The sequence below is a fragment of the Tautonia sp. JC769 genome (genome assembly GCF_040717455.1).
In the GTDB taxonomy this organism is placed as follows: Bacteria; Planctomycetota; Planctomycetia; order Isosphaerales; family Isosphaeraceae; genus Tautonia.
This window is the reverse complement of the sequence record NZ_JBFEFH010000039.1, coordinates 1-48,627: the sequence shown is the minus strand read 5'-3', so window position 1 is coordinate 48,627 and position 48,627 is coordinate 1. Positions and strand designations below refer to the sequence as shown.

The following is a 48,627-nucleotide window of genomic DNA, read 5'->3' as shown; positions in this document are numbered from 1 at the left end:
CTTCCCATGGAACGACTCTCCGACGATGGATTGCCTGGATACCCTTCGCCGTCCGGGCGGGCGATCTGGCATCGTCTCGATGTCCTGGCACTCACGCTCGCCCTGGCATTGCTGGGCTGGTTCTCGTACCGACGCGTTCATGATCGGGACGTGCCTCTCTCTATCGTCCGACAACTCCCCGGCCGGTTGGACCGGCTTCGGCCCGGGATGACAGAGCAAGAGGTCTGGCAGGCACTCGGATTGGGCCGGCACCGGCCCGAGCCCACCGTCGGAGGAGGCCCGGTCAAGGAGTTCGGGATCACTTATAGCCTTCGTCAGGACTGTGGAATCACCCTCTACCGGGACGGGACGGACGGGACAAACCACATCGTTCGCGTCCTTCTCCATAGATGGCCCGAAGGAGTGGTTGGCGACCGCCGCCTAACCTCGCTCTGCAGCGGACCCGGCCCGCCATCGAGCATTCTGGTATCATCAAGGATTCCCTCGGCGGGCCGTTCCGCTGAGCATTAACGACGATGAAGCCGGGGGTGGGTCAAGCGGGAGGCGGAAGATTCTTCGGGCAGTGGCTCAGCTCCTTCGCCGGGGGCAGTCGCATCGAGAATCGCCGTCGGATGCACTCGACTCTCCGAGGTCACGGCCCGGGGGCCGGCCTCATTCATCCGATACGGCCCGCCGCTCATTCGTTAGGTCGCGGGGTGGCCCGGACAACTCGGCGGGGTGGCACTGGCGGGTGATGGGTGCTGATGTCTGGGTGCCACTCTACGCCGTTAACCTTGGATGCGAATTCCCTCACACCAGATGACCCGTTTTTCCCAGTTCTCCCAGAGATATGCTGAGGTTTCCGCTCGTCCTGTGAACGAAGGCGAAACCGGGAAATGAGGCAAACCCGGAAGCCTGGATCAATTTCTTCAGCAAACAACTGTCAAATCAGGGCTTACGTCGCTTGATGGCGGACTTGCCCATAATGGTTAACGGCGTAGGGTGCCACTGGCTCTGCCAGTGCTCCGGTCCGGCCCGGCACTGGCAGAGCCAGTGGCACCCAGAGGGGCGGCCGACCGACCGCCTCACCGCGCTCATGGCCTCTGATGTCAGGAGCGCACCGTGGACGGGCCGTGGTAGGGGTGGGGGTTCCGTCGCGCCGCTGCGGACCCGGGCGCCGAGGCGGCTCCTGGTACCATCAGGGCGGTTCTCGACGGGGTGGTCCGCCGAGCTTGGTTGTGTGAGGCGGCTGATTCCTCGGGGCGTGCCGATGTCGAGCTGGAGGCGAGGCGATCTGGTCGAACTCGACGGCCTCCTGGCCGTCGTCGTGGGCGTCGCGGGCGATCGCAACGTCTCCGAAGGTCACGTCGCCGTTTGGTTCGGCGATCCGCGTGGCGTCCGCACGTCGGAGGGCGGGCCGGGCGGGCGGCGGCCCGAGGTCGTCACCGTCCCGGCCGAGTTCCTCGTTGCCGCGGCCGAGCCGGTTTGGCACCATTGATCGGCGCCTCGCCTCGCGCCGCGGCGGACCGGGGCCGCCGCGGCGCGTGCCGGTGGGCCGGGGCGTTCCCCAGGCGGGCGGGTCGGCGGGGCCGGGGCGAGAGGCGGCGGGAGGACCGGCCCATGGATCGACGGGAACTCGCCGAAGAACTGCGCCGGCTGCCGGTCGAGGAACTCGTCGCCGTGCTCCGCGACGTCTTCGAGGCACGCTGTCCCTTCCCGGAGGAGTCGGCCTTCTGCCGCAGCAGGTTCTTTCTGGGCGTCGCGTCGAGCGACCTGGAGTCCGACGGCGGCGAACCCGAACGGTGGGGGCCCTGGAGGATCGAGGCCGTGGCGTCTCCCGACCCGTCGCACTACGGCGGATCGCTCGGGCCCGGCTGGGGCCTCTGCCAGTCGGGGGGGTGCGGCGCCTGCGGGGTCGGGGCCCGCTCCAACGTCAAGAACGGCATCTGCGCCGTGTGCGGGGCCGCCGTCTTCATGACATGAAAACGCGCGGGCCTCGGCACCGCGCCCATGGCCTCGGCGGTCTCGGGCGCGCCGTCGACGGGCCGAGGCAGGGGGAAGGGGTCCTGACCGGGCTCGCGGAGGAGGAGTCGCGAGGGAGGGGCGGTGCCGCCTGATGAGGCGGGTACCGGCGGTTGCGAGTGTGTCGAGAGTGTGAAGGCCGGCTCGGGCGCCAGGGGCGGCGGAGCGTTCGTGTGGCGAGGGATCGGCCGCGGCGCGGGCGTGACCGGTGCAAGCGGAAACGGCCGAAGAGATTATGGAATCGGAGTGCATGATCCATCGGCATGAATCGGGAAAAATAATGCGGCAAGTCGAAGAGAATCTTGTGCCGAAGGAGGGAGCGTGCTAACGTGACAATTCTGATCGATGCTTCGAAGGATTTCTTGATCCACACTTTTGACAGACCAGTTTCCGTCCGGGCCGTTCTGGCCTGAAGGACTGGAGTGCCGACCTCTCGTTTTTTGGCAACACGAAGAGGACATTGACACATGCGCACAAGCGTGCGAATGACGGCGACCGCGGGTTTTGCGCTGGTGTTGAGCGTCCACCTGATCGGTTGTGGTGGAGACGGTCTGCCTCGCGAAGGGGTGTCGGGGACGGTGACCCTGAACGGCCAACCGCTGGAGACGGGGATCATCACCTTCGTCCCGGAGGATCCCAACACGCCGACGCAGGGTGGGACGACGATCGCCAACGGCGCGTACGACATCCCGAGGGCCCAGGGGCTGGTCCCGGGCCAGTACAAGGTGATCATCTCCTCGGGCGAGGGTTCCGAGGAGAAGCCGGTGGAGGATCTGGGCGAGTTCGGGCCCGGGATGCCTCCGGTGCCGGCCGAGGAGGCCATCCCCTCGACGTACAGCGGCAACACGGTGCTGCAGGCCAACGTGACGGCCGGGGGGGACAACCGGTTCGAATTTACCCTGGCCAAGTCCGGGGGTGGAGGAGGCTGACGGCCGGGATCTTCGGGTTGGCCGCCCGTGCATGCGTACGCGATGCGGGAGGGATGCACTGAGCCCGGCCGAGGGGGATCGGGCCCCCGGTTCCGGGTCGGCTTCGCGCCGATCGGATCGTCCGGGGCCGTCGCCCGCGTCGTTCGGACTTCCTCTCCTTTGTTTTCCCTGTCCTATCTCGATCGGTTCGATTTCACAGTCCCAATTCTTGGGAGGTATCGACCATGCCACGTTCCCGTCGTGGGTTCACGTTGATCGAATTGCTGGTGGTGATCGCTATCATCGGCGTCCTGATTGCCTTGCTGCTGCCCGCCGTCCAGAGCGCCCGCGAGGCGGCCCGTCGCGCCCAGTGCACCAACAATCTGAAGCAGATTGGCCTGGGGATGCATAATTATCACGACACGCATCAGGTGTTCCCCGCCGGCGCGAATTCGTGCTGCTGGGGGACCTGGATCCTGTACACGCTGCCCTATGTGGAGCAGCAGGCGTTGTACAATGCCTGGAACTTCGGCGGCCGGTCGTACGACACGACGGCCACGTTCCGCTACGCCGGCCCGCTGAACGCGACGGTCTCGTCGACCCGGGTCAAGGCGTACCTCTGCCCGAGCGACGGGCAGGCTGAGAACCTGACGAACATCGGCCCGACGCTCAATGGGCAGAAGTTCGCCACCACGTCGCAGAACTACGTCGTCAACTACGGCAACACCGTGACGGACCAGCGGGCGACGTATGACAACGCGATTTATCCCGGCACACCCGTTCAGTTCGGCGGGGCGCCGTTCTCGGACCTCTTCGCACCCGGCACCGGCACGGGCGGGCGCAGGGTCTACGGGATCAATACCATCAACGACGGGACGACCAACACGCTGCTGGTCTCGGAGGTCATCGTGGGGACCGGGTCGGGCGGCGGGGCGTACAGCGCGCCGTATGACCTGCGCGGGTTCTCGTGGTGGAGCAGCGCGGCGGTCTTCTCGGGCCTGATGCCGCCGAACACGAGCTACCCGGACGTGACCGAGAGTAACTCGTACTGCATCTACCCGTTCCAGAATAACCCGCCGTGCACGGGCCCGACGACCGAATTGCCTCGGGTGAACTTCGCCCGGAGCGAGCACCCCGGCGGCGTGAATGCCGCGATGGCCGACGGCAGCGTCCGGTTCATCAAGGACACGATCGCCATCCCGACGTTCCGGGCGTTGTCCACGACGCGCGGCGGCGAGATCGTCAGCGCGGACCAGTTCTAAGCGGAGCATCCGCCGGTGACGCTGACGGTACCGGTCCTGGCCCCCTCGCCCCGCGATTGGCGGGGAGAGGGGTCAGCGGCCGGATCGTAAGGCGTGGCGTCCGGGCAGGGTGCCCCCTCGCCCGGCCTGCGGCCACCCTCTCCCCCGGCACGGGGGAGGGGGGAAACCGTGCAAGCGCCGGAGGATTTGCCGGCTCCCGTGCATCTCCTCTCGTTGTGTTGACGTGTGGTGACGAGGTGGAATGGGGGCACGCGAGGGCATGGCCACGAGGGAGTGGGCATGGCGAAGAATGTGTGGCTTTCTAGTGTGATCACGCCGGGATTTGGCAGGACGGTCCGCCGAGCCGGGGCGTGAGGCGGCGAGGCGGTTGGCGTGGGCGAGGGTGCAGCGATGGCGGATCGGGCGGCGTTGCAGCGGCTCCGCGAGGGGCGGTTCTTCAAGGGGTGGGACGGGGCGGTCGCGTCCGACCGGGTCGAGGCGTCCGAGGCGAGCATGAGGCAGTTGATCGACGCCCTGCTCGCGGCCGGGCCGGAGATCGACGAGGACGAGGCGCGCGACGCGGTCGGGGACTGCATCGATCGGTTCAACGAACTGGACGACGAGGGCTGGATCAATACGATCGAGCGCGAGGAGATCGCCGAGCAGATCGGCCGGGTGGTGGGCCTCTGCGGCTTCGAGTTCGATGAGGACTGGTTGGACGAGCGGGATTGGTGAGACAGGGGGACGGCCCCGGTCCCGGTCTCGTCGCATCCTGGGCGGGACGTTGGCCGCGAGGCGGTGGATTCGGGGCGGGGCCGGGGCGGACGGCCTGCGGCCGGATCAGGAACGGGGCAGGGTTGCCATCTGGCGATCGTGGCTGGCGTTGCGGTTGGGGTGAGGTTCGGAGGCGTGGTTGAAGTCGATCGTCAGGGTGAGTCGGCCGAACTCCAGGCGGATGTAGTCGAGCAGGGCGTAGGCGACGATGGCCACGCCGATCATCTCCAGGAACTCTTCGAGGAGTGTCATCACCTGGTAGCCGACCTCGCCGAGGGAGGGCCGGAGGACATGGTGGGCGAGGATCTCGCACACGACCCCACCGGCCACGAGGGCGCCGCCCCCCAAGGCGAAGAGCCATCGCGTCCGAGACGGCAGGCGGAGATAGAACCGGAGCGAGACGATCGCCAGCAGGATCCCGGGGAGGATGTAGGCATAGACCCAGATCGCCCCCCCCCAGGAGGCGGAGCCGAGTGCCCATTGCTGGAGCTTCATGCTCAGGTGGTTGCCCACACGCTCGTGGATGGCGGCCGTCTCGTCGATCGAGAGCAGGCAGACGACCAGGGCCAGGAACCACCAGAACCGTGCCGAGCGGTCGCCCCGGCGGCGGTGCTCGGCGCCGATGACGACCATGAGCAGCGAGCAGAGCGTCAGGGCCAGCGACGACCACCAGGTCGGCACGTTCGCGTCAAGGCCCACGTCGAACAGGTCCGAGAACCCGAGCAGGCGACCGTGCCCCAGCCCCAGCGCCAGGTACTGGATGAGGGCGGAGATCAGCGTCAGGGCGACCACGATCGCCGCCAGCCACACGAACGTCGCTCGCGAACATATCGACACTTTCATATGATAATCAAGAAATCTTGTTCCCAATGTGTTTCAACGACGGGGGCGGCATCGTCGTGAGCCGCCGAGTCTTTCGCCCTGCAGGACTCGCGGCGGGTTACCCGGGAATCATTTTCACAAAAATATCGCACAATCTTCCTCAAGTCGGCAGCCCACTGTCAATGCTCTTGGGGGCGATCTTGCGTCGCTATTGGGTGCGATCTTGCGTCGATCCGTGCGACACCCACCCTCGCTGCAAAAATCGCGCCAGAATTCCAGGGGCGGGGGGGTCGCCTCGGTTTGATGAAGACGTCGAGGCGGGGGGGACGGGGCGTCTCGGTTGCCGCGGGGAGAGGGCGGCCGGGGGGTCGACTGGTCGGCGGCGGGTGGCCAGTTCTGGTGGGAAATGGGCCGGGGGCCCGTCGCTCGGGGGGGAGCGAAGGGCCCCCGGGATGGAAGTGGCGGGGCGAGGTGGGAGGGGCGGGGCCGGGGGCGGCCCGGGGTCACCCCTTCGACGGCCGGTTGCCTCCCGAAGATTTCTGTCCTTGGCCGGGGCGGTTGGACTTGGGGTCGGGCCCCGAGGAGGAGGACGAGGCGGAGGAGCCCGCGCCGGCGGGTTCGGGGGCGGTGCCGTTGGCGGAGCCGGCCTCGGCGGGGCGGTCGGAGTCGTTGTTGACGACCTGGCCGAAGTAGTCGGGCATCTTCACGCCGCCGATCTCCTGCATGATCTGGAGCATCGGGGGCAGGGTGTGGGCCATGTTGCGGAGGAACCCGGCGGTGGCCCCGGTGCCCGAGCCGTCGCCGTTGTGGCCGTTGGCGCCGCCATCCCAGACGACGACCTTGTCGAACTTGATGTTCGAGATGGCCTGGGCGGCGGTCTCGGAGAGCTTGTCGAGGTGTTCGAGCATGAGCATCTGGAAGGCGGCCTGGGGACCTCCGCAGGCGTCGACGATGGCCTTGAGGCCTTCGGCCTTCTTGGCGAGCTGCTCGTACTGGCCGCGGGCCTCGGCCTCGAGCTGGGCGAAGATGGCGTCGGCCTCGGCGCGGGCCTCGAGGCGTCGGCGCTCGGCGGCGGCCTCGGCGTCGACGATGATCCGGGCCTTCTCGGCCTTGGCCTGGGCCTCGAGCTTGGCACGTTGCTCGGCCTCGACCTTCTCGGCCTCGGCGAGGGCGGCCTTGGCCTGGGCGCGGTACTGGGCCTCGGCGACGGCGGCCTCGGCCTCTCGCTTGCGGGTCTCGCCGATCTGGTAGGCCTCGGCCTGCTTGACGTTCAGCTCGGCGTTGCTGGCGGCGACCTTGGCCTTGGCCGAGTTCTCGCCGGAGATGGCCTGGGCGTCGGCGTCGGCGAGCTGGACGCGCATGTCGCGCTCGGCCTGCTTGACGCTGGCCTGCTGCTGGAAGCGGGCGGTCTCGACGCCGACCTGCTGGGCCCGGCTCAGCTCGGCGACCTCGAGGGTGCGGTCGCGTTCGGCGGTCTTGGTGCCGATCTCGCGGAACTTGTCGGCGTTGGCGACCTCGACGGCCTGCTCCTGCTGGGCCTTGGCGACGCCGATCGAGCCCTTCTTCTGCTGCTCGGCGACGTCGATCTCGGCCTGGTTGACGGCCGTGCTGGCGGCCTTGCGACCGATGGCCTCGATGTAGCCGGAGTCATCGGTCAGGTCGGTGATGTTGACGTTGATCAGGACCAGGCCGATCTTGTTCAGCTCGGGTTCGAGGGAGAGCTGGATGTTCTCGAGGAACTTCTCGCGGTCGCGGTTGATGTCCTCGATCGTCATCGAGGCGATGACCTGGCGGAGCTGGCCGAAGATGATGTCGCTGGCCTGGCTGCTGACCTGCTCCCGGCTCAGGCCGAGCAGGCGGATGGCCGCGTTCTGCTGCACCTGGGGGTCGGAGCCGATGGCCACGGTGAAGACGCTCGGCACGTTGACCCGGATGTTCTCGAACGACAACGCGCCGCGGAGCGGGATCTCGATCTGGATCGGTTCGAGGCTGAGGTAGTCGTAGTCCTGGAAGATCGGGAAGACCAGCTCGCCGCCGCCCTGGACGCACTTGGCGGCCTGCTTGCCCGAGCCGGCGCCCCACTTGACCAGGATCTTGTTGGAGGGGCACCGCTTGTAGCACCGGAGCGCCGTCGTGACGATGCTGAACAGGGCGATCGCGAAGATGATGAACCCGACGATCCACCAGTTGTTCGCTTCGAGGTTCGCGCCCAGGTCTCCCTGGGCGATGAGGATTGGAGTCGGCAGCGTCATCATGGACACGTCCCCGGGTCAAGGTTGCCAGTCGGAACACATCAACGAGGCGTCGGCGGCGGATCGGTCGCGGGCACGCCGGCCGTCGATCGATCAGTCGGCGAGCGAGACGGTCTTGGCCACATAGGCCGATTGGGAAACGACTTCGAGCGTGCGGTCGTCGACGGCGTGGACGACGACGACGGCCTCTCCGGGGCGCAGCTCGGGGCCGGAGGTGACGGCGCGGACCTCCTCGGATCGCCCCTGGACGGTGACGAACACCTTGCCGACGCCGCTGTTGTCGCCCGGGACCTTGAGGTAGACCCGGCCGACCGAGCCGACGGCGTTGGCCATGCTCAGCGAGCCGCTGCCCTGGAGCTTCCGCACGCCGGCGAAGGCGAAGGCGAGCACCGCCGTGGCGAGGGTGCCGAGGACCGACGCCGAGGCGAGGCTGCCGAGCGTCGAGACGCCCGAGCCCTGCGCCGCCAGGCCGCCGACCCCGAAGAAGGTGATGAACGACACGACGCCCTGGAAGGTGATGCGCCGGGCGATGTCGGAGAAGCCGCCGGCGTCGTGGCCGACGGTCGACTCCGGGCTGTCGCCGTCGGGCAAGTCGGGCAGATCCAGCCCCTCGCCGCCGAGGTCGCCGCCGACGCCGAGCAGGGTCAGCAGCAATTGAAGCGTGAGGATCGTGCCGCCGACGATCGCACAGAAGAGGAAAAAGGTGTTCATCGTCCTCGCTCCCAAACGGATCAAGACGCCGAGGGTTCCCTGGTCGCATCAACGGTGAGCTGGGAAGGATCTTCGCCGCGAGCGGTCGGATCTTTCGCAACTTGCTCGGCTTCCGCCACCTCGGGAATCGACCCAGGCGATCTCCCAAGCATAGCCGACACAATCGCCCGATGCGTCGCAGTCTCCGAACATCCCGGCGCGGGGGCAACCGGCCGGCAGGGTCTCGGGGGGTTTTCGGAGGGGGGGGGCGATCCCGAATTCGGGAAAACATAGGGGGTCGAGCCGCCCGAAACGCGTAACCGCTCTGGACAGTCGGGGCGGGGCGTTGTATCGTCCCCGCACCCATCCGGCCAGGCCACCCGCCCCCAGGAGACTTCGCCGCCGAGACGGCCCGCCGCCCGCCTTCCTTGCCTCGGGGATCGCCACACGCGACCGCCCCGAGGGGGCGAGACGCGGGGCGATCGCGGTTTGCGCGGGGCGTGCCGGGGATGGGGGAGGGATGATCGGATCGGTTCGGGACCGTCTGGTTCGGTTCGGTGTGGATTCGGGAACGGAGAGAGGGATGCCTGCGACCGCCCCGCCTCGCAAGAGCTCGATCGGCCGATCGGCCCTGACCGACGCGGCCTTGCCGGTGGCGATCGTCGGCGCCCTGTTCGTGCTGATCGTCCCGTTGCCGCCGGGGGCGCTCGACCTGCTGCTGGCCGGCAACATCGCGCTGGCGGTGCTCGTCTTGCTGACGACGCTCTCGGTGCGGTCGCCGCTCGAATTCAGCGCCTTCCCGACGATCCTGCTGACGACGGCCCTGTCTCGGCTCGTCTTGAACGTGGCGACGACCCGGTTGATCCTGACCCGCGGGGGCGAGCACGGCCTCGACGCCGCGGGGGGGGTGATCCAGGCGTTCGGCCGGTTCGTGGCCGGGGACGAGGTGATCGTCGGGGCGGTGATCTTTTTGATCCTGGTCGCGATCCAGTTCCTCGTGATCACGAAGGGGGCCGGGCGGATCGGCGAGGTGGCGGCGCGGTTCATGCTCGACGGCATGCCCGGCAAGCAGATGGCGATCGACGCCGACCTGCACGCCGGGGCGATCGACGCGAGCGAGGCCGCCCGACGCCGGGCCGAGGTGCAGCGCCAGGCCGACTTCTTCGCCAGCATGGACGGCGCCGGGAAGTTCGTGCGGGGGGACGCCGTGGCGGGCCTCGTCATCACGGTCATCAACATCGTCGGCGGGCTGGCGATCGGCGTGATCCGGTCGGGGATGGCGCCGATGGAGGCCGTGGACGTGTTCACGAAATTGACCATCGGCGACGGCCTGGTGGCGCAGGTGCCGGCCTTCCTGACCTCGCTGGCCGCCGGCCTGATCGTCACGCGGTCGTCGGGCGAGACGGATCTGGGGCAGGACGTGGTCGGCCAGCTGCTCGGGCGGCCGGAGGTGCTGGCGGTGTCGTCGGGGACGCTGGGGCTGCTGGCCTTCACCGAGCTGCCGATGGTCCCCTTGCTGACGATCGCGTCGGCCCTGGGGGCCGGGGCGTTCGTCGTCGCCCGATCCCGAAGTGAGGAGGAGCACGCTCCCGAAGTGCCGGGGGCGGTCGCGGGACCGATGCCGGGCCGGGCCGCTCCGGAATCGCGAGCGGCCGAGGCGATGCCCATGCGGGAGGCCGAGGGCAGCGCAACGGTGGTGGAAGGGCCGAGCGAACGGATGGAAGACCTCCTGCACGTCGACCCGCTGGAGCTGGAGATCGGCTTCCGGCTGATCGCCCTGGCCGACCCGACCCGGGGGGGCGACCTGCTCGACCGGATTCGGCACGTGCGGCACCGGGTCGCCCGGGAGCTGGGCCTGATCGTGCCGCAGGTGCGGATTCGGGACGAGATGGGGCTGACGCCGAACGACTATCGGATCAAGATCCGGGGGGTCGTCGTGGGGCAAGGGACGGCGTTCGTGGGCCGGTTGCTCGCCGTGCCCCCCGCCGGCCTGACCGGCCCCCAGGTGCACGGGAGAGACGGGATCGACCCGGCGACGGGCCGGCCGGCCGTCTGGATCCACAGCGACGGCCGGGACGCGGCGGAGCGCTCCGGGTGCCGGATCATCGAGCCGTCGGCCTCGATCGCCGAACACTTCGGCGAGATCGTGACGAGGCACGCCGACGAGCTGATGACGCACGAACAGGTCGGGCGGCTGCTCGACCGGGCGCGGGAGACGTCGCCGGCGCTGGTGATCGAGGTCGTGCCGGGGATGCTCCGGGCCGGGGAGGTGCAGCGGGTCCTGCAGAATCTCCTGCGAGAACGGGTGAGCGTCCGGGATCTGGAGACGATCCTCGAAGCCCTGGCCGAGCACGCGGGCCGGACCCGGGACATCGACGAATTGACCGAGTGCGTCCGCCGCGCCCTCGGCCGGCGGATCACGCAGCAATACCTCGGGCTCGACGGGCGCCTAAGGGTCGTGACGGTGGATGGCGCGCTCGACGCCCGGCTTTCGCGGGCCGCCCGGGAGAACGACCGCCCGGCCGAGGCCCTGGGGGACGACGCCGCCCGGGGGGTGGTGCGGGCGGTGGCCGACGGGGTGGCCGCGGCGGTGGCCGGCGGGGTCCATCCGGTGATCCTCTGCTCGGCCGAGTCGCGTCCGGTGCTCAAGGATCTGACCCGGGCCGACCTGCCCCGGCTGGTGGTGCTCAGCCGCCGCGAGGTGCCCCGGGACACGCCGATCGAGATGATCGGCACGGTGGTCGAGCAGGCGGAAAGCCCGGCCGAGCAGGCCGCGGCGCCGCCGGAATCGATGCTGACCCATTCGACCAGTTCCAGCCCCATCCTTCGGGGGCCTCACGTGGCGATCGGCCCCCGGGCGGGGTCGGGGTCGGGGTCGGGAGCGGGGTCCGGCTCCGTGCCTTCGGACGAGGCAAGGTCAACGGACTCGTGGTCGGGAGGTCATCGGCCGTGACCCGCGAACGGTTGTTGAAGGGGCGTTGCGGCGCGGCTGAGCAATGCCCCCCTCACCCGGCCTGCGGCCACCTTCTCCCTCGGTGGGGGCGAGGGTTGGGAGAGGGCGGAAACACGCAGTCGGCCTTTGGCCACCCGCTCCCTCGAAAGGGGGCGAGGGTCGAGATCCCTCGCTCGCTACGAAACGCCGAACCGCTTCTGTCCCCCTCTCCCCGCTCGCGGGGAGAGGGCCGGGGTGAGGGGTCTGGGTTCGGATCGCGAGGCGTGGCGTTCGAGTCGAAGGCCCCCTCACCCGGCCTGCGGCCACCCTCTCCCCCGAAGGGGGCGAGGGTTGGGAGGGCCAGGCGACTCGATACGGGCACGCGGCCGAGGGTTTTTCAAACGTGGGGAGGAGGTGGGAGGCTCCTGAGGTTCATCGTCGGTTAGGCGTTTCGTTTTCCTTCTTTTCGTTCGTCGCTCGATGCGAGTGTTTTCCCCTGAAAGGGATCCCGGACCATGTCCCCGACCACTGCCCGCACCTATCGCGCCGGTACGCTGAAGGAGGCCCTGTCGAGGGTCCGCCGCGACCTGGGCGGTTCGGCGGTGATCCTGGGGACCCGGGAGGTGAGGCGGCGCCGGCTGCTCGGCCGGGGGGATCGGGAGCTGGTCGAGGTGACGGCGGCGCCGGCGGGGCGTCACGCGGATCGGCCGAGGGTCGACCTGCCCGGGGCGGGCCGGGTCGGGACGGGGGCGATCGGCGGGGACGGGGAGGAGCCGGCGCCCGTGCCGGGCCGGCCGAAGCTCGATGATCGGCTCGGCCGCCTGCACGAATCGGTGGCTGAACTGAGCAAGGCGGGACGCATTGAGCACCTGTTAATCGACGTGCCGGCCTGGCTGGCGACGACCTACGCCCACCTGCTCGACCTGGACGTGCCCGAGCCGATGGCCAGGCGGCTGGCCCGGCTGGTGGCCGATTCGGTCGAGCCGGACGAGGTCCACCGGCCGGAGGCGCTGGCCGATGCCCTCAGGCGGGCGGTCGCCCTGAACCTGTCGGTCGCCCCGCCGATCGCGGGGGTGCCGGGGGCGCGGCGGGTGGTCGCCCTGGTCGGGCCGACGGGGGTGGGCAAGACGACGACCGTGGCCAAGCTGGCCGCGAACGCGAAATTGACGCTCGGCCTGCGGGTGGGGCTGGTGACGGTGGATACGTACCGGATCGCCGCGGTCGAGCAACTGCGGACGTATGCCGAGATCCTCGACCTGCCGCTGGCCGTGGCCGACACGCCGGATCGGATTTTGGGGGCGCTTTCGGACCTCGGTTCGGTCGATCTGGCCTTGATCGACACGGCGGGGCGCTCGCCGCGCGACGAGGTGAAGATCCGGGAGCTGGCCGATTTCCTCGCAATGGCCCGTCCCGACGAAATCCACCTTGTCCTTTCTGCCGTCTCCGGCGAAAAGAGCCTCCACGCGGTCGTCGAACGGTTCGGGCCGCTCGGCTTCGACCGCCTGATTCTGACGAAGCTCGACGAGGCGGACCGCCTCGGGGCGCTGCTCGGGGTCGTCTCCCGGGCCGGCCGGCCGGTCAGCTACCTGACGACCGGCCAGGGGGTGCCCGACGACATCGAAGGGGCCGACCGCGACCGCCTGGCCGCGTTGATCCTGGGGCAGGAGGCCGTCTTCGGATGATCACAGGACCGAACACGCGGCCGCGGAAGCCGCCGTCGCCGCCTCCGTCGCCGTCGCCGCCCGTCCCGTCCGGCTTCCCGAATCCGAGTTCCCGACCGATCGGAAGCACGACTCACCCCGAACTGAACCCACCGTCCGAGGGATCGCTCATGTCGGATCAAGCTGATGGTCTCCGCTCGCTGTTCAAGAACCGCGCGACGCCCCCGGGCCTCCGGGCCGATCAGGCCGCCTTGCCGGCGCCGCCGCACAGGGCGAGGACCCTGATGATCACCAGCGGCAAGGGGGGGGTCGGCACCTCGAACCTGACCCTGAACCTGGCCGTGGCGCTGGGGGCGATGGGCCGGCGGGTGGTTTTGATCGACGCCGACGCGGGCCTGGCGAACCTGGATCTGCTCTGCGGCCTGGCGCTCGACCGCGACCTCGGCGACGCGATGGGCGACGACCGGCCGCTGGCCGGGACGATCGTGGACGGCCCGGAGTCGATCCGGTTCCTCTCCGGCGTGCACGCCGCGAGGGCCGGGGACGAGGCGGTGGACCGCGCCCGCGATCGCCTGGCGGCCGAATTGCCGGAGATTTCGCGGGAAACCGAAGCAGACTTCATCCTGATCGACGGCGGCTCGGGCCTGGGGCCGAGCGGCTCGGCCCTGGCCGACGTGGTGGATCAGGTCGTGGTGGTCGCCTCCCCGGAGCCGACCGCACTGGCCGATGCCCAGGCGGTGGTCGCCCGGCTGCGACGCCGGCCCGGCGGCGGCCCGCCGATCCGATCGGTGATCGGCCAGGCCCGGTCGAGCGCCGAGGCGATCGAGGCGCTCGACCGATTGGCGTCGGCCTGCCGGTCGTTCCTGGGAGCCGCCGTGCGGCCGATCGGCCCCGGCTTCGTCCGGTTCGACCCGAAGGTGCCGACGGCCGTGCGCCGTCGCCGACCGTTTTTGCTCGATGCCCCGGGTTGCGAAGCCTCTCGCTGCATCAAGCGACTGGCCCGCGCCCTGGCCGCCGAGGCCGACGAGGCCCTCGGACTGGCCCCCCAACGTCCCGGCTTGCTGTCGGCCCTGACCGGCCGCAAGTCGCCCAAGATGGCGGTTCGCTGAGTCGAGCCCCGTCGGCGAGTCTGGGTCGGTTCAGGCGGGTCGCCGAGCCTTCCCGGGGTCTCACCGGCGGAATTTCGCGAAAGCGATCTTGCCAAAAAAAGAATTGAGTGAGAGGTTCAAGCCGGTTCGTCCGGTTGTCCGATAAAGAGCGTGAGAGCGGATCGTTCGGACTGGATCGGAGGAGTGAAGTGATCTGCGGGCGGTTGGCTCGCGAGGTGGGGAGCGGGACGGGTCGGGGGGCGTGACACCCCTCCGGCACGGACTTCCCCTCGCCCCTGGGCCGGTCGCGACCCGCTGATCCCCTCACGATTGGGTCCGGACGCACCTCCCGCCCCGACGCCCCGCAGTGGCGGGGTGGACCAGGCGGGTTGACCCCGGCGGCCAGGACGGCGCCCGGGCCTCTCCGCAGACCCCCGACGGAGGTCAAGGATGACAGCCAAGGTGGACGTGGATGTCGCTGAACTCTGGCGACAATTCAAGGAACACCCGACCACCGACCTGCGGAACCGGCTCGTTGAGCGCTATCTGCCGCTGGTCAAGTACAACGCCGAGCGTATCTGGCAGCGTCTGCCCGAGGGGGTCGATCTCGACGACCTGATCTCGGCCGGCGTGTTCGGCCTGATGGACGCCATCGACGCCTTCGACCTGACCCGGGGCGTCAAGTTCGAAACCTACTGCGTCCCTCGCATCCGCGGCGCGATGCTCGACGAGCTGCGCACGATGGACTGGGTGCCGCGGCTCGTCCGGGCCAAGGCGACCAAGATGGAGGAGGCCCGCAAGGCGCTCGAGGCCGAACACGGCCGCCCCCCCACCGACCGCGAGCTTGCCGAGAAGCTCGGCCTGAGCATGGCCGAATACGAGAAGATGGCCCTGGACGCCAACGCCGTCGGCCTCATCTCGCTGAACAAGAAGTGGTACGAGACCGACAGCTATAAAGACGTCCGCGAAATCGACATCCTGGAAGACAAGAAAGGTGAGGACCCCACCGGCCGCCTGCAGCGCAAGGACCTGATGCGCATGGTGACCAAGGGGCTGAACCGGAACGAACGCCTGATTATTATCCTGTATTACTATGAAGAACTGACGATGAAGGAAATTGGCGCGACGCTCGACCTGTCGGAGTCGCGGGTCTCTCAGATGCATTCGTCGATCATCCAGCGGCTCCAGTCGCAGCTGAACGGCCGCCGCCCCGAGTTCGGTACCTGATCATTCGTCGGCGGGTTCCCTCAGGGGACCTCAGGCAGAATCCCGGCCGATGCGGCCTCCGGATCCCGGCGGCCCCCATCGGTCGTGCACTCATCGCATCCTTCCCGCAGGCCCCGTGCGATGCTCACCTCTTGAGCGTTGCATGGGGCCTGTGTGTTGGCGCTGGCGGGACGAATGCTCGGCTGATTACGGGGCGATCGTCAGGCCGAGCGCCACGAATTGCGAGGGGAAGAAGGCCATCAACTGATTATCGGCCATGAGGATGAGGAGCTTCCGGCCGTCGGCCAGGTCGGGCCCGAAGGCCATGGCCTCCAGGTTGGTCGGGAGGAAGCCTTCGAGGGTCCCCAGGTCGAGCAGGAGGCGCTTGCGGACCGGGACGAGGTCGGCCAGGGATGCGATCGAGGGGGCGCCGAGGATGTTGGTCGCCCCGGCGTTGGACGCCTCGTAGAGGCGGACGGTGAACCCCGAGCCGGTCGAGAAGGACCGTTCCAGGGCGAGCCATCGGGATTCGTCGATCGCCAGGAGTTCGACCAGGCCGGCGACCTTCGCGCCGTTCTTGCCGGCGATGGGGTCGGCTTCATAGACGTATTCGGCGGTCGGTGCGCCGGAATCGGCGTCGAAGCGGAGGATCCGGCAGGGGGAACCGTGCTCGACGCCGGCGGCGGGGCCGTCCTGGTGGAGGGCGTTCTCGGTCGCGGTGTCGAGGAATCGGCCGCCGGGGATGATGGTCAGGGACTCGAACGCGAGGTTGCTGCGCACGCCTCGCTTCGGGTCCGCCCCGGGCAGATAGGCGGTCGGCACGTCCATGCTGCGGCGGTAGCGGCCGGTCGCCCCGTCGAACCGATCGACCGACGGCGGGACGGGAGGGGAGGCGTTCGGCATCCCCTCGGCACTGATGACGATGTCTCCGGAGGGGCCGAGCGCGATGCCTTCGGCGTCGACGGAGCCTTCCGGCACCCGGGAGCCGTCGGCCCGGGTCAGTTCCAGGACCCCTTCCAGGCGCACGCCGCCGGGCTTGAGTCGGCCGTCGTCCAGGTCGATCGCCAGGCGATAGGCCCGCGGGGCGGGCATCCCCGGCGCCCCCTTGTCGTCGGAGATGGCGAGATAGGTCCCCTTCGCCCGGTCGAAGGCGATTCCTGACAGCCCGCCGACGCGTGTCCCGTCGACGGTGGCGTTGCCGGGGAGCGTCGCCTGGCCGAGGAAGGTGACCTCGGAGACGATCGGCGCGTCGTTGACCGGGGAAGCGCCGACCGGCCCCGCAAGGACGAGGAGCAAGGCGAGGGCAACAAGGTCGCGTCTCATGGATGACAGCTCGATGGTCTGGTGCTGATTGTCAGGCGGATGGGGACACGAGCGATGGTGCGCCCGTGCCCCTCCCGGGTGTCCTTGCCTTCACCCCGAAGCGGCGGGCGTCAGGCCCCCGCGCCGGGGCGGCCGGCGACCTCGCGGACGCGGCCGCGCTGGCGGCGGGAGGCGATGGCGTTGACGGCGTTGATGTAGGCCAGGGCGCTGGCCTCGATGATGTCGGTCGAGGCGGCGCGGCCGCGGAAGTCGTGGGCGTCGCTCTCGACGGCGAGTTCGAGGGTGACCTCGCCCTGGGCGTCCTTGCCGCGGGAGACGCTGCGGATGGCGAAGTCGTGCAAGGAGGCGCGGACGCCGGTCACGCGCTCGACGGCCTTGAAGATGGCGTCGACCGGCCCGGCGCCGATGGCGGCGTCCTGGACGATCTCGCCGGCGGGGTTGCGGATGCAGACGGTCGCCGTGGGCAGGGTGTTGGTGCCGGTGGTCGTCTGCACGCTGATCAGCTCCCAGGCCTTGGGCACGTCGTCGCCGATCTGCTTCTCGATGAGGACGGCGAGGTCCTCGTCGTAGACCTCCTTCTTCTTGTCGGCCAGGGCCTTGAAGTCGTCGAAGACGGCGTTGAGCTGCTCCTCGGTGAGGTGGAAGCCCAGCTCGACGGCGCGGTCCTTCAGGGCGTGGCGGCCCGAGTGCTTGCCGAGGACCAGGTCGGTCTTGGGCACGCCGACCTCCTCGGGCTTCATGATCTCATACGTCGAGCGTTCCTTCAGCATCCCGTCCTGATGGATGCCGGACTCGTGGGCGAAGGCGTTGCGGCCGACGATCGCCTTGTTGCGCTGGATGGCGAGGCCGGTGATGGTGGTCAGCAATCGGCTGGTCGGGAAGAGGCGCTCGGACTTCACGCCGGTGTCGACGCCGTAGAAATCGTTGCGGGTCCGCAGGGCCATGACGATCTCCTCGAGCGCGGCGTTGCCGGCACGCTCGCCGATGCCGTTGATCGTGCACTCGACCTGTCGGGCGCCGGCCTCGACCCCGGCGAGGCTGTTGGCGACGGCCATGCCCAGGTCGTCGTGGCAGTGGACGCTGATGACGGCCTTCTCGATGTTCGGCACGCGTTCCTTGAGGGTCCGGATGACCCGAGCGAACTGGACGGGGGTGGCGTAGCCGACGGTGTCGGGGATGTTGACGGTGGTCGCCCCGGCGTCGATGGCGGCCTCGACCACGGCGCAGAGGAAGTCGATCTCGGTCCGGGCGGCGTCCTCGGGGCTGAACTCGACGTCGGGGCAGTAGCCGGCGGCGCGCCTCACCCCGGCGACGGCCCGGTCGATGATCTGGTCGGGGGTCATCCGCAGCTTGTGCTCGCGGTGGATGGCCGAGGTGGCGAGGAAGACGTGGATGCGGCCCTTCTGGGCGAACTGGATGGCCTCCCAGGCGCGGTCGATGTCGCGGTCGTTGCAGCGGGCGAGGGCGCAGATGGTCGGTCCGGCCACCTCGGTGGCGATGGCCCGCACGGCCTCGAAGTCGCCGACCGAGGCGATCGGGAACCCGGCCTCGATGACGTCGACCCCCAGGTCGGCCAGCGCCCGGGCCAGTTCGAGCTTCTCGGCGTGGGTCATGCTCGCGCCGGGGGATTGCTCGCCGTCGCGGAGCGTGGTGTCGAAGATCCGGATGCGTGCGTCGTCGGCCATAGGGGGGCCTATCCTCTCTCGTCGTGCTCGAAGGGTTCTGAAACGATCAACGGCCGGCGGGGTCGATCGAACCGAGTGCAAGGCAGGGTCGGAACGCAAACAAAAAAAGCCCCGAGATCCACCGGCCGGGTGGGTCTCGGGGCTCCGTCGAGTCTCGTGTCCTGTGCGACTCGTACCGACGACGCTCCCTACACCCCCACCCGGCCCGTAAGCAACAGGCTGAGTGCCAGGCTCGGTCGGAGGCCCAGCAGCAGGAGGTTCGAGGGCGTCGGCATCAGGATCACGTCGATCGGCTCGTGATTGCATCAAGAAAAAAGACGTGGGCGACGCCAATCATCTGGCATCCCATCGCCACGTGTCCTGATCGTACGGGCGATCGTCTGCGATCGTCAACAGAAAAAAATTCCAGAGGAATCAGCCGAGCCTGCCGCGCGATCCGGAATGGTCGGCGTAGGTGGGCCAGGTGGGCTCGTAGCCGTCGACCGCTTGCAACCCCCAGCCCGACCAGCCGGGGCGGGTCCCCCTGGCGAACAGTTCGAGGTAGGGGCCGGCCGAGCAGGCCTCGATGATGGCGTACTGCTCGTCGGGCTTCCGGCTGTGCTCCTGCTTGCGCGAGGCGAACAGGTTGACCTGCCGTCGCCCGGCCTCCCGGGTGCGGGCGTGTCGGCCGCGGACGCCGAAGAGGAGCAGCTCGGTGACGTTGCGGAAGTAGAAGCCGACGCCGCGGCCGTCGCTGCCGCCGTCCTTGCGGACCTTGTGCCAGACGAGGTTGGCCTTGTAGCGGAACCCCCACGATTGCATCACCCGGAGGCCGTCGGGCAGGAGGGCGTTGGGCACCCAGAGATAGAGATGTGCCGGCTCGTCGACCACCTGCTCGACGGGCAGGGCGGCGATCGCGTCGAGGGTCATCGTCTCGTAGCGATTCAGGCGGCGATGCTCGGGGGCGACCTTGCCGGTCCGGTTCTGGAACTGCCAGGGAGGGTCGGCCAGGACCGTCCGGAACCGAGTCGCCCCCGCAAACCCGATCAGATCCCGACACCCTGTTTCCGTCTCCATCCGCCGATCACCCCGGGGCCGGTCCCGTTGGCTTGACTCTGATTCGCGACGTGACAGTCTACCCCACCGCTGGCGACCGTGCCGGGGGCCTCGGCCTCCGGGCCGTTGCCTCGCCGATCGCGGCCGAGCCGCCGGGCTAGCCGACGAACGTGACGATGCGTCCCCCCGGCTCATACAGGCTGCCGTTGGGCAGGGCGAGCAGGCCGTCGGTCTTCCGGGCCTGTGCCTGATGGCGGTGCAGCGCGAAGTAATGCAGGGCCTCGTCGGTCATCTTCCGGATGGTGCCGTACTTCTGGCCATGCTTATGAAAGTGATACGAGATATTGCAGACGACCTCGTCGAAGGCACCGTCGGAGGTCTGGACGGGGGTGAAGGAGCGCGCCGACCAGCTCTGGCGGATTTCGGGGGTCATCGCGGCGGCGACGGCCTTGAGCTGGAGCAGCGACTTGCCGCGCTGGACGTCCCGGAGATATTGCAGGAAGGCGGTGCGGTTCCGGGGCGACTCCCCGCCGTAGAGGAGCGATTCGACCTGGTCGCGAGACATGGCGATGACTCCGTGATGGTCGCGAGATCCTCCGAGCACACGTCATCCGGCGTCCGGACCGGGGTGTCGACCCGGGGGAGCCGGGCGAAGCGGTCCGATCAGGCCCACTCGTTGTCGAGCGGCGTCTCGTCCGGGGATTTCGTGCCGTCCGCCCGATGCCGCAGGTCGATCCCATACGCGAGGAGGGCGGAGACGCCCGCGATCCCGCCGCCGAGGTAGGCGAGCCGGGTGCCGAAGCGTTTCTCCCCGGCGGTGGGGGGTGCGCCGGCCAGGGCGGTATCGAAGCAGATGACGATCCCTTGCAGGGTCAGGAACAGGCCCAGGTAGGCGGCCCAGACGGCCGCGACCTCGGCGGGCCGTTCGAGACGCCCGGTGGCCCCGAGGACCGCGTACCCGAGTCCGATGACGACCAGGGAGGGGTAGCCGATCAGGAGGGCCAGCGGCAGGAGGATCGGGCAGACGGTCGTCAGCACGAGGACCCCGGCCAGGATTCGGAACGGCCAGCGGAGCATGCCCAGGCCCCCTTTGCTTCTGTTCCCGCTCGGCTCAGGGATCGACGTTCGCCGGGGCGTTTGCCCGCGGTGAGGCGCCCATCGGCCGGCGACCGGGTCGAGACGCACCGGACGCGTCTTTGTCAATTATGGGGGTTGATCCCGGGCCGCTCAAGCTGCCGGCGAGGACCCCGGGGAGGCGGATCGAGGGGGGGACGCGGGGCGAAGGGGGCCCGGGCGAGGCCGCAACGCCCGGCGACCCGGCCGGAGTCCCCCTCGGCCGGCCTGGCGGCCGCCCGCTCCCCCGAAGACGGGGGGGCGAGGGCAGCGTGCGTCAGATGGCCTCGGCGGACGAGGGGGCGGAGGGGGCGTCGATCGGGGCGAGGCGGCGATCGCGGGCGGCGCGGCGGCGGGAGCGGAGGGAGGGGTCGCCGTCGTGCTCGCGTTGCTCCTCGCGGCGCTCGTCGGGGGTCATCCGGAGTCGGGCGCGGAGCCGATGGGACTGGATCGCGTAGTGGGCCAGGCCGAGGGCGAGCATGGCCAGGCCGAGCTGCAAGAGGGTGCCGTGCAGGGCAAGAGCGAGGGATCGGAGCATGGCCGAACGGTCGGCCGAGGCGGCGGCGATCGGGGGTTCGAACCGGCCGAGGGATGATCGGATCAGGGCCCAGGTCAGGGCGATGAGCACGGCGGCCCGCAGGAGGGTCCCCAGGGCGCGGCCGAGGCGATCGACGGGCGAGCCGCCTCGCGCCCCGGGGCGAAGCCGGGCCGGGTCGGGCAGCGCGAGCGACGGGGCGAACAGGCCGCCGAGCTGGAGCTGGTGCGCCAGGACCGAGGCCAGGACCGGGGCGACGAGCACCCCCAGCATCGGGAAGGCGACGGCGGCGAGGGCCGATCGGACGTACCCGGCGAGCAGGCGAGGATTGGCGGCGAGGGCGGGGGCATCGCCAGTCAAGGCCCCCTGGAGCAGGTCGAGCAGGCCGTCGACCAGCGATGGCCCCGAGACGCCGAGGGCCGCGGCGGCGGCCAGGATGCCGACGCTGGCCGTCAGCTCGGGGCTGTGGGGCACCATGCCTCGCTCGCGAGCCTCGCGGAGCCGCCGGGGGGACGGCTCGAGCGTGCGATCCTCGGACATGAAACACCCCTTCCATCAGATCAAGACCGACACACATCCCAACAGGTCGGAGCCGCAGGCCCGGATGCCCCGGCTAGACGCCGGGCAAGAACGCGAGCCAGGACGAGGCGAGCCCGGAGAGGGCCCAGGAGAGGCCGATCAGCAGGAGGATCAGGCCGATGGTCACGCGGACCGAGAGCCAGGTGGTGAAGCCCGACAGCGCGGGGGCGCCTCGGATGAGCACGCCGACGGCGAGCTGGGCCACCAGCAACGACACGGCCACCGGGGCGGCCAGCCAGAGCGCCAGGCCGAGGGCCTGGCCGACGGCGAGGAAGACGGCGCGAGCCGTCTCGGCCTCGACCCCGGCGGCGATCGCGGGGGTCGGCCCCTCGGGGGCAGGGAGCCCGAGGGCGTAGCTGTCGGCCAGGGCGATCGTCAGGCGGATCGGCCCGTCGATGGCGGCGAAGGTGGCCAGGGCGATCAGGCCGAAGAAGGTGGCGAGCGGCGTCTCCATGCCTTCGACCGAACCGGGGGTGAGGGACGAGGCGGCCGAGAGGCCCGCTTGCAGGCCGATCACCTCGCCCGCCAGCCGCGCCGAGGCGACGATGAGGCCGGCCCCGACCCCCAGCACGGCCCCGAGCGCGACCTCGATGAGGACCGAGCCGCCCAGGGCGAACGAATCGTCGGGCGGGGTGATGCCGGGCCCGACCATCGGCAAGACGGCCGAGGCGATCAGCACGGCCGCCGCGAGCCGGGTGCGGGCCCCTGCCCCGGAGGCCCCCGCCATCCAGGCGAGGCCCCAGATCAGGCCGCTCGATCGGGCGAGGACCAGCACGAACGCCGACGGCCCGCCGATCATGTCGTGCAAGAGGTCGGGCATGGGAATCTCAGGACAAAAAGGACCAGCGAACGAAGGGGAGGCGAGCAGGCGCCAGGGGAGCGTGCGACGGGCAAGGGGGAGCCGGCCGAACCGATCAGAGCAGGTCGGGGAAGCCGCCGAAGGCCAGCGAGGCGAAGTCGAGCCAGCGGGCCAGGAGCCAGGGGAGCAGGAGGACCGAGACGAGGGCGACCCCGCCGAGCCGGGCGACCAGGCCGACCGTCGGCTCGTTCATCTGGGTCATGGCCTGGCCCATCGCCGCCAGAACGCCGACGACCAGCGCCACCCCCAGAGGGCCGGCCGCGAGCAGGACGGCCACGCGCAAGGCTTCTCGAGTGACACCCAGCAGCACCGAATCGTCCATGACGGAGTCCCTCCGCTTCGTCCCTTGATCCCCGAGCCGCGACCGACGCGAGGCGGATCAGACGCCGGCCCCGGACGACCCGATCGCGAAGGTCCGCAGGAGGCCATCGGCCACCAGCCACCAGCCATCGACCAGGACGAACAGGGCCAGCTTCAGGGGCAAGGCCACCTGGGCCGGGGGCAGCATGATGAGGCCGGTCGCCGCCAGGACGGCCGAGACGACGAGATCGACCACCAGGAACGGCAAGTAAATGAGGAAGCCGATCCAGAGCGCCGTGGTCAGTTCGCTGAGCAGGAACGCCGGGGCCACGACCCGGAGCGGAGGCGCATCGGCCGGGGCGCCGGCCCCGTCGGCCTCGGACTCCGGCGGATCGACCGCGGCGGCGGCATGGACCGAGAGGGCGTCGAGATAGTGGCCGTGGCCGGTCCGGTCGATCTGGTCGAGCATGAATGCCTTGATGGGCCCGGAGCCGACCTGCCAGGCCTCCTCGGCCGGGAGTTCGCCGTCGGCGTAGGGCCGGATCGCGTCGCGATAGACCGACTCGGCGGCGGGGGCCATCACCAGGGCGGTCAGCAGGAGCGAGAGGACCGTGACCACCTGATTGCCCGGCACCTGCGGGCTGCCGATCGCCTGGCGGAGCAGGAGCAGGACGATATTGATCCGAACGAACGCCGTGGCCATCAACACCGCCACCGGCGCGAGCGAGACGGCGGCGAACAGGCCGACCGTCCGGGCGACCCGCTCGACCTCGGCCCGGGCCGTGGGAGGCTCGGGCGAAGGGTCGTCGGGGGGGGGCGGGGACGGCTCGGGCGGGGCGGCGGCGGGGATGACGTGAGGGTCGATCGGCCCGGCCTCGGCGCTCGCATTACGCTCGTCAAAGGGGGCCGCATCGGCCCCGATCCGGAGGATTGCGGTCGCCATCGGCGTGGCGTCGAGGGCGGGCGGCTCGGCCTCCTGGCCGAGGGCGGCGGGCGCGATCAGGAGGAGCGACGCCCATCCGATCCATTCGCGGGCAAGTTTGACGGGTGTTCGATTCATTTGCGATCTTCCCGCGACGGGTCGCCGGCGAGGGTCGGGTCGGGGGGCGAGGGGGAGGGGTCGAGTTCCCCGAGCAGCGAGGGCGCCCCTTGCGGGCCGACGCCGAGGATCAACGTCCGATCGCCGGCCCGGAGCAGGTAGACCACGTGCCGGCCCGTCAGGTGCGCCCGGCCGACGACGCGCAGGACGCCCGAGGCCCCCGCCGGTTTGAGGCGGTTGCCGAGCACGATGCCGACGCCGACGACCGCCAGGAGGGCCGTCAGGGCCAGGGCCACGGTCCCCGATTCGACGCCGCGCCCCCCCCTGCCCCGCAACCCTTCGGCCGCGGGGGCGGCGGGAGGGGAATCGGTCGCGTCCCGGGCGGGGAGCGTCGGCGAGAGGAGCAGGACGATCAGGACGACGAGGCTCGGCGGGGCCAGTCGCCCGGGCCAATCACGATTGAATACGCCTTGCATCATCATACGCCGGTCAGTCCGGGAGGAGCGTTAGGAGACGGAACGGGGAGGCACGCCGAGGAAGCCGAGTCGGTCGATTCCCCCCGGGTCGTCGTCGAGGCGACGCGGGGGGAGAGAGAAAGGCGCGACGATCGTCGCCCGTCAGACGAAGATGGCCTCGCGCCCGGCGGGCTCGGGGAGGGTCAGTTGCCCTCGGTCGTGGAGGCGGCGGAGGTGCTCGGCCAGCTCGGCCTGGGCCGACTCGGCGTCGTCGAGCCGGAAGGGGCCGAGGGATTCCATCGTCTGGTGCAGGGCGGCCGACGACTCGGGAGGCAACGCCTGGAGGACCTTCTGCCGGACGGGGCGGGCGGCCCCGGCGAGGGCCAGGGCCCAGACGGTCGCGTCCTCGTCGTGGTAGGAGGCGCGGAGGTCGCGGTCGCTGAGCTTGACCACGTCGTCGAAGGCGAACCAGAGGCGACGCAGGCCGAGGTCGAAGAACTCGTCGAGCACCCGGCGCTGCTCGACCGGGTCGATGCGGTCGAGCCGGGCGATCTCGAGGGTGACGGCCTCGACGGCCGCGCGGTCGAGTTCGGCGAGCAGCTTCGAGGCGAGGGGCTGTTCCAGGCTGACGACGAGGATCGCCGCCTTGCGGATGGGGGGGATCGGTTCCCCGGGGCGGTCGGCCGCGGCGACGCGAGCGGGCCCTTCGGATGCGGTTATGCTCATGCGTCGGCTCCCTGTTCGACCCAGCGTCGGAGGACGGCGGCGGCGGCCGAGGGGTCGCTCCGGACCAGTTCCCGGACCCGATCGGCCGGGCCGGGGGCGTCGTCGTCGGGCAAGGGGGGCAGATGCGGCCGGGAGGTGCCGGCCGTGGCCGTCGAGGCGTGCGAGGCCGGTCGGCGGCCGGAGAGCCAGCCGCCGGCCGCGGCGATCAGGGCGAGCCCGGCGATCCCCCCGAGGACCGCCGCGGGCACCCACCAGAGGGCCGCCTCCTGCCGGGCGTCGCGAGCGACGGGGCGCGGCGTGTCCGGCTCGTTGGGCAGCGGCTGCATGAGGATCTGCACGCGGCCGAGCGACGCCTCGGGGATGACGTGGGCGATGATGGTATGGACATAGTCCTCGGTGAAGGCGACGAAGCGATCGAGGACGTCTTGCTTCGCCTCTCGGGCGTTGAGGAAGGCGTCGTGCCGCGCCAGGTAGTACGAGGCCGGCACCTTGACCAGGACGTTCGCCCGGGGCTGGGCCGGCTCGGCGATCGGCGGGGCGGCCGGGGGAGTCGGGGGCTCCGCGTCCGGTTCCGGATCGAGCGACATGGGGCCGTTCGGCACGACCTCGACGGCCCGAGGCGGCGGCGAAGGGGTCGGCTCGAAGGTCGGCGCGGCGTCGTCGGGCGTGGCGACGACGGGGACGGGGGCATTGGCGTCGATCGGGGCGTCGAGCCGGACCTCGACCAGTGCGCCGTCGATGACGGGGGAAAGCTGCTCGGCGATGGCCGCCTCCCAGCTCCGGACGAGGGCCTCGGCCCTCATGCTGCGGGCGAAGGTGGGGTCGCCGGCCTTGAGCAGGGCGTCGCCGTGGGCGTCGATGATGGTCACGTCGTCGGCCTCCAGTTGCGTGAAGGTGGCGATGACGTTGAGCACGCGATCGACGGTGGTGGGGGAGAGCGACCGGCTACGATCGGCCCGCAGGTGGACGCCGGCACGGGCGGTTTCGGGTCGGGCGAAGGGGCGTCCGGGTTTCGGCATCAGGACCACGACGGCCGACTGGATGCCGGGGATCTCCTCCAGGGCGCGCTCGATCTTGCGGGCCTCGGCGCGGAGGTGGATCTCGGTCCGCTCGGCGGCGTCGGCCATGATCGGGGGGCGATCCGGGTCATCGACCGCCTGGAAGATGGAGAGGCGGCCGAGCCCGAGCTGGTCGAGCACCTTGAGCGCCTCGGCGCGTCGGGTGGGGGCGACGGAGACGCGGCCCCGGTCGTCGGCCTGGGCGTCGATGCCCTTGATGGCCAGCTCGTTGAGCAGGGCCTCGACCTGGTCGGGCGGGAAGGCCCGCCCCTGATCGAGCCATTCGGGCTGATCGGGCTTGGGCGCGATGAGCGCCATCGAGGCGAGTGCGAGGATGGCGACGACGATCGCCAGGGCGGCGACGCGTCGCGGTGCGTGGTGTCGATCGCGGAGCCAGCCCGAGAGGGCCTGGAGCCGCTCCCCGAGCCGACGCCTCCCGGCCCCCGGGGCAGACCTGGCCCCGCCCGGCTCGCGATCTTCGCTCCGCATAGTCGCCCCGCCCCCCTCGATTGGTTCGACCGATCCGCGGCGAGCCGAGGCCCGGATCGCAGCGATCCGGAGCCGAGGCATCCGATCGGATGCGACCACAGCCATCGCCCGGGCGTCGAATCGCGCTTCGATCGAGCGTCAGGCGGCCGGCAGCCAATCGCCGACCGGTCGCGGTTCGGTCCGGGCGGAGCGAGTTATCCGACAAACCCCGGGTCTTGTCAATCGCGGCAATCGATGCGGGGTAAATGCGGGCGGGGCGGCCTCCCGGTCAGGAAGGCCGCCCCGTAGGTGCGGGATCATCGTGGGTCGCGTCATGCTCGATCACACCGCGAGGGGCCCTGCTGCCAGGGCCGTCCGATGCGATCGCCCGAAACCAGGCCTCCGCTGATTAGCGGGTGGTGCCGAACAGCGAGGAGCCGAGACGGCCGTAGGCGCTGGGGACGACCGGGGCCTCGGGGGCAACGTCGGTCTCTTCGGCCGGGGCCGGTTCCATGACGCCGGGGGCGGCAGGGACAGCCTGGCCGGAGCCGTAGGCCTGGCCGGAGCCGTAGGCCTGGCCGGAGCCGTAGACGTCGCCGGTGTACTGGGCGGTCGGGGTGACGTAGCCCTGGCCGGTCGGGTAGACCGAGTGGCCGTAGTCAACGACGTCGGTCGCACAGCCCTTGTCGTGGTGGAGCATGCCGAGCAGGCCGCCGCCGACGCGCTTCTTCTTCAGGACCCACTCGTACTCGTAGCACTTGGGCGGAATCTTCGGCAGCGAGATCTTCGGCAGGCAGATCTTCGGCATGCTGAGGTGAGGCAGCTTCAGCCCGCAGTGCTTGGGGGCCGGGGCGCACACGTCACCGTAGCTCTGGGCGGTGGGCAGGACGCCCTGGCCGCTGGGAGCGACGTACTGAGGGGCAGCCACGACCTGCGGGGACGGCATCAGGCCGCCGTGCCCGCCGGCCAGGGCGACGCCGCTCGTGGAGGCGAGAGCGAGGGCCAGGCAGACGCTCAAGGTCAAGAACTTGGACATGGGAGAACATTCTCCTCAAGAATTCGGTCTGGATGGGATCGAAAAGTTGCCGATCGGTCGGTCGGCACGATCACATCGCGATTCGGTTCGAGATGGACTGGGACCTCACAGCGGCAGACGTTCCCGGCGTCCGGGGCCGACCGGCCCGACCGCGATGGAGGTCACCCCCAGGGGTCGTGATGCTCCCGAGTCCTCGCCGCGGCGATCCCTTGGCGAGCCACCCGTTGTATCGTCATCGCCGGGCAGTCCCTTGAACGCCTCCGCCCTTTTCTGGTAAGGGTTTAGGGCGAGCGAAGGTGACGGTCGTTTCGGTTCGAAGGCTGGTCCCGCCTGGGCAAGCTGTGACGGCGATCCAACCGGATCGACCGCGCGAACCGGCCCCGCCCCGGCACCGCGACCGGTAGGCTTTCGCCGATCCGTTGATCCCGGCCGGGCCCGGTCGGCGCAGGATTCTCGTCCCGACGGCCCCGGGACGCCCGCGGTCGCTCCGCCCGGCGCAACGACGCGGCCCCGTCGGCCTCAGGACCGCTTCCAGCAAGGCAAGGCTGGGCGGCGCGAGGGGGACGGGGCCGTCGAGTCGCGATGAATAGCGTCGGCAGTCCGAGGGGGGGGGCGTCTTGCGTCGGGGCGATGAGGGCGGGGGCGCGAGGCCGGGGCCGGGGTCAGCGGCGGGGGTGGGAGGGATCTCCCCGTCGGCCCTCGATATGCTCGGCGGTGGCCGCCGAGGCCAGTTCGCTGACCGGATCGACCCGGAGCAGGATCAGCTCGTTCCGCTCGAGGTCGGCCTCGCGGTAGAGCTCGGTGACCTTGCCCTGCAGGGCGGGGGAGAAGTGGTCGTAGACCCGGTCGCGGATGAGGACGTAGCTGGTCGATCGGTCGGGGTCGGCGATCCAGCCGAGCAGGATGTCCAGGTCTCGCTGGATGCGGAGCCGAGGATCCGGGTTCAGCTCGCCGCGCCGGGCCTCCATCAAGAGATCGTGCGCGTCGTTGGTGTCGGGCTGGCTCCCGGGGACCGGGGCGAGGTCCCGATTGCGGAGGTAGAACCAGAGCCCCTCGTCCAGCTCGTGGAAGAACATGACCGTCGACTGGTCGTCAGGGACGATCTGGTTGATGGTCGCGGCCAGGGGGCGGTGGCTCTGGTCGGAGACGACCGGCCGTGCGATAGCCCCATAGATGATGAGCACGCTGCACGAGACGGCCCCGGCGATGGGGGCCAGCGCCATGCCCTCGACCCCCCGACGCCAGGCCCAGGCCGAGCCGAAGACCCCGAGGCCGACGACCACGGCCAGGGCGATCGCCGGGCCGACGAGTTCGGGCACGCGCTGCGAGAGGACGACCGGGGCGGCGCAGGCGACGACGAACAGGACGACCCAGATGGATTGCAGCAGGAGCCTCGGCCCGAAGGCCCCGCCCCGGGCCGCCCGGGCCAGGCGGACCCACTCCGATCCGGCCAGCAGGGCCACGGCCGGCAGGCACGGGACATAGTAGTTCGGCTTGGCCACCGACCAGGTGCTGAACATGAGCAGGTTGGCGAAGGCCCAGAGCCAGGCGAACCAGATGGTCGGCCGGGCCGATCGCCCGCGCTTCGTGAACGGGAGGGCCAGGGCCACCAGGGCCAGGGGGGTCCAGGGCATCGCCATCCAGAACCACTCGGCGGCCAGGGGGGTCCGCCGGCTGTGGTGCGTGACGCCGGCCGAGCCGACCTTCTGCCCGATCTCCAGCCACCAGACGCTCAGGGCATCGAACCGGGCGAGCACGACCGGGACCGGCCAGCAGAGGCAGAGCCCCAGCATCAGGGCGATCCCCCGCCAGTCGGCCAGCAATCGCATCCCCGGCCCGAAGCGGCGGGCCAGGGCCAGGTACGGCAGGACCGTCAGGCCGACGAGGACCAGGATGACCGGCCCCTTGGTGAGGAAGCCCAAGCCGAGGGCCGCATACAGGGCCAGCGTCCACCGGGACGACCCGGGGTCGTCGGCCGGGGCGGCCAGGTCGGCCCCCTCGCGGTCGCCGTGCAGGCGTCGCCAGGCCGCGTACAGGGCCAGCGTCGTGAACAGGGCCAGCGGGCCGTCGTTGCCGGCCTGCCGGTGCTCGGTGATGACGTAGAAGGTGGAACAGTAGGCCAGGCCCGCGGCCAGGCCGACCGGCCGGCCGCCGAGCCGTCGGCCGAGCCCGTAGACGAGCAGGGTCACCCCGACCGCCGAGAGGGCCGAGGGGAGCCGGACCATCAGCTCGTCGCTCCGGCCGCTGACGAGCATCAGGCTGGCGCTGACCCATCGCGGCAGGGGAGGCTTCTCAAGGCGAGGGCGGCTCTGGATGTCGGCGATCAGCCAGTGGCCGTGCTCGACGGTGTCGAGCGCCTCGGCCGCGGCGCGTTGCTCGCGTTTCCCCCAGAGATCGACGGCGCCGAGCAACCCGAGGAAGGTCGCCAGCGAGGCGACCGCCAGCACCAGCTCCGGCCCTCGTGAACGGATCCAACGCGATAAACGACGAAGCGGCATCGTGACTCGCCCTCCCTGGCCGTCGCAGACGCTGCTCAACCTGCCGCCCGCCGACGAGGCGCGAAGCGTGCCGGTCTCTCGGTGATGAGGGGGCACCATAGCCCAAGCCCTCGACGCCGACAAGGGGAACCGCCCCGGCAATGCCGGCGGGGGGGACGGGCGATCGGGAATTCGAGTGTCAGTGATCCGCTCGACACGCTTGGCCTGTTTCGGATTGCGCCGACCGCCCGCGAAAAACCGGTGATGCCGATTGCGCGGCCCGTGTTGACAGGGTCGCGGGACTTCGGGTATATCCCAGCCCCAATCAACCTCGGTGTGCGAGCCGCCCGGGAATCGCCCGGTCAGCACTCGCCGCTTCGGAGGTTGACGACGCCCGGCCTCCCGCGACACCGGGGAGACTCGCTGTCGCGGCAGAGGTACCGCGGGCGTCGGGAGGAGGCACGGATGCGATGGCAAGGGGGCACCAACGGGCACAGGGATGGCCCGGCCCCCTTGCATCAACGAGCGTCTGTGCCTGTCTTCCGGACCGGACGGTCTGCACACGGGGATTGCGGCCCGACGCGCCGCTGACCGTTGGATCGGGATCGGACCGATTGCGTCGCGCGTCTGTGATGATCGCCCATCCCGGTCGATCCCGACGCACCCGAGGCCGAAACACTCGTCCGCCATGGAAGGGGGATGGCCCCATGCGTCTCGCCATGACCAGGATCGTCGCGCCACCCCGCGCGCCTCATCGTCGGTTCGTTCGCGAGCGCACCGAGATCCAGGACCAGCCCCTCCCCCGGACGCCGGGGCTCTATCCCGGCGAGCCGGAGGCCTGCCGCCGGAGCCTCCGGCGCTTCCTGCCGGTGATGCTCCAGCTCGGGCTGCTGGTGGGGCTTGCAAACGTCTACAACCTTGAAGGCCGGGGCTTCCACCTCCTGCTGGCGATCGCGACGGCGGCCCTCCCGGTCCATTACCTCCTGCCGTTTCGCTGGAAGAAACCGTTCTTCGTGGGCGCCTCGATTGTGGGCCTGACCTGGGTCTTCGGGGCGTCGACCGCGGTGGTGGTCTTGCCGATCGCCCTGGGCCTGGTCGGCCTCTGCCTGACCCCCCTGCCCTGGCTGGCCAAGGTGGTCGGGGTTCTCGGGGTGGGATTGGGGCTGGGCTTGATTCAGACAGGAGCGATCGCGTCGAGCCTGCCGTCGCCGGTCCTGCCCATCCTCGGCACCATGTTCATGTTCCGGCTCATCATTTTCCTGTACGAGTTGAAGCATGCCCGGAAGCCGGAGCCGGCGGGCGACGTGCTGAGCTACTTCTTTCTGCTGCCGAATTACTGCTTCCTGCATTTCCCGGTCGTCGACTACCGGACGATGCAGCGGGGGTATTTCTCGGGAGAGGTCCACGCCGTCCAGCGGGACGGCCTGAAGATGATGCTCCGCGGGTTCGTCCACCTCTTGCTCTACCGATTCGTCTATCACGAGCTGCTCATCAGCCCCGATCAGGTGGCCGGGCCCGGCAGCCTGGCGCGGTTCCTGACCTGCAATTACCTGCTGTATCTTCACGTCTCGGGGCAATTCCACGTCGCGTGCGGCATGCTGCACCTGTTCGGCTTCAAGCTGCCCGAGACGCACCACAACTACCTGCTGGCGACGAGCTTCACCGACTACTGGCGGCGCATCAACATTTACTGGAAAGATTTCATGGTCCGCGTCTTCTTCAACCCGGTGGCCTTCCGCCTGAAGCGCCGCCCGCAGTGGCAGGCGCTGGCCGCGGCGACGACCGTGGTGTTCGTGGCCACCTGGTTCCTGCACGCGTACCAGTCGTTCTGGCTGAGCGGGTCGTGGCACTTCAGCGTGCCGGACGCCTTGTTCTGGAGCATCCTGGGCGTCTTCGTGCTGATCAACGTGCAACTGGACGCCCGGCGCTCCCGGGTCCGCCGCAAGGCGAAGGAAGCCCCCTCGACCGCGGCCCGACTGCGAGGCGGCCTGGCCCGGTCGGCCAGCGTGGCCGCGACGTTCGTGACCATCGCGCTGCTCTGGTCGCTCTGGACCAGCCCGAGCCTCGACGCCTGGCTGGCGATGCTGCGGCGGGGGATGGGGTCGTGAGGACGGCCCCCGAATCCCCGATCATCGGACAGGAGCCTCGAATCCCCCGAGCCCCCGAAGCGATCATGACGGCCACCCGACCCCTCCTCCGGCAATTCGCGCTGGCCGCCGCCCTGCTCTGCTGGGGGCTGGCCCCGGACGCGTTCCGGCCGGGGGGGGCCGAATCGCTCCTGATGGCCGGGAAGAACGCGGCCGACATGGATCGGATGGAAGTCGGGTACTATGAACACCTGATCGACACGGGACGGCGGCTCGACGGCCAGGCCCTCGCGGCCGCCGCCCCCGCCGCGCCGCCGCCGTTCAAGGTGACCGACCTGGCCCGCGTGGTCGACGATTTTCGAGAGTGCGTGCTCGAACCGTCGTTCACGACGATCTTCCAGCAGGCCCGCTGGACGACCAACGCCCTCGGCCTGCGCGACCGGGAGTACGACGCCCGGAAGCCGGAGGGGACGCATCGGGCGGTCCTGATCGGTGATTCGATCGGGGTGGGCTGGGGCGTCCACGACGGCGAGGGCTTCGAGCCGAGGCTGGAAGCGGCCCTCGACGCGCGATCGGCGTCGGCCGGCGGCCCCCGGATCGAGATCCTCAACCTCTGCGTCCCCGGCTACTCGCCGGCCCAGCGTGGCGAGCACCTGGGGCGGCTCGGCTGGTCGCTCGACCCCGACCTGGTCATCGTCCAGGCGACCGCCGCCGACCTGGACTGGGACGCCAGGAGGCTCCGCCGGCTGCTGAGCGCCGGGTACGGATGGGATATTCCGATCTATCAGGATGCCATCAAAGCCGCCGGCCTGGAACCGGGGGAGAGTCCCGCTCGGATCAAGCAGGGGCTGAACGGTCAGCAGTTCCGCATCCTCTCGGATGTTTATCGGGCGATCGGCGCCGATTGCCGCAGCCGGGGGGTGCCGGTCGCCTGGATCCTGCTGCCTCGCGTGGGGCGCTCGCTCCCCGAGGCCGAGCGTCAGTCCCTCCTTGCGCTGGCCGCCGCATCGGGCTTCGACCCGGTGCTCGACCTCTCGGACGCCTTCGACGGCCTCGACCCGGCCGCCCTGGCCATCGGGCCGGACGACTACCATCCCAACGCCGAAGGGCACGCGATCCTCGCCCGACGGCTGGAGGAGGCGCTGGCCGACCGGCCGGATGCCCCCTGGAGCCAACCGAGCCGGCCCGGATCGGCCGGGGGAGCCGCACGCTGATGACCCGGAACCTCGCCGCCCGAGCCCCCTTGCTGTCGGCCCTGCTCGTCTCGGCGGCCTTGCTGGCCGTCGGGCTGATCGACTGGCCGGCGGGCCGCGCGCGATCGGCCATGCAGGCGATGCGATCGACCGAGGCCAATCGGGCCGACCGCGAGGCCAACGCCGGCGGCTACTACGAAGGGCTGATCAATCGGGGCGACCCCGAGGACCGGGCGAGCGACGAGATCGCCCTGCGCCTGCTGGGCAAGCCCGACCGCTGGGTCAGCTTCCACGACATGGGGGCGACGCACTACATCCCCGACTCGTTCGTCCAGTTCCAGCTCTATCCGAACATCCACAAGCCGGTGTTCGACCACGTCTTCACCACCAATGAGCACGGCCTGCGCGACCTGGAAGGCTATCAGGTGGCGAAGCCCCCGGGGACGTTCCGGATCGTCCTGCTCGGCTCGTCCATCGACATGGGCTGGGGGGTCGACGTCACCGAGACCTACGAGAACTGGCTCGAGGAGTGGCTCAATGCCCGGGCGGTGAAGATCGGGCTCGATCGCAAGTTCGAGGTCCTGAACTTCGCCATGGCCGCGCACGGGCCGGCGCAGCGGCTGGAGCGGTTCCGCACGTTCGCGGCGCAGTTCGAGCCCGACCTGGTGCTCTACTCGGGCACGATGCTCGACCCGAGGCTCTCGGAGATCCACCTCTGCGACCTCCTGCGCTACCGGGCCGACCCGACCTACGATTTCGTCCGGGCGGTGCTCGACGTGGCCGCCCTGACCGACGACGACCTCGCCCTCGACTCCGAAGGGCAGCTCCGGCGTCGCAGCCGATTGAAGGCGAAGCTGGCGCCGCACCTCTGGACCATCTGCGACGGCGCGGTCGGCATGCTCGCCGCGGAATGCCGGGCGCGGCGGGTTCCCCTGGTCTACCTGATCATCCCCCGGGCCGGCCTGTCGGACCTCCCCGGCGACCGGGACGAGGGGGTGTACCGCCACCAGGAAATGGCTCGCCGTCACGGGATCCGCCAGCTCGACCTGACCGGCTCCTTCGACGACGAGGATCCGACCTCGCTCGCGCTCGCCCCGTGGGACGACCACCCGAACGCCGAGGGCCATCGCCTGATCTTCCTCGCGCTGGCCCGGGCCCTCGTGGCCGACCCCGAGCTTTCGAAACTCCTGCTCGAGGCCGAGGCCGGCGGCCGATTGCTCACGGCCCAATCCCTCGCCGACCTCGACGAGGGACGGCCCGCGGCGCGTCGCTAGGCCGCCGCGGCGGCACGCCGACGAGGGGCTTCGGCTTCGCATCGGAATCGGCCGGCCTGACCCTCGCCCGATCACATCACCGACTCGTGACCCTTTCTGCGATGACCGTCAAGGGACTGACGACCATGCAACCTCACCGAATCGCTCAGACGCGGACGACCAGCGAACGCCCGACCTCGACCCAAGCCGGACCGTCGATCCGGTTCCACCCCGATCGTCGGGTGGACGCCGGGCATTCGGCCTACCGGCCGACGCAGGCACCCCGGGAGACGATCCACCTGGCCCAGTTGCTCGACCGCGCCGCCAGCCGATGGCCCGATCGGGTCGCGGTCGAGGCCGAGGACGGCCGGACGATGACCTATGCCCAGCTCGACCGGGCCGCCGACCGGCTCGATGCCCGGCTGGCGCGCTATGGTGTGGGCCGGGGGGACCGGGTGGGCCTGATGCTCCCGAAGTCCCCCGAGGCCGTCGCGGCGATTCACGGCATCTTGCGGGCGGGGGCCGCCTACGTGCCGGTCGATGCGACCGCGCCGGTCGCCCGGGGCGCGGGCATCCTGGCCGACGCCTTCGTCAAGACGATCGTGATCCATGCCTCGCTGGTCGCCTCGCTCCGGGGGGCCTGGCCCGGCCCCGGCCCCCTGCCCCGCCTGATCGTCGTCGGGGAGACGGCCGAGGACGAGTGCGCCACCTGGGACGAGGTGATGGCCGACGAGGCCCCGACCCCCGACCCGTCCCCCCGGTTCGACGGCGACGTGGCGTACATCCTCTACACGTCCGGATCGACCGGGACGCCCAAGGGCGTCACCCTGACGCATCAGAACGCGCTCAACTTCCTCGACTGGTGCGTCTCGGCCTTCGGCCCCGAGCCGGGGCGGCGGTTCGCCTCGCATGCGCCGTTCCATTTCGATCTGTCGGTCTTCGACCTGTATGCGTCGTGCCGGGCGGGGGGGACGCTCGTCCTCGTGAGCGAAGGCCTGGGGAAAGATCCGGGCCGGCTCGGCGACTTCCTGGCCGAGCGGCGGATTGACGTCTGGTATTCGGCGCCGTCGATCCTCGGCCTGCTGGCCGAATTCGGCCGGATCGACCGCCCGGACTTCCCGGCGCCGTCACTGGTCCTGTTCGCGGGGGAGGTGTTCCCGATCACGCAGCTCAAGCGGCTGCGCTCGCTCTGGCCGTCGGCGACCCTCTGGAACCTGTACGGGCCGACCGAGACGAACGTCTGCACGGCGTACCGGATCCCGGCCTCGATCGCCGACGACCGGACCGAGGCGTTCCCGATCGGCACGGTCTGCCCCCCGCTCCAGGCCCGCGTGGTCGACGAGCAGGGGGACGACGTGCCCGAGGGGGACCAGGGGGAGTTGCTCATTGCCGGGCCGGGCGTGATGCGCGGCTATTTCGGGCGAGACGACCTGACGGAGTCGGCCTTCATCGAGGCCCCGGACGGCACCCTCTGGTATCGGACGGGCGACCTGGTCGCCGACCTCGGCGAGGGCTGCTTCGCCTATCACGGCCGCCGCGACCGGATGGTGAAGAAGCGGGGCTATCGGATCGAGCTGGGGGAGATCGAGGCGGCGCTCGACCGTCTCGACGGCATCGCCCGGGCCGCGGTGGTGGCCGTCTCGGGCAAGGACGGCCTGACGATCACGGCGTTCGTGGCCATGAAGCCGGGGCAGAAAGGCTCGATCATCGCCGTCAAGCGTCATTGCACCGCGCACTTGCCGGCGTACATGATCCCGGATGCCATCCGGTTCCTGCCGGCCTTGCCGACCACCTCGACCGACAAGGTCGATTACCCTCGGCTCTCGGCGATCGCCTCCGGCCCGACCGCGACAGAGGCGGCCTGACGATCGATCGGGCGGCGGGGGGAACGGTCGGTCTTGCCTTCATCCGATTGGGTTTGCGGAAGCTCCCGAGGGGCTCGTGCGACTGATTCCCGGCCACCTGACGAGCTGGAAGCACTGGTACTACCGGGCCCTGATCCCGGCCTTGCGGCGACTCGGGCCGGATCGGGCCGACGCCGTGCTCGACGCGATCGGCCGGGCCGTCGCCCGCCGGCCGGGCCGATCCGGGCGGATCACGGCCCGGCTGGCCGACGCCCGCGAGGGGCTCCGGGCCGACTGGGATCTCGACGAGACGAGGGACGCCCTGGTCGGCAATCTCGCGCGGTTCTCGGCGCGCGATTGCCTGCTCTCCGGGTTGTCGGACGACGCCGCTTTGGGCCGGTTCGAAGTGACGGGGGCCGAGCACCTCGACGCGGCGATCGCGACGGGCAAGGGGGTGATCCTGCTCGGGGCGCACTTCGGCGCCTACCTGGCGGCGATGCACTGGCTGGTCCGGCGTCGGGCCCCGTTGCGGATGATGCTGCAACGCCCCCGGCACGTCTCCGACGAGCTGTCGCGCTGGTTCGACCGCGCGGGGACCCCCGACGACCCGATCGGCCCGGTCCGTCACCCGCAATCGTCCTTGTTCCTGCGACGGTCGATGCCGCCGGGGGAAGGCGTCTTGCGGGTGCTCCGGGCGCGATCGGCCCTGCTCGGGGGCCTGGCGGTGCTCATCCACGGCGACGTCGCGTGGGATTCCCGCTGCGCGCGTCCGGGCTCCTTGCTCGGTCGTCCGGTCCGGGTCCAGGCGGCCTGGGCCGACCTGGCGGTCGTGACCGGTGCCCCCGTCATGCCAATCTTCTGCGCGCACCGGGCCGGGGGGCGATTCGCGTTGACGATCGATCCCCCCTGGTCCCTCGCCCCGGGCGATCAGCGGGGAGCCGTGACGCGCTACCTCGATCGGCTCGACAGCGTGATCGCCGCCGAGCCGGCCGAGGCCGTCTCGTATCTCCTCTGGCCCGACGATCGGGCGACCGGGACGAACGTCGAGGGCCGTCGGCCGCGTCGTCGTCCGGAGGGGGCGTCCTCGCTCCGCTCAATCGGGGCGTAGTTTCGAGGCGAGCCGGGGGCGATCGGGCCGGAGTTCGAGGGCGAGCATCCGGTCGGCTTCCTCTTTCCGGGGGTGGACCGTCGCGGAGCGATCGAGCAGGCGGACCCGGCCCAGCCGCTTCAGGTCGTCGAGGATCCAGAGCGGGCCGACGACGTAAACGCGATCGTCGGGCGAGGCGCGGTCGCCGACGAGCCGATCGGCGAGGGAGGCAACGTCATCGTGCCGCCGGACCGGGATGGGCAGGTAATAGGTGATCTGGGGGTCGGGGATGCCGACGACGGAAACATCGGCGCCGGGCGGCAGGTCGGCGGAGAACCGCATGGCCAGCTCCGATTGGCCGCGGTAGTCGTCCACCTCGGGCATGGCGAGCGACTGCACCAGCACGAACGCCCCCCAGACCACGGCGAAGAGGCCGGCCACGGCCGCTCGCGGCCGCCCGGCGTGCCAGAACCGCTCGGCGATGGTCAGGCCGAGGCCGACCAGCATCGCGATGCTCGCCCCCGCCAGGGCCAGGCCCGCCCCGCCCCTCGTCGCGACGATCAGCCCCGTCACGATGCCGGCGACGGCCAGCGAGGGCATGGTCACGCGGGTGGTCCGGGCGATCGGCCAGCGCCGGAGCCGATCGGGCACGGCCCCGTTTATGATCCGGACCAGGCCGAGCGCCGCCCAGATCGACAGCGGCGGCAAGGCCGGGATGATGTAGTGCTTGTGCTTCCAGGCCGACAGCGAGAGCACGAGCATCATGCCGAGGGTCCAGCAGAGCAAAACGCGGCTTCGATCGTCCCTCAGGAACCGGGAGCGATCGGATTTCGCCTCCGCGAGCGCCCCGAAGACCGCCAGGGGGGTCCAGGGTAAGGCGAGCCAGGCGGCGGTATAGAGATAGAACGCCGGGTCCTTGCCGCCGCCGCCCAGGTCGCCGCGGAAGCGGTCGACGTTGTGCCGCCACCAGACTTCGAGCAGGCCCGGCTCGCGGAGCATCGCCGCCAGCGGCCAGGCCACCACCAGGAGCAGCATCACCAGCCAGCCGAGCGGGTCGAGGAGCAGTCGCCAGGCGGCCCATCTGCGGGTCACGACCGCGAAGAGGCCGCTCCCGACCGCGATCAGGACCAGCCCGATCGGCCCCTTGACCAGGAACGCCAGGCCCGCCGCACCGAAATAGGCGAGCCGCCAGCCGATCGGCGGGCGCGTGTTTTCCCGGCCGACCACCCCGGCCGCGAAGCTCGCCATGGCCAGGGTCACGGCGGCGCAGAGCATCATGTCGGCCTCGGCCAGCCGCCCCTGCATGAAGGCATAGACCGAGCTGGACTGGACGAGGCCGGCGATCAGGCCCACGCGGTCGCCGTACCAGCGAGCCGCCAGCCAGGCGATGACCAGGCTGGTCAGGACGGCCGAGAGGACCGCCGGGAGCCGCGCCGCCCACTCGGCCTCGGTGCCGAAGGCGGACAGCGACGCGGCGATCGACCAGTGCATCAACGGGGGCTTGTCCCAGAGGGGCATCCCCATGATCCGGGGGACGAGCCAGTCGCCCGACTGCAGGAACTCGCGCGCCGGCCCGGCGAAGTTCACTTCGTGGAAGGTCAAGGCCCAGGGGCGCCCGAAATGGACCAGCAGGACGGTCAGGCCGTAGCCGAGGATGATCAGCGCCGATCGGCCCGAAAGGCGGTCGGCAGGCCCCGATTCGTCCGAGTCGGTGCCCGAGGGATCGGCGTTGACCGCGGGGTGATTCATCAAGCGGTCCACCATGACCATCACCCGGTCCGGTTCCCTTTGGGATGATTGGGCTGCGAAATGCCTGCGGCGAGTGCGAGCCGGTCGTCCGCCCGGATCCGGACGCATTGCAGCGAATTGCAGGACTCACAATCATGGCCGCAACTCATTCCATCGACAAGGGTGCTTCCCCACTTGAGGCGATCGCCCTCGGCCCGAATCGGTCGGTCCCGCGAGCGCGTGGCGACGGCCTCGATCCCCGGGCCGATCCCCGCGAGGCGGGCCGGCGGATCAACCGATCTGGGACGGATCGCGGCGAATCGCTACACTTGAACGCACCACTGTCCGCCGAGCGATCGGCCCGGCCGAGTTGCCGAGGTGCCGTGTCCGCCCCGCCCGCCCGCCAAGGGATTGCCGCTGCCATGCCCGGTCCGTCGCTGTTCGATTCCCTGCCCGATCCGCACGACCGCGATGAGGGCGAGTCATCCGGGGTGGTCGGCCTGCCCAGCGGGCCGCCGATGCTCAGCGTCACCGACCTGACCGCCCTGATCCGCGAGCTGCTCGAATCGACCTTCGCCGAGGTGGCCGTCTGCGGCGAGATCTCGAACCTCTCGCGGCCGAAGTCGGGCCACGTCTACTTCGACATCAAGGACGAGGGGGCCCGCATCCGGGCCGTCCTCTGGCGCAGTCAGGCCGCCCGGGTCCCGTTCGACCTGGAGAACGGCCTGGCGGTCCGGGCCTGGGGCGGCGTCGACCTGTACCCGCCGCACGGCTCGTATCAGATCAACGTGCGGACGATCGAGCCGGAGGGGATCGGGCCGCTCGAACTGGCCTTCCGGCAACTCTGCGACCGGCTTCGGCTCGAAGGGCTGTTCGACCCGGCCCGCAAACGCCCGTTGCCGAGGTTCCCGAGGCGGATCGTCGTGGTTTCCAGCCCGACCGGCGCGGCGGTCCGAGACATCCTGACCATCATCGGGCGGCGGTGGCCGTCGGCCGAGATCCTCATCGCCCCGGCCAAGGTGCAGGGCCAGGGGGCGGCCGAGGAGGTTGCCGCGGCGATCGGGATGGCCAACCGGCTCGACCGGGTCGATCTGATCCTCGTCGGCCGGGGCGGCGGGAGCCTGGAAGATCTCTGGGCCTTCAATGAAGAAGTGGTGGCGCGGGCCATCGTCGCCTCACGCGTCCCGGTCGTGTCCGGGGTCGGGCACGAGACGGACCTGACCATCGCCGACCTCGTGGCCGACCTGCGCGGCCCGACCCCGAGCGGAGCCGCCGAGCTGGCCGTCCCCGACGCCCGGGACGTGCTCGATCGGCTCGACGCCCTCGCCGGCCGGATGGCCCGAGCGCTCTCGCTGCGGGCGAGCGATGCGCGATCGCGGCTCGAATCGCTGGCCGACCGGGCGGATCGGGCCGTGGAGCGCCTGCTCGATCGGCGTCGCGACCGCCTGGCCGCCCTGGCCGGCCGGCTCGATGCCCTCAGCCCGCTGGCGGTCTTGTCCCGGGGTTACAGCCTGACGCAACGGCTCGACGACGACCGCGTGGTGCGGGCCCCCGACGACGCCCGGCCCGGCACCTTGATCCGCACCCGGCTCGCCTCGGGGTCGATCCTCAGCCGGGTCGAGGCCGGCCCGACCGAGGGAGACGCCCCCTCGGACGAGCTGGACGCCTCGCCGGCCGACGCGAAGCGGCCCGGCCGCCGAGACCGCCGCCCCGCCCCCGGCGCCGCGGCCCCCGCGCCGACCGATCGCCCGCGCAAGCGCCTCGCCCCCGGAGGCTCCGGCCCCTTCCGCACCGATCCCGAACGGAGCTGATCTGATGCCCGACGCCCCCCAGCCCTCCCCGAACGGCCCCGAGCCCGACTCCCCCTCGTTCGAGGCCGCGCTCGGCCAGATCGAGGCGATCGTCTCCGACCTGGAGCGGGGGACGCTCGACCTCGACGCCTCCCTGGCACGCTACGAACGCGGGGTCCGCCTGCTCAGCCAGTGCCGCACCACGCTCCAATCGGCCGAGCGGCGGGTGGCCCTGCTGACCGGGGCCACTCCCGACGGGGAGGCATTGACCGCCCCCTTCGACGACCCCTCCGCCCCGACGACGACCGACCTCGAAGACGATTGAATGATTCCGAGCGTTTGAGACGATCGCCGCGATGAGTTCGCCGCCGTTTCCCCCTTTTGCCGGAGGGGTTTCCTCCGGTTCCTCCCAACCTCGTCCGATCATGCAGCTCCGCCGCATCGACCTGAAGCTTGTCCGGCTGCCCCTGGTCCGCCCGTTCCGGACCAGCTCGCATGTGAAGGATCACCTTGCGCACATCCTCGTGCGCGTGGAGTCGGACGACGGGCTCGTCGGCTGGGGAGAGTGCGCCAGCCCGTCCGACCCGTACTATTGCCCCGAGACGACCGAGACGTGCTGGCACATCCTGCGCGACTTCCTCGGGCCGCTCGTGCTGGGCAAGGACTGGGAGACGATCGACGACCTCACCGCGTTGTACCGCCTGGTGAAGGGGAACAATTTCGCCAAGGCCGGGCTGGAAATGGCCTGCTGCGACCTGATCGCCCGGTCGCAGGGGATTTCGCTCGCCCGGTTCATCGGCGGGGTGCGGCCGAAGATCGCCTCGGGGGTGAGCCTCGGGATCGAGGACGACCTGACCGCATTGCTCGACACGATCGAGCGGCACCTGTCGGCCGGATACAAGCGGATCAAGCTGAAGATCGGCCCCGGGCGCGATGTCGAGGTGGTCCGGGAGGTGCGCCGCGTCTACCCCGGGATCCTGCTGCAGGTCGATGCCAACTCCGCGTACACGCTCGACGACATCGACATGCTTCGCCGTCTCGATGAATTCGACCTGCTTTTGATCGAGCAGCCGCTGGCGCACGACGACATCATCGACCACGCGAAGCTCCAGGCCGCCCTGCGCACCCCCGTCTGCCTCGACGAGTCGATCCACTCGGTCGATGACGCCCGCAAGGCGATCGAGCTCGACGCCTGCCGGGTCATCAACATCAAGGTCAGCCGGGTCGGCGGCCTGATGGAAGCCCGGCGAATTCATGATTACTGCTTCACGAGAGGGGTCCCCGTCTGGTGCGGCGGCATGCACGAGTTCGGCATCGGGCGTGCCGCCAACGTCGCGCTGTCGAGCCTCCCCGGCTTCGTCTTCCCGGGTGATGTGTCGGGGTCCGACAAGTACTATCTCCAGGACGTCGTCGATCCGCCGGTGCTCGCGTTCGACGGCGACGTGCCCGTGCCCACGGGCCCTGGCCTGGGCCACGAGCCGGTCGAGGAGTTCATCATCGCCAACACCCGGCGCGAGGTGACGCTCGACGCGGGCGAGGTCGTGGTGTAAGCCCGGTTTCCCTGCCCTGCTCGGCCTGCGCGACGACCACGACGATCGCAGGAACCTCACCTCGGGACGCTCCCCCATGCCACCCACCGACCTGCTCCCGTTCCTGACCTCGCGCCGTGATGACCTGGTGGCCTTGCTGCGGACCTTGGTCGAGCACGAATCGCCGAGCAAGGACGCGGCGGCGCTGAATGCGCTGGCCGATCGCCTGACCGATCTGCTCCGGCAATCGGGGGCATCGTCGGTCGACCGGGTGCCCAACCCCGACGGCGGCGACCACCTCCTCGCCCGCTTCGACTTCGGCCACACCGGGCCCGACGCCCCGAAGCCCGCCCTCCTGATGGCCCACTTCGACACGGTCTGGCCGATGGGGACGCTGGCCACCATGCCCTTTCGGATCGAGGACGGCCGGATCCACGGCCCCGGCACCTTCGATATGAAGGGGGGGCTGACCCTCCTGCTCTCGGCCCTGACCGCGCTGCGCGACCTGAACCTGACCCCGCCCCGTCCCGTGGAGTTCCTCCTCACTTCCGACGAGGAGATCGGCAGCCCCAGCTCTCGCACTCTGATCGAAGCCACCGCGAGGAAGGCAGCCTATGCCCTGGTCCCCGAACCCCCCTTGCCCGGCGGCGGCCTGAAGACGGCCCGGAAAGGGGTCGGCCGCTATACCTTGAGCGTGGCCGGCATCCCGGCCCATTCCGGCATCGAGCCGGAAAAAGGGCGGAGCGCCTTGCTCGAACTGGCTCATCACATCATCGCCATCCATGCGATTGCCGACCCGGCGGCGGGCACCACCCTCACGGTCGGACGCGCCGAGGGGGGAGGGGCCGTCAACGTCGTCCCCGCCTCGGCATCGGCCGAGATCGACGTCCGCGTCTCGACCCTGGCCGAGGCCGAGCGGGTCGACCGGGCCCTGCACGCCCTCTCCCCCGTGCTCGACGGGACGAGCCTCGCCCTGACCGGCCGCCTGAACCGACCTCCCATGGAGCGCACGGCCGCCACGGCCTCGCTGTTCGAGAAGGCCCGGGCGGCGGCGGCCCGGTCGCTCGGGCTTGAGCTGACCGAGGGCTCGACCGGGGGCGGTTCCGACGCGAATTTCACCTCCGCGATCGGCCTGCCGACGCTCGACGGGCTTGGTCCCCTCGGCTCGGGCGCGCATGCCGTTCATGAGCACATTGAGATGGATTCCCTCCCGCTCAGGGCCGCGTTGATCGCGACCTTGATGCTGTCCCTCTAGGCTCCCCTCCGCCTTGCGCCGCCTTGCCAACCAGCCCTCCCCGGAACGCTCCAGGAGTACGAGACGGATGAGCGACCCCACGATTGAACCGATCGTGATCCGGCGTGCCGAGAGCCCCGCCGACTACATCGCCTGCCAGGATGCCCAGCGCCGCTCGTGGGGCCTGGTCGACGAGTCGTACGTGGTGCCGGTGGCGACCCTGGTGGGGGCGAACCTGCACGGCGGCCTGGTGCTGGGGGCGTTCCTGGAGGACGGGACGGCGGCGGGCTTGTCGTTCGCCTTCCTGGGGAAGATCGACGGGATGCTCGGGCTCTACTCGCAACTGACCGGGGTGGTCCCCGAGTACCAGGGGCGAGGGCTCGGGCGCAGGATGAAGCAGGCGCAGTTCATGATCGCCGAGGCGGAGGGGCTGGCCTGCGTGGCCTGGGCGTTCGACCCGCTGCAGGCGGGCAACGCGCGGTTCAACCTGGAGACGCTCCAGGCCACCGCTTCGCATTACGTGGTGGACATGTACGGCCCCCGGACCGACGACCTGAACGCGGGGACGCCCACCGATCGGCTCATCGCCGTCTGGGAACCCGGGCAGCCGACGCGGCCGGCACTCCCGGACCGTCCCTTCGAGGCCCTCCCCTCGCTGATCGATCCCGACGGCCCCGCCGCGAGGCCGATCGAGGGACAGGGCATGCCCCCGCTCGCCTTGCTCGAAATCCCGGGCGACCTGGCCGCCCTGCGAGCCTCGGCCCCCGAGCGGGCGAACCGCTGGCGCCTGGCCGCCCGAGGGGCGTTCGAAGACGCCTTCGGCAAGGGCTATCGGGCCGTCGGCACGGTCAGGGCCGGTGACGGCGAGGAGCGTCGGCAGGCGTATGTCCTGCACCGGCCGCCGGGCGAGGGGGCGGGGTGATCTCGGGTCTGGAGGCCCGGCCGGGGGGTGGGTAAGATCCGCTTTTTTCGCGAATCGGTCGAACCCGCCCGGCGCCGGTCAGGCGATCGCTCGGCTCAGGATTGCCGGCCGGCGCGACACAAGGCGCGGGCACTCGCTCCGCAACGGAGAAGGTCCGGAACTGATGACCAGCAACGACGCAACGACGGCGGGATCGGGGGCTCGGCCCCTCTCGCGGCGCCGGTGGATCCAGGGGACGCTCGGGGCGATTGCCGGCGCGGCATTGGTCCCGGCGACGGCCCGAAGCCTGCCGGCATCCCCCGGAGCCGTTCGAAAAACCCCGCGCTACTGCCTGAACACCAGCACGATCCGAGGGGCGAACTCCGAGGTCGGCATCGTCGATCAGGTCCGGATCGCCGCCGAGGCCGGCTACGACGCCATCGAGCCCTGGCTCCGCGACATCAACCGATTCAGGGAAGAAGGGGGCTCGCTCCGCGACCTCGGCCGGCAGATCGCCGACGCCGGCCTGGCGGTCCCGAGCGCCATCGGCTTCGCCCGCTGGGCGGTCGACGACGCCGGCGAGCGGGCGGCCGGATTGGAGGAAGCCCGCCGCGACATGGACACGCTGGCCGCGATCGGCGGGACCCGGCTGGCCGCCCCTCCCGTCGGCCTGACGGAGCAGCGTTACGGCGATCTGCTCACCCTGGCCGAGCGCTATGCCGTCCTGCTCGAACTGGGCGCCGGGCTCGGCGTCGTCCCGCAACTGGAGGTCTGGGGCTTCTCCCAGACCTTCCGGCGCCTCGGCGAGGTGGCGTTCGTCGCCGTCGAGAGCGGCCGGCCCGACGCCTGCATCCTGCCCGACGTGTATCACCTGTACAAAGGCGGATCGAGCCTCGAAGGGCTTCTGCACCTCAACGGCGCCTCGATCCACGTCTTCCACCTGAACGATTACCCGGCCGAGCCGCCCCGGGACGCGATCGGCGATGCCGACCGCGTGTTCCCGGGTGACGGCGTCGCCCCCTTCGACCGCCTGGGGGAGATCCTCGACGCGATCGGCTTCGACGGCACCTACTCGCTCGAATTATTTAACCGCGAGTACTGGGCCCGAGATCCGCTCGACGTCGCCCGCGAGGGGCTCCGCAAGATGAAGGCCGTGACGGGCGGCCCTGCCTGACGACCTCATCTACGCCCATTCGGAAGCGTCACCTGGACCAGTCCCCGGACTCCCTCGCCGCGGTCGGCGCGGAGGAGCGGGGCCTGGCCCGGATCGGGCCGCCCGAATCGCGGCCCATCACGCGATCATTCCATTTTCAGCACAATTTTCCCGAATTGTTCCGATTGTTCCATGCGACGCAGGGCGTTGGGAAGCTCGTCGAGGGAGAACGTCTGATCGACGACCGGCTGGATCCCGCGATCCTCGACCAGTTCCAGCAGGGCGGCGAACTCGGCCGAGGTCCCCATGGTGGTGCCGAGCAACTGGAGCTGCTTCCAGAAGACCTGGAACACATTGAGCGACGGCACCGGGCCGGTCGTGGCCCCGAAGTTGACGAGCCGGCCCCCGGGCCGGAGCAGCTCGATGGCGTGGGCGTACGTCTCGCCCCCGGCGCTGTCGATGACCACGTCGGGCGTGCCGCCGAGCTTGCGCAGCGCCTCGGGCCAGTTCGGGTCGCGATAGTTGACGCCCCCCTCGGCCCCCAGCTCCTTCGCGCGGTCGAGCTTCGCGTCGCTGCCCGAGGTGACGAAGACCCGGGCACCCAGGGCCCGGGCGATCAGCAAGGCATGGATGGCCGTGCCGGCGCCGATGCCGGTGACCAGCACGACCTCCCCGGGCTGGACCTGCGCCTTGGTCACGACGGCGCGATACGCGGTCAGCCCGGCCAGGGGCAGGGCGGCGGCCTGCTCGAAGTGCATGCCGGCCGGCTTGGCGAAGACGTTCTCGGCGGGAACGGCGATCAGCTCGGCGAAGGTGCCGTGATCGGGCATGCCGAGGATCCGGAACCGATCGCCCTGAGCCCGGCCGTCCGATCCCCAGGCCAGGCTGGGGTTGATGATCACGTCCTGGCCCGTCCGGAGTCCCTCGACCCCGTCGCCCAGCGCCGCGACCTGCCCCGCGCCGTCGGAGCCGAGGATCGCGGGCAATGTCACATTCGGGTACTTGTTTCGTGAGATCCAGAGATCGCGATGGTTCAGGGCCGCGGCCCGGATCCGGATGACGACCTCGCCCGGGCCGGGGGAGGGGTCGGGCACATCTTCGAGGTGGAAGTGGTCAAGCGCCCCGAACTCTCGGAGGACAATTGCCTTCATCTGCTCCCTCCCAACCGCGACGGACGGCGCAGCATGCCCGCAAACCATGTCTTGCGGGTCAGCCCCCATTCAGCCTACGCCCTCGGGGGCGACCGGCTCAAGAGCCGCGAACGGGCGGCCGCCGCGACCAGAATTCATCGATCCCTTACGGACCGAGCAAATCCCGATCCAACCGACAGCCCCTCGCCGAGAGGCTCAAGTTCGATCTCGGTTGACTCCGACAACCTTGACAGATACGATTCTCGTGGCCAGTGCCGGGGTTTGCGATGGGGCAGTCTTCCCTGGCCGAGGAATTGCGCATGTTTCGACGTTGCCGGAATCGCAATCGTGGCTGGGTTGGCCTGGGCATCCTGCTCGGGTTGATGATCGGCGGCTTCCCGGCCGTCGACGCCTGCCCGTTGCCGGCCGGGAGCCGATCGGCGCATCACTGCGAGCCTCCGGCCGCCCCGGAACCGCCGCGGCCGGACGACTGCTGCCACTCCGAATCCGAAGCGATTCCCCCCAACGCCCTCCCCCTCCGACCGACCGTGCCGACCCCCGGCCCTGCGGGATCGGACGGACATTGCCGGACTCGCACCGCGTCCTCCTGCTGCTGCTCGACGAACGTCGCGCAGATGGTGGTGGAGCGTTCCGTCCGTTCCGGAGTCTCGCGAGACCAGTGGCGTGCTCGCCACTCGTTCGAACCGACGGCGACGCGACCGACGGCACGACCGGCGTCGTTGTTGATCGCCACCGGCTTGCCGAGGCCGGCCCCCCTCTGCGATCTCCTCATTCTCACCACCGCTCGGTTGCGGAATTAGCGGACGCCTCTCGTCCTGCGACGACCGCTCGTTCGACCGAGGCCGGCGCCCGTGCCGCCGTCGCCAGGGCGTACGCGATCCGTTCGACGACCGCTCCGCTCTCCCTGCTCTGATCGAGCCCCGGGGCGTGCTGCCGGATCGGATCTCGGATCATCGCCCGCGACCGCTGTCGAGCAGCCGCTGCCGCTGAATCAACGCTGACGGGTCGCGAGTGATTGCGCGCCGACCGACCGGGCGTGCCCCGCACCGCTTGATGCTCACGCGACACCCGCCGCCGGGTTCGCCGCTCGATCAACCCCTGCGCGCATCGGTTGATCCGAGGCAGGCCGGCCCGCGACCCGTCCGCGGTCGGAGATCATCCGGCACGTTCGTTTCGTGTTCGGAGCCGAGTTCGATTTGATCGATTGATCATTCCTGAGGAGTTGAGATTCATGACCCGCCGCTTGTCGCTGCTCACGTTCGGTGCCTGGCTCATCGCGGTTGCCGTCGCCGCGAACCCCGCCTCCGCCGACGAACCCACGACGGCCTGTGCCCTGAAGCCCGCCGCCACCAAGGCCTGTTGCGCCACCGAGGTGAAGGTCACGCTGACTTCCACCACGGTTGCCGAAGCGAAA

Annotated in this window: 41 protein-coding genes; 21 read left to right on the top strand and 20 right to left on the bottom strand. The window is 70.4% G+C overall.

What is annotated here, in order from left to right; genetic code table 11:
- Window positions 1-1,219 precede the first annotated feature (1,219 nt).
- The 5 genes from AB1L88_RS25040 (at window position 1,220) to AB1L88_RS25020 (ending at window position 4,885) form a co-directional block, all read left to right on the top strand.
- Window positions 1,220-1,477 (top strand): hypothetical protein, encoded by a 258-nt coding sequence (locus AB1L88_RS25040; protein WP_367099443.1) that lies wholly within the window; start codon window positions 1,220-1,222, stop codon window positions 1,475-1,477.
- 122 nt (window positions 1,478-1,599) lie between these two features.
- On the top strand, window positions 1,600-1,962 hold the full coding sequence (locus AB1L88_RS25035; RefSeq protein WP_367099442.1) for a hypothetical protein: 363 nt from the start codon (window positions 1,600-1,602) through the stop codon (window positions 1,960-1,962).
- Window positions 1,963-2,468: 506 nt separating this feature from the next.
- The gene (locus AB1L88_RS25030) at window positions 2,469-2,930 is read left to right on the top strand and encodes a hypothetical protein (protein ID WP_367099441.1); all 462 of its coding nucleotides are present in this window, start codon (window positions 2,469-2,471) and stop codon (window positions 2,928-2,930) included.
- A gap of 224 nt (window positions 2,931-3,154) precedes the next feature.
- On the top strand, window positions 3,155-4,171 hold the full coding sequence (locus AB1L88_RS25025) for a DUF1559 domain-containing protein (RefSeq protein WP_367099440.1): 1,017 nt from the start codon (window positions 3,155-3,157) through the stop codon (window positions 4,169-4,171).
- Window positions 4,172-4,561: 390 nt separating this feature from the next.
- Entirely contained in the window at window positions 4,562-4,885 is a 324-nt protein-coding gene (locus tag AB1L88_RS25020) for a hypothetical protein (RefSeq protein WP_367099439.1), read from the top strand.
- Between the two features lie 105 nt (window positions 4,886-4,990).
- Here the strand turns inward: AB1L88_RS25020 and AB1L88_RS25015 are convergent, their stop codons facing one another.
- From AB1L88_RS25015 to AB1L88_RS25005, 3 genes are all read right to left on the bottom strand, one after another.
- Complete coding sequence (locus tag AB1L88_RS25015) at window positions 4,991-5,734, bottom strand: hypothetical protein (RefSeq protein WP_367099438.1); 744 nt, start codon at window positions 5,732-5,734, stop codon at window positions 4,991-4,993.
- A gap of 515 nt (window positions 5,735-6,249) precedes the next feature.
- Entirely contained in the window at window positions 6,250-8,001 is a 1,752-nt protein-coding gene (locus AB1L88_RS25010; protein ID WP_367099437.1) for an SPFH domain-containing protein, read from the bottom strand.
- A 90-nt stretch (window positions 8,002-8,091) separates the two neighbouring features.
- Entirely contained in the window at window positions 8,092-8,709 is a 618-nt protein-coding gene (locus AB1L88_RS25005; RefSeq protein ID WP_367099436.1) for a hypothetical protein, read from the bottom strand.
- Window positions 8,710-9,271: 562 nt separating this feature from the next.
- Here AB1L88_RS25005 and AB1L88_RS25000 point away from each other — a divergent pair.
- The 4 genes from AB1L88_RS25000 (at window position 9,272) to AB1L88_RS24985 (ending at window position 15,596) form a co-directional block, all read left to right on the top strand.
- Entirely contained in the window at window positions 9,272-11,641 is a 2,370-nt protein-coding gene (locus tag AB1L88_RS25000) for a flagellar biosynthesis protein FlhA (protein ID WP_367099435.1), read from the top strand.
- A gap of 494 nt (window positions 11,642-12,135) precedes the next feature.
- Window positions 12,136-13,302, top strand: a complete 1,167-nt coding sequence (locus tag AB1L88_RS24995) for a flagellar GTP-binding protein (protein WP_367099434.1) — start codon at window positions 12,136-12,138, stop codon at window positions 13,300-13,302.
- Between the two features lie 149 nt (window positions 13,303-13,451).
- Window positions 13,452-14,390, top strand: coding sequence for a P-loop NTPase (locus AB1L88_RS24990; RefSeq protein WP_367099433.1), 939 nt, complete (start codon window positions 13,452-13,454; stop codon window positions 14,388-14,390).
- A gap of 429 nt (window positions 14,391-14,819) precedes the next feature.
- A complete protein-coding gene (locus AB1L88_RS24985; RefSeq protein ID WP_367099432.1) occupies window positions 14,820-15,596 on the top strand; it encodes a FliA/WhiG family RNA polymerase sigma factor in 777 nt (258 codons plus the stop codon).
- Between the two features lie 186 nt (window positions 15,597-15,782).
- Here AB1L88_RS24985 and AB1L88_RS24980 read toward each other — a convergent pair whose 3' ends face one another.
- The 14 genes from AB1L88_RS24980 to AB1L88_RS24915 all read right to left on the bottom strand — a co-directional run bounded on the left by AB1L88_RS24980 (window position 15,783) and on the right by AB1L88_RS24915 (window position 30,284).
- On the bottom strand, window positions 15,783-16,898 hold the full coding sequence (locus AB1L88_RS24980; RefSeq protein WP_367099431.1) for an esterase-like activity of phytase family protein: 1,116 nt from the start codon (window positions 16,896-16,898) through the stop codon (window positions 15,783-15,785).
- 110 nt (window positions 16,899-17,008) lie between these two features.
- The gene (locus AB1L88_RS24975; protein ID WP_367099430.1) at window positions 17,009-18,583 is read right to left on the bottom strand and encodes a 2-isopropylmalate synthase; all 1,575 of its coding nucleotides are present in this window, start codon (window positions 18,581-18,583) and stop codon (window positions 17,009-17,011) included.
- 414 nt (window positions 18,584-18,997) lie between these two features.
- Entirely contained in the window at window positions 18,998-19,639 is a 642-nt protein-coding gene (locus tag AB1L88_RS24970) for an MT-A70 family methyltransferase (protein WP_367099429.1), read from the bottom strand.
- A gap of 136 nt (window positions 19,640-19,775) precedes the next feature.
- Window positions 19,776-20,183, bottom strand: coding sequence for a hypothetical protein (locus tag AB1L88_RS24965; protein WP_367099428.1), 408 nt, complete (start codon window positions 20,181-20,183; stop codon window positions 19,776-19,778).
- Between the two features lie 98 nt (window positions 20,184-20,281).
- Entirely contained in the window at window positions 20,282-20,695 is a 414-nt protein-coding gene (locus AB1L88_RS24960) for a hypothetical protein (RefSeq protein ID WP_367099427.1), read from the bottom strand.
- Window positions 20,696-21,008: 313 nt separating this feature from the next.
- Window positions 21,009-21,806 carry an EscU/YscU/HrcU family type III secretion system export apparatus switch protein gene (locus AB1L88_RS24955; RefSeq protein ID WP_367099426.1) on the bottom strand — a complete coding sequence of 266 codons (798 nt, stop codon included), beginning with the start codon at window positions 21,804-21,806 and terminating at the stop codon, window positions 21,009-21,011.
- A gap of 73 nt (window positions 21,807-21,879) precedes the next feature.
- Entirely contained in the window at window positions 21,880-22,665 is a 786-nt protein-coding gene (locus tag AB1L88_RS24950) for a flagellar biosynthetic protein FliR (protein WP_367099425.1), read from the bottom strand.
- Between the two features lie 94 nt (window positions 22,666-22,759).
- Window positions 22,760-23,026 carry a flagellar biosynthetic protein FliQ gene (locus AB1L88_RS24945; RefSeq protein WP_367099424.1) on the bottom strand — a complete coding sequence of 89 codons (267 nt, stop codon included), beginning with the start codon at window positions 23,024-23,026 and terminating at the stop codon, window positions 22,760-22,762.
- 57 nt (window positions 23,027-23,083) lie between these two features.
- The gene (locus tag AB1L88_RS24940) at window positions 23,084-24,064 is read right to left on the bottom strand and encodes a flagellar type III secretion system pore protein FliP (RefSeq protein ID WP_367099423.1); all 981 of its coding nucleotides are present in this window, start codon (window positions 24,062-24,064) and stop codon (window positions 23,084-23,086) included.
- Entirely contained in the window at window positions 24,061-24,525 is a 465-nt protein-coding gene (locus AB1L88_RS24935) for a flagellar biosynthetic protein FliO (RefSeq protein ID WP_367099422.1), read from the bottom strand. The genes AB1L88_RS24940 and AB1L88_RS24935 overlap by 4 nt, the downstream gene beginning before the upstream one ends.
- Window positions 24,526-24,660: 135 nt before the next feature.
- Complete coding sequence (locus AB1L88_RS24930; RefSeq protein ID WP_367099421.1) at window positions 24,661-25,224, bottom strand: FliG C-terminal domain-containing protein; 564 nt, start codon at window positions 25,222-25,224, stop codon at window positions 24,661-24,663.
- Window positions 25,221-26,771, bottom strand: coding sequence for a hypothetical protein (locus AB1L88_RS24925; RefSeq protein WP_367099420.1), 1,551 nt, complete (start codon window positions 26,769-26,771; stop codon window positions 25,221-25,223). The genes AB1L88_RS24930 and AB1L88_RS24925 overlap by 4 nt, the downstream gene beginning before the upstream one ends.
- 388 nt (window positions 26,772-27,159) lie before the next feature.
- The gene (locus AB1L88_RS24920; RefSeq protein ID WP_367099419.1) at window positions 27,160-27,786 is read right to left on the bottom strand and encodes a hypothetical protein; all 627 of its coding nucleotides are present in this window, start codon (window positions 27,784-27,786) and stop codon (window positions 27,160-27,162) included.
- A 662-nt stretch (window positions 27,787-28,448) separates the two neighbouring features.
- Window positions 28,449-30,284: a glycosyltransferase family 39 protein gene (locus AB1L88_RS24915; protein ID WP_367099418.1), complete on the bottom strand. Its 1,836-nt coding sequence runs from the start codon at window positions 30,282-30,284 to the stop codon at window positions 28,449-28,451.
- A 686-nt stretch (window positions 30,285-30,970) separates the two neighbouring features.
- On the opposite strand from AB1L88_RS24915, the gene AB1L88_RS24910 reads away from it, so the two are divergent.
- From AB1L88_RS24910 to AB1L88_RS24890, 5 genes are all read left to right on the top strand, one after another.
- The gene (locus tag AB1L88_RS24910) at window positions 30,971-32,371 is read left to right on the top strand and encodes a hypothetical protein (RefSeq protein ID WP_367099417.1); all 1,401 of its coding nucleotides are present in this window, start codon (window positions 30,971-30,973) and stop codon (window positions 32,369-32,371) included.
- 65 nt (window positions 32,372-32,436) lie between these two features.
- Window positions 32,437-33,564 (top strand): GDSL-type esterase/lipase family protein, encoded by a 1,128-nt coding sequence (locus AB1L88_RS24905; RefSeq protein ID WP_367099416.1) that lies wholly within the window; start codon window positions 32,437-32,439, stop codon window positions 33,562-33,564.
- A complete protein-coding gene (locus AB1L88_RS24900; RefSeq protein ID WP_367099415.1) occupies window positions 33,564-34,817 on the top strand; it encodes a hypothetical protein in 1,254 nt (417 codons plus the stop codon). Before AB1L88_RS24905 ends, AB1L88_RS24900 begins: the two co-directional genes overlap by 1 nt.
- Before the next feature lie 125 nt (window positions 34,818-34,942).
- Window positions 34,943-36,661, top strand: coding sequence for an amino acid adenylation domain-containing protein (locus AB1L88_RS24895; protein WP_367099414.1), 1,719 nt, complete (start codon window positions 34,943-34,945; stop codon window positions 36,659-36,661).
- Window positions 36,662-36,737: 76 nt separating this feature from the next.
- The gene (locus AB1L88_RS24890; RefSeq protein WP_367099413.1) at window positions 36,738-37,748 is read left to right on the top strand and encodes a lysophospholipid acyltransferase family protein; all 1,011 of its coding nucleotides are present in this window, start codon (window positions 36,738-36,740) and stop codon (window positions 37,746-37,748) included.
- Here the strand turns inward: AB1L88_RS24890 and AB1L88_RS24885 are convergent.
- On the bottom strand, window positions 37,734-39,497 hold the full coding sequence (locus AB1L88_RS24885) for a glycosyltransferase family 39 protein (protein ID WP_367099444.1): 1,764 nt from the start codon (window positions 39,495-39,497) through the stop codon (window positions 37,734-37,736). The genes AB1L88_RS24890 and AB1L88_RS24885 overlap by 15 nt on opposite strands.
- A 380-nt stretch (window positions 39,498-39,877) precedes the next feature.
- Between AB1L88_RS24885 and xseA the strand changes: the two genes are divergently transcribed.
- The 6 genes from xseA (at window position 39,878) to AB1L88_RS24855 (ending at window position 46,083) form a co-directional block, all read left to right on the top strand.
- Window positions 39,878-41,266: an exodeoxyribonuclease VII large subunit gene (xseA, locus tag AB1L88_RS24880; RefSeq protein WP_367099412.1), complete on the top strand. Its 1,389-nt coding sequence runs from the start codon at window positions 39,878-39,880 to the stop codon at window positions 41,264-41,266.
- 4 nt (window positions 41,267-41,270) lie between these two features.
- Window positions 41,271-41,570: an exodeoxyribonuclease VII small subunit gene (gene xseB, locus AB1L88_RS24875; RefSeq protein ID WP_367099411.1), complete on the top strand. Its 300-nt coding sequence runs from the start codon at window positions 41,271-41,273 to the stop codon at window positions 41,568-41,570.
- A gap of 100 nt (window positions 41,571-41,670) precedes the next feature.
- A complete protein-coding gene (gene menC, locus AB1L88_RS24870; RefSeq protein WP_367099410.1) occupies window positions 41,671-42,795 on the top strand; it encodes an o-succinylbenzoate synthase in 1,125 nt (374 codons plus the stop codon).
- Between the two features lie 76 nt (window positions 42,796-42,871).
- A complete protein-coding gene (locus AB1L88_RS24865) occupies window positions 42,872-44,029 on the top strand; it encodes a M20 family metallopeptidase (RefSeq protein WP_367099409.1) in 1,158 nt (385 codons plus the stop codon).
- Between the two features lie 67 nt (window positions 44,030-44,096).
- Window positions 44,097-44,930, top strand: a complete 834-nt coding sequence (locus AB1L88_RS24860; RefSeq protein ID WP_367099408.1) for a hypothetical protein — start codon at window positions 44,097-44,099, stop codon at window positions 44,928-44,930.
- Window positions 44,931-45,093: 163 nt separating this feature from the next.
- Complete coding sequence (locus tag AB1L88_RS24855) at window positions 45,094-46,083, top strand: sugar phosphate isomerase/epimerase family protein (protein ID WP_367099407.1); 990 nt, start codon at window positions 45,094-45,096, stop codon at window positions 46,081-46,083.
- A gap of 125 nt (window positions 46,084-46,208) precedes the next feature.
- Here AB1L88_RS24855 and AB1L88_RS24850 read toward each other — a convergent pair whose 3' ends face one another.
- Both AB1L88_RS24850 and AB1L88_RS24845 read right to left on the bottom strand, forming a co-directional pair.
- The gene (locus AB1L88_RS24850; RefSeq protein WP_367099406.1) at window positions 46,209-47,213 is read right to left on the bottom strand and encodes a zinc-binding dehydrogenase; all 1,005 of its coding nucleotides are present in this window, start codon (window positions 47,211-47,213) and stop codon (window positions 46,209-46,211) included.
- A 424-nt stretch (window positions 47,214-47,637) separates the two neighbouring features.
- Entirely contained in the window at window positions 47,638-47,985 is a 348-nt protein-coding gene (locus tag AB1L88_RS24845; protein WP_367099405.1) for a hypothetical protein, read from the bottom strand.
- Between the two features lie 459 nt (window positions 47,986-48,444).
- Here AB1L88_RS24845 and AB1L88_RS24840 point away from each other — a divergent pair.
- The coding region (locus tag AB1L88_RS24840; protein ID WP_367099404.1) for a hypothetical protein at window positions 48,445-48,627 on the top strand (183 nt) is incomplete at its 3' end.

What these genes read in the sequence shown, in the direction of transcription:
- AB1L88_RS24865 (WP_367099409.1), top strand. Translation starts at nt 42,872, where the DNA reads ATGCCACCCACCGACCTGCTCCCGTTCCTGACCTCGCGCCGTGATGAC.
- AB1L88_RS24955 (WP_367099426.1), bottom strand. Translation starts at nt 21,806, where the DNA reads ATGTCCGAGGATCGCACGCTCGAGCCGTCCCCCCGGCGGCTCCGCGAG.
- AB1L88_RS24905 (WP_367099416.1), top strand. Translation starts at nt 32,437, where the DNA reads ATGACGGCCACCCGACCCCTCCTCCGGCAATTCGCGCTGGCCGCCGCC.
- AB1L88_RS24980 (WP_367099431.1), bottom strand. Translation starts at nt 16,898, where the DNA reads ATGAGACGCGACCTTGTTGCCCTCGCCTTGCTCCTCGTCCTTGCGGGG.
- AB1L88_RS25035 (WP_367099442.1), top strand. Translation starts at nt 1,600, where the DNA reads ATGGATCGACGGGAACTCGCCGAAGAACTGCGCCGGCTGCCGGTCGAG.
- AB1L88_RS24855 (WP_367099407.1), top strand. Translation starts at nt 45,094, where the DNA reads ATGACCAGCAACGACGCAACGACGGCGGGATCGGGGGCTCGGCCCCTC.
- AB1L88_RS24860 (WP_367099408.1), top strand. Translation starts at nt 44,097, where the DNA reads ATGAGCGACCCCACGATTGAACCGATCGTGATCCGGCGTGCCGAGAGC.
- AB1L88_RS24945 (WP_367099424.1), bottom strand. Translation starts at nt 23,026, where the DNA reads ATGGACGATTCGGTGCTGCTGGGTGTCACTCGAGAAGCCTTGCGCGTG.
- AB1L88_RS25005 (WP_367099436.1), bottom strand. Translation starts at nt 8,709, where the DNA reads ATGAACACCTTTTTCCTCTTCTGTGCGATCGTCGGCGGCACGATCCTC.
- menC (WP_367099410.1), top strand. Translation starts at nt 41,671, where the DNA reads ATGCAGCTCCGCCGCATCGACCTGAAGCTTGTCCGGCTGCCCCTGGTC.
- AB1L88_RS24960 (WP_367099427.1), bottom strand. Translation starts at nt 20,695, where the DNA reads ATGCTCCGCTGGCCGTTCCGAATCCTGGCCGGGGTCCTCGTGCTGACG.
- AB1L88_RS24940 (WP_367099423.1), bottom strand. Translation starts at nt 24,064, where the DNA reads ATGAATCGAACACCCGTCAAACTTGCCCGCGAATGGATCGGATGGGCG.
- xseA (WP_367099412.1), top strand. Translation starts at nt 39,878, where the DNA reads ATGCCCGGTCCGTCGCTGTTCGATTCCCTGCCCGATCCGCACGACCGC.
- AB1L88_RS24885 (WP_367099444.1), bottom strand. Translation starts at nt 39,497, where the DNA reads ATGGTCATGGTGGACCGCTTGATGAATCACCCCGCGGTCAACGCCGAT.
- AB1L88_RS24915 (WP_367099418.1), bottom strand. Translation starts at nt 30,284, where the DNA reads ATGCCGCTTCGTCGTTTATCGCGTTGGATCCGTTCACGAGGGCCGGAG.
- AB1L88_RS24970 (WP_367099429.1), bottom strand. Translation starts at nt 19,639, where the DNA reads ATGGAGACGGAAACAGGGTGTCGGGATCTGATCGGGTTTGCGGGGGCG.
- AB1L88_RS24965 (WP_367099428.1), bottom strand. Translation starts at nt 20,183, where the DNA reads ATGTCTCGCGACCAGGTCGAATCGCTCCTCTACGGCGGGGAGTCGCCC.
- AB1L88_RS24995 (WP_367099434.1), top strand. Translation starts at nt 12,136, where the DNA reads ATGTCCCCGACCACTGCCCGCACCTATCGCGCCGGTACGCTGAAGGAG.
- AB1L88_RS25020 (WP_367099439.1), top strand. Translation starts at nt 4,562, where the DNA reads ATGGCGGATCGGGCGGCGTTGCAGCGGCTCCGCGAGGGGCGGTTCTTC.
- AB1L88_RS24845 (WP_367099405.1), bottom strand. Translation starts at nt 47,985, where the DNA reads ATGAGGAGATCGCAGAGGGGGGCCGGCCTCGGCAAGCCGGTGGCGATC.
- xseB (WP_367099411.1), top strand. Translation starts at nt 41,271, where the DNA reads ATGCCCGACGCCCCCCAGCCCTCCCCGAACGGCCCCGAGCCCGACTCC.
- AB1L88_RS25025 (WP_367099440.1), top strand. Translation starts at nt 3,155, where the DNA reads ATGCCACGTTCCCGTCGTGGGTTCACGTTGATCGAATTGCTGGTGGTG.
- AB1L88_RS24930 (WP_367099421.1), bottom strand. Translation starts at nt 25,224, where the DNA reads ATGAGCATAACCGCATCCGAAGGGCCCGCTCGCGTCGCCGCGGCCGAC.
- AB1L88_RS24925 (WP_367099420.1), bottom strand. Translation starts at nt 26,771, where the DNA reads ATGCGGAGCGAAGATCGCGAGCCGGGCGGGGCCAGGTCTGCCCCGGGG.
- AB1L88_RS25030 (WP_367099441.1), top strand. Translation starts at nt 2,469, where the DNA reads ATGCGCACAAGCGTGCGAATGACGGCGACCGCGGGTTTTGCGCTGGTG.
- AB1L88_RS24975 (WP_367099430.1), bottom strand. Translation starts at nt 18,583, where the DNA reads ATGGCCGACGACGCACGCATCCGGATCTTCGACACCACGCTCCGCGAC.
- AB1L88_RS24990 (WP_367099433.1), top strand. Translation starts at nt 13,452, where the DNA reads ATGTCGGATCAAGCTGATGGTCTCCGCTCGCTGTTCAAGAACCGCGCG.
- AB1L88_RS24985 (WP_367099432.1), top strand. Translation starts at nt 14,820, where the DNA reads ATGACAGCCAAGGTGGACGTGGATGTCGCTGAACTCTGGCGACAATTC.
- AB1L88_RS24850 (WP_367099406.1), bottom strand. Translation starts at nt 47,213, where the DNA reads ATGAAGGCAATTGTCCTCCGAGAGTTCGGGGCGCTTGACCACTTCCAC.
- AB1L88_RS25000 (WP_367099435.1), top strand. Translation starts at nt 9,272, where the DNA reads ATGCCTGCGACCGCCCCGCCTCGCAAGAGCTCGATCGGCCGATCGGCC.
- AB1L88_RS24895 (WP_367099414.1), top strand. Translation starts at nt 34,943, where the DNA reads ATGCAACCTCACCGAATCGCTCAGACGCGGACGACCAGCGAACGCCCG.
- AB1L88_RS24910 (WP_367099417.1), top strand. Translation starts at nt 30,971, where the DNA reads ATGCGTCTCGCCATGACCAGGATCGTCGCGCCACCCCGCGCGCCTCAT.
- AB1L88_RS24900 (WP_367099415.1), top strand. Translation starts at nt 33,564, where the DNA reads ATGACCCGGAACCTCGCCGCCCGAGCCCCCTTGCTGTCGGCCCTGCTC.
- AB1L88_RS24920 (WP_367099419.1), bottom strand. Translation starts at nt 27,786, where the DNA reads ATGTCCAAGTTCTTGACCTTGAGCGTCTGCCTGGCCCTCGCTCTCGCC.
- AB1L88_RS25010 (WP_367099437.1), bottom strand. Translation starts at nt 8,001, where the DNA reads ATGATGACGCTGCCGACTCCAATCCTCATCGCCCAGGGAGACCTGGGC.
- AB1L88_RS24935 (WP_367099422.1), bottom strand. Translation starts at nt 24,525, where the DNA reads ATGATGATGCAAGGCGTATTCAATCGTGATTGGCCCGGGCGACTGGCC.
- AB1L88_RS24950 (WP_367099425.1), bottom strand. Translation starts at nt 22,665, where the DNA reads ATGCCCGACCTCTTGCACGACATGATCGGCGGGCCGTCGGCGTTCGTG.